The sequence below is a fragment of the Tardiphaga sp. genome, from assembly GCF_028290785.1.
In the GTDB taxonomy this organism is placed as follows: domain Bacteria; phylum Pseudomonadota; class Alphaproteobacteria; order Rhizobiales; family Xanthobacteraceae; genus Tardiphaga.
The window spans coordinates 1-56837 of record NZ_JAQGJD010000120.1 but is presented as its reverse complement, the minus strand read 5'-3'; the positions used below and the strand labels follow the sequence as shown (position 1 = coordinate 56837).

The window sequence follows — 56837 nt, the reverse complement described above, 5'->3', positions numbered from 1 at the left end:
GTGTATCTGCAGCCGCGCGTGCTGATCGTGCTGCTGCTCGGCTTCTCGTCCGGGCTGCCGCTGGCGCTGTCGGGTTCGACGCTGCTGATCTGGATGACCGAGTCCGGCGTCAACCTGCGCACCATCGGGCTGTTCGCGCTGGTCGGCACGCCCTACACGCTGAAATTCCTCTGGGCGCCGCTGGTCGATGCGCTGCACGTGCCGCTGTTCACCCGGCGCTTCGGCCGCCGCCGTGGCTGGCTGGTGTTCTCGCAGTTGTTGCTGATCGCGGCGATCCTGCTGCTGGCGCTGACCGATCCGGCCAAGTCGCCGTTGTTCGTGGCGCTCGGCGCGCTGCTGGTGGCGGCGATGTCATCGACCCAGGACATTGTGGTCGATGCCTTCCGGGTCGAGAGCCTGCCCGAAGAAGAACAGGCCGCCGGCATGGCGTCCTACGTCGCTGCGTATCGCATCGGCATGCTGGTCTCGACCGCCGGCGCGCTGTTCATGGTCAGCGCCTATGAGGGCACGGGCCTGCCGCGCGGCACCGCGTGGATGTGGGGCTATGTGACCATGGCGGCCATGGTGCTGATCGGCACCGTGACCGCGCTTGCGGCCACCGAGCCCGCGCAATCCGCCCGCGCCGAGGAAGCCACCCGCGCCGACAGCGCGTTGCAGCGCGTCACCAAGGCCGCGATCGGCGCGCTGTCTGAATTTCTCGCGCGGAAGGATGCCTGGGCGGCGCTGGCCTTTGTCGTGCTGTTCAAGTTCACCGACGCGTTTTCCGGCACCATGACCGCGCCGTTCGTGATCGACCTCGGCTTTACCCGCAACGACTACGCGGCCATCGTCAAGGGCGTCGGACTCGCGGCGACATTGATCGGCGGCTTCGCCGGCGGCTTTGTGGCGCGGCGCTACTCATTGCCGACCAGCCTGTGGATCGGCGGCGTGCTGCAGGCGGTCGCCAACCTGTCGTTCTCCTGGCTGGCCATCGTCGGCGTCAACCAGTGGGCGCTGGCCTTTGCCATTACCGCGGAGAACTTCACCAGCGCCATCGGTACCGTGATCTTCGTCGCCTACCTGTCGGCGCTGTGCAAGAACCCGCTGCACACCGCCACGCAATACGCCCTGCTCACGGCGCTGGCCGCGGTCGGGCGGACCTACCTGTCAGCGGGTGCGGGCTATGTGGCGCAAGCGACGGGATGGCCGGCGTTCTTCGCTATCTGCGTGGTGGTGGCGGTGCCGAGCCTGATCCTGCTGGTCTGGCTGCAGCGCCGCGGGCATTTTAACGAACTGGGCACCGTGCGGGTTTGACGCGAGAGCGCCTAGTTCGGCTTCGTCACCACGGTCCATTTCGTCACCAGCGCTTCACTCATCTGCCCGGCCTGTTCGGCGCAGGCGACTTCGGTAACTTTCAGCGACACTTCCTTGCCGACCAGCTTCTTGAGCTGCGCCGCCTGGGCCTCATTGGCAGCGACGATCTCGAACGTCTCCGGACCGGTCTCCAGATTGCACAGCCCGGCCGGCGCCGGTAGCCGGCGCGGCTCGCTGACCAGCTGGAACGTGTTGGCGCGCTTGCCCTTCGGCGCGCGAACGCGCAGCGCGTTGAGCTGGCCACTCAGCACATCGCCGATCTGCATTGCCTTCGGCGCCGCGGCAGGTTTGGCAGCGGGAGCCGCCGGCGTCTGCGCATTGCAAGCGCCAGCGACCGCAACGGCCAGCAACGCCACCACGCCGGACGACAAATTCAGGAAGCTATATCGCGTCATCAATTCTCTTCCATATTCTAGAACAGCGTCCGCTGCTTCATCGCGGCGGACAGCGTGCCTTCGTCGAGATAATCCAGTTCGCCGCCGACCGGCACGCCATGCGCCAGCCGCGTCACTTTCACGCCGGCCTCCTGCAGGAGGTCGGTAATGTAGTGCGCCGTGGTCTGGCCATCGACCGTGGCATTCAGTGCCAGGATGATCTCGGTGACCTCGGAGCCATGCGCCCGCGACACCAGTGCATCGATCGTGAGGTCGTCAGGACCGACGCCATCCAACGGCGATAGCGTCGCGCCAAGCACGTGATAGCGGCCGGTTGTGGCATTTGCGCGTTCCAGCGCCCATAAATCGGAAACGTCGGCCACGACCACAATGATCGCCGGATCGCGGCGCGGGTCGGTACAGATGGTGCAGGGATTCTGCGTGTCGATATTGCCGCAGGTCTTGCAGACCTGAATCTTGTCGATCGCCACCTGCAGCGCGCCCGCCAGCGGCGCCATCAGCGCCTCGCGCTTCTTGATCAGATGCAGCGCCGCGCGCCGCGCCGAGCGCGGCCCAAGCCCGGGCAGCCGCGCCAAAAGCTGGATCAGTTTTTCGATTTCCGGTCCGGCAACGCCAGCAGCCATATCAGGTGAGGCCCAGCCCCGGCGGCAGACCCATGCCGCCGGTTAGCGCCTGCATCTTGTCCTGCATCGCCGCCTCGGCCTTGCGGCGCGCATCGCCCATCGCCGTGACCAGCAAATCCTCAAGAATCTCGCGCTCGTCAGCCTTCATCAGCGACGGATCGATCTTCACGGCCTTCACTTCCATCTTCGCGGTCATGCGAATCGTCACCAAGCCACCGCCCGACATGCCTTCGACCTCGACATGGTCGAGTTCGTCCTGCATCGCCTTCATCTTCGACTGCAGCTGCGCCGCCTGCTTCATCATGCCGAGAAAATCAGCCATGAACTTTTCCTTCGAGTGGATTTATTGATCGTCGCCGTCGAAATTGTCGGTGGAATCTTCGCCGGTCAGGTCGGCATCGGTAGCACCGGATTCCGGCGGCTCGGCGGCAAGCCGGCGGACCTCGACCACCTTGGCGCCGGGAAACCGCGCCAGCACTTCCTGCACCCGCGGATCGGCTTCCGCGGCCTGCTGGCGCGCATTCTTCTGCTCGTCGAGTTGCGACCGCAGCGTCGCCTGGCCTTCCGCATTGGAAACGATCACGCTCCAGCGCTTGTTGGTCCACAGTTCCAGTTTTCGCGAGAGATCGTTGATCAGGGTGCGCGACGCCGTGCGCTCCATCGCCAGTTCGAGCCGGCCGTCCTCGATCTTGATCAGCCGCACATCGGCTTCGAGCGCGGTCTTGAGCATCAGGTCGCGGTTGGCGCCGGCGAGCGCTACCAGTTCCGGAAAGGTTGAAATCTTCAGTACCGTCGCGGCTTGCGCGGCGGCCACCGGCGCGATCATCTGCGGACGCGGCGACATCTCGGCGCTGCCGCGCTGCATTGGGGCGCGCGGGCTCGAGGCCTGCATCGACGACACCGTCGACGACGAAGACGGCGCACTGCCGCTGCCGCCATTGCCTGAAATCAGCGGCGCGGAACCGCCACCGTTCTGTCCGATCATCTTGATCGCTTCATCGGGCGTCGGCATGTCTGCGACATAGGCGATCCGCACCAGCACCATTTCGGCGGCGGCGGCGGGGCGGGTCGCGCCCTGCACTTCGGTGATGCCCTTCAGCAGCATCTGCCACATCCGCGACAGCACCCGCATCGAAAGCTTCGAGGCGAAATCACGCGCGCGCAACCGTTCGGTCTCGCCGAACGCGACATTGTCGGCGGTGGCCGGCACGATCTTCACGCGGGTGACGAAATTGACGAATTCGGCGAGGTCGGAGAGCACCACAATCGGATCGGCGCCGACGTCATACTGCTCGCGAAATTCGGCGAAGGCGCTGGCGATGTCGCCGCGCGCCAGCGAATCGAACAGGTCGATGACGCGGGTGCGGTCGGCGAGGCCCAGCATCTGCCGGACCGCATCGGCGCGCACCGTGCCGGCGGCGTGGGCGATGGCCTGGTCGAACAACGACAGCGAATCGCGCACCGAACCTTCGGCGGCCCGCGCAATGATGCCCAGCGCCTCCGGCTCGACCTCGACGTTTTCCTTGCCCGCGATATTGGACAGATGGCCCATCAGCACGTCGGCATCGACGCGGCGCAGGTCGAAGCGCTGGCAGCGCGACAGCACCGTCACCGGCACTTTCCGGATTTCGGTCGTGGCAAACACGAACTTGGCGTGTTCCGGCGGCTCCTCCAGCGTCTTCAGGAAGGCGTTGAACGCCGCCGTGGAGAGCATGTGGACTTCGTCGATGATGTAGACCTTGTAGCGCGCGCTGGAGGGCGCATAGCGCACGCTGTCATTGATCTGGCGGACGTCATCCACGCCGGTGTGCGAGGCGGCGTCCATTTCCAGCACGTCGATGTGCCGGCTTTCCATGATCGCCTGGCAATGCACGCCCAGCGTCGGCATGTGGATACTCGGGCCCTTGCTGGAGCCGTCGGCGAGCTCGTAATTCAGCGCGCGCGCCAGAATGCGTGCCGTGGTGGTCTTTCCGACGCCGCGCACGCCAGTGAGGATCCAGGCCTGCGGAATGCGACCGGTCTCGAAGGCGTTGGAGACGGTGCGGACCACGGCCTCCTGGCCGATCAGGTCGTCGAAACTGGAAGGCCGGTATTTTCGCGCAAGCACCCGATACGGCTTGCCTGCGGCGGCCGGGCTCATGTCGAAGCCCTGCGCAACGCTGTCGGCGGGGGGCGTTACGGGCAAGCCGGCATCGGTCATCGTTTCATCCGCAATGTGTTGCCTCGTGAAGCCGATTGCGGAACAACGGCGCATCTTCGGACGGGACGGAAACCGGATCCTGCCTGAAAAGCGGGTCTTCGCGTCGAGCAGAGCACTGAATTCGCTCGACAAAACAAGTAGGAGACTGACGAGCGACCCGATCCGGATCTCGTTAGGGCTGCTTCCTTCCGGACATGACCCGATTGGCTAGTGGCTCGTCCACCGCCAATCTCCCGGTGCTTATTTGGGGCCAAAGCGAGCGGAAAGCAAGCGCGCTGCCGCCCCCTCCGGCCGTCAAAAAAAGACGTGGATGACGGCCGCAAAGCCGGGCATGACGGGTGTTGTTTGCGGAGCCACTCTCTGCAACCCTGCGACAATTGTTCGAGAGCCCTCATGACCTCCTCCGCTTCCTGGTCGCTGCACGAGCAGCTGCAACAAGACACCATCGACATCGGCGACCTGCCCCTCAGCCGCGTGCTGGTGGTCAAGGACGCGCATTATCCCTGGCTGATGCTGGTGCCGCGCCGTGACAAGGCGGTGGAGATCATCGACCTCGACGAGGTCGAGCAGGGCCAGTTGATGACCGAGATCAACCGCGTCGGCCGCGCGCTGAAGGAAGTCACCAAATGCGACAAGCTCAATGTCGCCGCTTTGGGCAACATGGTGCCGCAACTGCACGTCCACGTCATCGCCCGCCGCAAGACCGACGCCGCCTGGCCACGCCCGATCTGGGGCGTGATGCCGCCGCTCGCCCACGACGCCGCCGAAGTGCAACGCTTCATCAGCGAACTCCGCCGCAAGATCTGGCTTGGTTGACCTCATGACACCCAACGAACTGTTTCCGCTGGACCATCCGGCATTCGTCTCGCACCAGCTCGACCGCGCCGCGCATCTGCGCTTCAGCGACGAAAAGCTGTTCGCGCTCGAAGGCAAGAGCGATTCGCGCGCCTATGTGGTGCACCGCGATTCGCTAGTCATGAAGCAGGAGGCCAGCGGGCCCCGCGCGCTGTTGACGATCCCCGAGGCGTTGAAAGCCGGCGCCAATCCCGGCACTATCTTTCTCGGCCTGCGCGACGGCGCCGCGGTATTCGGCATGGGCATTGGCGCGTCAGCCGTGGAAACGCTGCTGACGCGTTCCGATTTCGCGCTCACCGAACTGCGCGGCATGGCGATGCAGGGCGTGGTGCCGCCGGACCAGCTTTCGGCGATCGCGATGGCGAAATCGCTGGTGTCCTGGCATCAACGCCACGGCTTCTGCGCCAATTGCGGCGTCCGTTCGACGATGGCCGAAGGCGGCTGGAAGCGCGTCTGCCCGTCCTGCAAGACCGAGCACTTTCCGCGCACCGACCCGGTCGCCATCATGCTGGTGGAAAAGGGCGATAAGTGCCTGCTCGGCCGCCAGAAGCAGTTTCCACCGGGGATGTACTCCTGCCTCGCGGGCTTCATCGAGGCGGCCGAGACCATCGAGGACGCGGTGCGCCGCGAGATCTTCGAAGAGGCCGGTATCCGCTGCACCGACGTGAAATACTACATGACGCAGCCATGGCCGTACCCGTCCTCGCTGATGATCGGCTGCTCGGCGCGCGCCACCAGCGAGGCGATTACGATCGACCACATGGAACTTGAGGACGCCCGATGGTTTGACCGTGACGAGGCGAGACTGATGCTGAAGCGCGAACACCCCGACGGGCTCGCGGGTCCGCATCCCTTCGCCATCGCGCATCATCTGCTCGGCCGCTGGTTGCAGCCGGCCTGAGACCACAACGGGGATTTTCCATGAGTTCGAAGCCCAAGCGCATCCTTTGCATCGGCATGCCGGTCCGCGATCTGACTTTTGGCGTGCAAGCCGTGCCGGGCCGCGGCCAGAAATTCCACGCCGATCGGTTCGCCCAGATCTGCGGCGGCAACGCGCTCAATGCGGCGATCGGCATCAGCCGGCTCGGCGGCCATGCCACCCTGACCGGACCGATGGGCGACGCCGCCGAGACCTCCAGCCAGTATCTGTTCGACGACCTTGCCAAGGAAGGTATCGACACCTCGCATCTGGTGCACATGCCCGGCCTGGTGACCCCGATTTCGGGGATCATGATGGACCCCTCCGGCGAGCGCACCATCATCTCGTTTCGCGATCCCGCTCTGTGGAAGGTGAAGCTGCCCGATGCCGACATGCTCCTGCAGGACTGCGACGCTATCCTGATCGAGAGCCGCTGCGCCGGCTTCGCCACCGACCTCTGCGCCGAGGGGCGCAAGCGCGGCATTCCGGTCGTCGTCGATATCGACAGCACCATGTCCCAGAGCGAAGGGCTGCTCAGCGCTTCGTCGCACCTGATCTTCTCCGACGAGGCGCTGCAGGCCACCGCGGGGATCACCGACGACGCCGCGGCGTTGCGCAAGATGGCCAAGCTGACCTCGTCCTTCCTCGCCGTGACGCTCGGCCCGAAGGGAACGCTCTGGCTCGACGACAAGCACGAATTGCAGCGAACGCCGGCCTTCCCGGTCCATACCGTGGACACGCTGGGCGCCGGCGACATTTTTCATGGCGCCTTTGCGCTGGAATTTGCCGGCGGCCAGAGTGTCCCCGACGCGCTGCGCTTCGCATCCGCCGCCGCGGCGCTGAAATGCACCCGCTATGGTGGCGCTTTTGCCTGCCCGGATCGAGCGGAAGTCGATGCATTCATGAGTAAATCCGTCACTTGACGGATTGCTAGAAAATCAGGCTTGATTTGGAAGATTGTTCTATATATCAGGTTTCGCAGCCTCTTAATTAGAACAAAGTTCTCTCATGTCTGACGCCGCCGACCTGACCGTTGAACCCTCCCGCCGCCTCGATGCCATCGATCGCAAAATCCTAACGGTATTGCAGGAAGACGCTTCGTTGTCAGTCGCCGAAATCGGCGACCGGGTCGGGCTGTCCTCGACGCCGTGCTGGAAGCGGATCCAGCGGTTGGAGGCCGATGGCGTGATCCTGCGCCGGGTGGCGCTGGTCGATCAGAACAAGATCGGGCTCGGAATCTCGGTGTTCGTTTCGGTGGAAAGCGGCGACCACTCCGACGCCTGGCTAAAGAAATTCGCCGACGCCGTCAGCGCGATGCCCGAGGTGATGGAATTCTACCGCATGGCGGGCGACGTCGATTACATGCTGCGCGTGGTGGTTGCCGACATGCAGAGCTACGACGTGTTCTACAAGAAACTGATCAGCGCGGTGGCGCTGAAGAACGTGACGTCGCGGTTTGCGATGGAGAAGATCAAATCGGTAACGGCATTGCCGGTGCCGCCGATGCCGGCGGCGTAGCTCTTCTTCCCCTCTCCCCTTGTGGGCGAGGGTGGATCGGACCGCGTAGCGGTTCGAGACGGGTGAGGGGTAGCCACAAACTCCGAGCTTGAAGATACCCCTCATCCGTCGCGGACTTCGTCCGCGCCACCTTCTCCCACAAAGGGAGAAGGAAGGCAGAGCCTCCACCCGAGATTGAACTCAAATCGTCTGGTTATACGCGCCGACTTCCGGATGCGTTCGCAGCACCACGTTCATCGCCTCGAACATGTCGTGCATGCGCGCCTCGGAGACCGGGCTCTCCACCACCACCACCAGCTCCGGCTTGTTCGACGACGCCCGCACCAGGCCCCAGCTGCCGTCCTCGCAGGTCACGCGCACGCCGTTGACAGTGACGAGGTCACGGATCGCCTGACCCGCCACCTTGTCGCCAGCCTTCTGCGCGGCTTCGAAATGCGCCACCACCTGCGCGACGACGCCGTACTTGGTCTCGTCGGCGCAATGCGGCGACATGGTCGGGGACGACCACGTCTTTGGTAGCGCGTCCTTCAGGTCCGCCATGGTCTTGCCCGGCGCGCGGTCGAGCATCTCGCAAATCGCGATCGCCGACACCAGCCCATCGTCATAGCCGCGGCCGACCGGCGCGTTGAAGAAGAAGTGGCCGGACTTCTCGAATCCCGCCAGCGCATTCAACTCGTTGGTGCGGCGCTTCATGTAGGAATGGCCGGTCTTCCAATAAGTCGTCTTGGCGCCCTGCGCCTGCAATACGGGATCGGTGACGAACAGCCCGGTGGATTTCACATCGACCACGAAGGTGGCGTCCTTGATCACGGCCGACATGTCGCGCGCGAGCATCACGCCGACCTTGTCGGCAAATATCTCCTCGCCGGTGTTGTCGACCACACCGCAGCGATCGCCGTCGCCGTCGAAGCCGAGCCCGACGTCGGCCTTGTGCTCGAGCACCGCATCGCGGATCGCGTGCAGCATTTCCATGTCTTCCGGATTCGGATTGTATTTTGGAAAGGTGTGATCGAGCTCGGTGTCGAGCGGGATCACCTCGCAGCCGATCGCTTCCATCACCTGCGGGGAGAACGCACCGGCGGTGCCGTTGCCGCAAGCGACCACCACCTTCAGTTTGCGCTTCAGCTTCGGCCGGTTGGTGAGGTCGGCGATGTAGCGCGCCGGATAGTTTTCGTGGAATTGATAGGAGCCGCCGGGCTTGTTGTCGAACTCGGCGTTGAGCACGATCTCCTTGAGCCGGTTCATTTCGTCCGGCCCGAAGGTCATCGGGCGGTTGATGCCCATCTTGACGCCGGTCCAGCCGTTGTCGTTATGCGACGCCGTGACCATCGCCACGCAGGGCACGTCGAGGTCGAACTGGGCGAAATAGGCCATCGGCGTTACCGCAAGGCCGATGTCGTGCACCTTGCAGCCCGCCGCCATCAGGCCGGTCATCAGCGCGTATTTGATCGAGGCCGAGTAGCCGCGGAAATCATGGCCGGTGACGATCTCCTGCTTCTGGCCGAGTTCGGCGATCAGTTTGCCGAGCCCCATGCCCAGCGCCTGAATGCCCATCAGGTTGATTTCCTTGCCGAACAGCCAGCGTGCGTCGTATTCGCGAAAGCCCGTGGCCTTCACCATCGGCTCGGATTCGTAAGCGTAGGTGTTCGGCACCAGTAACGGCTTCGGCTTCGGAAACATCGGGGGCCCCGCGAGTGACGTGATCAGGAACCTCACCCATAGCGAAAGCACGCGGCGCTGAAAAGGCAACCGCGTGTCTGCAGTGCGTCATGGCCTGAATTAAGGCTGTAGCCTTAAAGCGCAGCGAGCTACTACTGCTCCAGCACCATCGTGCCGTTGGCATATTCGAAGCGTTTCAGCTTCGACAGAAACGACAGGCCCAGCAAATTCTCCGACAGTGCCACATCCGGCAGCACCATGGCATCGACGTCCCTGACGATCAGCCCGCCGATCTCGACCATCGCCAACCGCGTCCGCGCCGCCTTGATGGTGCCGTTGGCGGTCGTCACCGTGGCGTTGTAATCGGCACGCGACGGGCGCAGCCCGAACCGTGCCGCGGATTTTTCGTTCAGCGCGATCACGGACGCGCCGGTATCGACCATGAAGCCGATGCGCTGGCCCTCGATGCGGGCTTCGGTCTGGAAATGGCCGCGCCGATCGCTGGGAATGCTGACGCTGCGGACGCCGGCCCGGGCGTCCTCGCGCGGAGCCACCACCGCGGCTTTCGCCATCGCCGATCCCGTCGTCATCTTGTCGGCCACCTGCGCCATCACGGTGCCCAGCCCGATCAGGACCGCCGCAAGAAACATGATGCCACGCATACGCCAACCTCACTGATCGCCGTCTGGAAACGGCGATCCCACCACAAACGCCCGGCAGCGTCCGTTCCGAACAGCCACCGACCCACGCTATTTTGGCGAAAAGGATGAGTAACGGGTTAATGGGAGTCATTCTCTTGCCCCGGACGCGACGCAATACGCAGTATTGCTTCGCAGAGCCGGAGCCGTAGCCGTACCAGACGTCGGCGTTTGCGACGGTCCTGGATCTGCGGAGCGGCTTGAAGAATGCCGCACCGCGTCGGAACACGAGAGCCTCACGTCCCCCGTGGCTTGACCCGCCGCGTCGGCAACGCGCTGGCGGGATCCTCGGGCCAGGGATGCCGCGGGTAACGGCCGCGCAGGTCGGAGCGGACGTCCTGGTAGGAGCCGCGCCAGAAGCCCGGCAGGTCGCGGGTCACCTGCACCGGGCGGTGCGCCGGCGACAGCAATTCCAGCACCAGCGGCACCGTGCCGCGGGCCACCGACGGATGGCTGTTGAGCCCGAACAATTCCTGCAGCCGCACGGCGATGGTTGGGCCCTGCTCGGCTTCGTAGTCGATGGCCAGCATCGTGCCGGTCGGCGCCTCGAAATGGGTCGGCGCCTCCTTGTCCAATCGCGCGCGCTGGTCCCACGGCAGCAGGCCCATCAGCGCGTCGGACATGTCGCCCGGGGAAAATTCCCGGAGCGACAGCTTGTCGAACAGCGCAGGCATCAGCCAGCTTTCGCGGCTGGTCGCCAGCGCGTCGTCCGACAGATCAGGCCACGTATCGCCTTCGGCCGCGCGCAAAAACATCACCCGGCCGCGCCATTGCTGCAGCGGCTTCGACCACGGCAGCCGGTCGATCCCAACGGCCGCTAAGCCATCGGCCAGCACCCGCGCGGTTTCGGCCGACGGCTGCAGCGTGAACGGCGCCTCCGACAACGTGACGGCGTGCAGCGTGCGCTTGCGCCGGCCGCGCAAGGCCGATGAAGGCCTGTCGAAGCTGATCTCGTCGATGGCCTCGATCTGGTCGGCGAAGTTCCGCTCGATATCGGACTGCGCCATCGGCGCCGCCAGCAAAATGCGGCCGTTGGCGGCCGTGCCGGTCAATTCGGCCACGGCAATATATGGCTCTCGGGCCAGCGCAGAAGCGCGATCGACCGCGGCCCCGCGGCCATTGGCCAAAACGAAACTGCCGTTGCCGCGGTTCTTCGCGACGCGATCGGGGAATGCGAAAGCCAGCATGACTCCGGTGGTGAGCTCCACCTCGTTTGATATCCTGGCTCCCGTCTCCGTCGCGGCGACCTGCGCAGCCCAGCGCTGCGCCAGCGTGCGGGCGCTCGATGCCCGCTGCGAGCGATCGCGGCGATACTGGTCGAGGCGATGGTCAAGATCGACGCTGTCGCCGCCAAGCCCTCGCTCGGTCAGGATTGCCGCGATGTCGGCGGCGTCCTCGCCGTAGCCCAGCCGATGCGAATCCACGATCATCCGCGCCAGCCGCGGCGGCAACGCCAGTGCGCGCAGCGCCTGCCCTTCCGACGTGATACGGTCGTCGCCGTCCAGCGCGCCAAGTTCGCGCAGCAGCCCGCGCGCCTCCTTCAACGCCGGCGCAGGGGGCGCGTCGAGAAACGCCAGCTGCGTGGGGTCGCTGACGCCCCATTGCGCGAGGTCCAGCACCAGCGACGACAGGTCCGCACTGAGAATTTCCGGCTGGGTGTAGGCCGGCAACGACGCGGTCTGCGGCTCATCCCACAGCCGGTAGCAGATGCCGGGTTCGGTGCGGCCAGCGCGGCCACGGCGCTGATCGACCGCCGCCCGCGAAGCGCGCACGGTTTCCAGCCGCGTCAGGCCAATATCCGGCTCGTAGCGCGGCACCCGGGCCAGACCGCAATCCACCACGATGCGCACGCCTTCGATGGTCAGCGAGGTCTCGGCGATGGAGGTCGCCAGCACCACCTTGCGCTGCCCATTGGGCGCCGGCTGGATGGCGCGATCCTGCACGGCGGCATCGAGAGCGCCGAACAACGGTACGATCTCGATAGAAGCATCATGAATGCGCTCGGCGAGAAAAGTCTGGGTGCGACGGATTTCGGCAGCACCCGGCAGGAACGCCAGCACCGAGCCGGGATCGGCACGCAGCGCGGTGGCAATGGCGTCGGCCATCTGCCGCTCGATCTGGGCGTCCGCCTTGCGGCCGAGATAGCGCGTCTCCACCGGAAACGCGCGGCCGAGGCTTTCGATCACCGGCGCGTCGCCGAGCAATTTGGCGACGCGCGCGCCGTCGATGGTCGCGGACATCACCAGGATGCGCAGGTCCTCGCGCAAGCCCACTTGCGCGTCGCGCGCCAGTGCCAGCCCCATGTCGGCATCGAGCGAGCGCTCGTGGAATTCGTCGAACAGCACCGCGGCGATCCCGGTCAGTTCGGGATCGTCGAGGATCTGACGCGAGAAGATGCCCTCGGTGACCACCTCGATGCGGGTGTTACGGGAGATTTTCGAACCGAAGCGAACGCGGTAGCCGACGGTCTCGCCGACGCGTTCTCCCAGCGTCCTGGCCATCCGCTCGGCGCTGGCGCGGGCGGCGATCCGCCGCGGCTCCAGCATGATGATCTTCTTAGGCCCGAGCCATGGCGCATCAAGCAGCGCCAGCGGCACCCGCGTCGTCTTGCCGGCGCCCGGCGGCGCCACCAGCACGGCTGCATTGTTCGTCGCCAACGCCTGCGCGATGTCGTCGAGCACGGCGTCGATGGGCAGGGGCGCGTCGAAGGTGCGGGTCAAGGGCGCTCGCAGTCGTGGTTCTTCCCCTCTCCCCTTCTGGGAGAGGGTGGATCGACCGCGGAGCGGTCGAGACGGGTGAGGGGTAGCCGCAAGCTCCGCGCCTGGAAATACCCCTCATCCGACGCGGACTCCGTCCGCGCCACCTTCTCCCACAAGGGGAGAAGGAAGGAAGAGGCCATAGTTAATGCTTTCTCAGAGCCGACCGTTCTTAGCGCAGGCCCTGCCGCAGGGCAAAGCGCACACCGTTCATCACAATCCCATCAGAACGTCAGTTTTTTCAATGGCGGAAAGGCAATAGAAACCGTTCGCCCCGATGATGCCGCAAAACAGGTTGGGCGGGCCAAAGGGACACTCATGACCAACAGCGGCACCTTTGCCGTCGCCGATCGGGCCGCGCTGTCGGGTTCCCCGGCGATCACATTGCCCGAACGGATCGACTGGGTCGATTACGCGAAGGGCATCTGCATCGTCATGGTGGTGATGATGCATTCGGTGCTGGGCGTCGAACTGGCGGCCGGCCAGACCGGCTTCATGCATGGGCTGGTGGCGTTCGCCAAGCCGTTCCGGATGCCCGACTTCTTCCTGATCTCCGGCCTGTTCCTGTCGCGCGTCATCGACCGCGACTGGCGCACCTATCTCGATCGCAAGGTGGTGCACTTCGTCTATTTCTACGTGCTGTGGGTGACCATCCAGTTCGCCTTCAAGGCGCCTGGTCTCGCCGCCGAGCACGGCAGCTGGGGCTACGTCGCGGCGCTGTACCTGGAATCCTACATCGAGCCGTTCGGCACGCTGTGGTTCATCTACATGCTGCCGGTGTTCTTCGTGCTCACCAAGGCGCTGCGCCGGGTGCCGCCATGCCTGGTGTGGAGCGTCGCTGCGCTGCTGGAGATGGTGCACGTGGCCACCGGCTGGACCATGATCGACGAGTTCAGCGCCCGCTTTGTGTATTTCTACTCCGGCTACCTGTTCGCCACCCGGGTGTTCGCGCTATCGGATCGCGCCCGCTCGAAGCCGGTCCAGGCGCTCGCCGGCCTCGCCGTATGGGCGGTGGTCAATGCCGCGCTGGTATATGACGGCTGCAGCGAATGGCCGGTGCTCTCGCTGATGCTGGGTTTCGCCGGCGCGGTCGCCATCGTCATGATGGGTACACTGCTGGCGAAGATGCAGTGGCTGGGCTTCCTGCGGTTCTGCGGCGAGCATTCCATCGTCATCTACCTCGCCTTCTTTCTGCCTATGGCGGCGGCACGTGCGCTACTGCTGAAATTCGCCCCTCTCGACATCGGCACGATTTCGCTGCTCGTCACCCTCAGCGGCCTTGTCGGCGCGCTGGCGCTCTGGCGACTGGCGCTGGCGGCGCATGCGAACTTCCTGTTCGAGCGCCCGGAGATGTTCTGGATCGCGCCCCGAAAGAAGCAACCGGAGCTGCAGCCGGCGGAGTAACCCTCACATCGCGGTCGGCTTTCCGACATCCAGCTTCACACCGTCCTTAAGCGCCGCCATCCTGCTGCGAAATCCATCCGCGTCGCCGAAATCGGCGAAACCGACGTAATGCGGGTGCGGCCCCAGCATGCGGCGGGCGTGCTTGATCGGGCACCAGTAAATCTCGGTACGCGCGGTGACCTCGCGGACGAAAGCGGCGACGCCGTTGCAATAGGAGCAATAGGCGCAGTTCACCTTTTCGATGATGTTGAGATAGGCCAGATGATGGCGATCGAACACGAGATAGTCCCGCCGCCGCACTTTCGGGATCCCGTAGGCGGGAAAGCAGATCGCCTGATAGGCCATCACCATCAGGTCGATGAGCACGAACGGGACGATCAGCGAATAGATCACCGGCGCGGTCAGCACGATCAGCGGGTTGGCGTTCAGGAGATATTTCGATGCCCGCACCTTGATGGCGCGCTGCAACGCCTCGATGTCGTGTTCGAACACGATTTTGCGGTTCTCGAAGCGGAAGCGCAGCTCCTCGCGCCGTCGCGCCAGCTCGGTCTCGATCTCGGCTTCCAGGGCCTTCATCTTCTCCATCAGCAGATCGAGCTCGGGCATTGCTGTTTCCTTCGGTGGCGACCAGTCGCGCAGGGGCTCATGGAACAGGCGTGGATGCAACCAATTCCATGCAAAATTCCAGCGGGATGGGCCGTCCGGCGGGGTGTCATTCCCCGCCGGAAATCTCTAAATTGCGGCCATGCCAAAAACATCCGAAACAACCGCCGCCCAGCCCGTCACCGTGAAAGCCCTGTCGAAGGGCGACCATGTCTTCCTGGTCGATGGCTCGTCCTACATCTTCCGCGCCTATCACGCGCTGCCGCCGCTGACCCGCAAGTCGGACGGGTTGCAGGTCAACGCCGTGCTCGGTTTCTGCAACATGCTGTGGAAGCTGCTGCGCGATATGCCGCCGGACAACCGGCCGACCCATCTGGCGATCATCTTCGACAAGTCCGAGGTGACGTTCCGCAACAAGCTGTATCCGGAATACAAGGCGCACCGGCCGCCCGCGCCGGACGACCTGATCCCACAATTCGCGCTGATCCGTGATGCGGTGCGCGCCTTCGACCTGCCGAGCATCGAGCAGGGCGGCTTCGAGGCCGACGACCTGATCGCCACCTATGTGCGCGAGGCCTGCGAACGCGGCGCCACCGCGACCATCGTGTCGTCCGACAAGGACCTGATGCAGCTCGTCACCGATTGCGTCGTCATGTACGACACCATGAAGGACCGGCGGCTCGGCATTGCCGAGGTGATCGAGAAATTCGGCGTGCCGCCCAACAAGGTGGTCGAGGTGCAGGCGCTGGCCGGCGATAGCGTCGATAACGTCCCCGGCGTGCCTGGCATCGGCATCAAGACCGCGGCGCAGCTGATCAACGAATATGGCGACCTCGAAACGCTGCTCGCCCGAGCCTCCGAGATCAAGCAGCCGAAGCGGCGGGAATCCTTGATCGAACACGCCGAGAAAGCGCGAATCTCGCGGCAGCTCGTTTTGCTCGACGACAAGGTGGCGCTCGATGTGCCGCTGGATGAGCTTGCGGTGCACGAGCCCGACGCGCGAAAGCTGATCGCATTTTTGAAGGCGATGGAGTTCTCCACCCTGACGCGACGGGTCGCGGAATATTCGCAGATCGATCCCAGCGATGTGGAGGCCGAAGGCGGCGTGGCCGGCAAGCGCCGCGATGGCAGTGACTGGAATGCCGACCTACTTTCTGCTCCCTCTCCCCTTGCGAGGGAGGGCAGCGGTGGGGAGTCCACAGACGCCGGCGTTCCGGGCTCACCCCCATCCCTATCCCTCCCTCGCAAGGGAGGAGGGAATGCCCGCAATGGCGGCGCCGTCAGCGCTCACACCACCGGTCAAGGCGCCAAGCAACAGCTCACCACCATCTCGCTTGCCGCCGCCCGCGCCGCCGCCGCGCGAAAACTCCCGGTCGATCGCGACGCCTACAAGCCCGTGCGCACGCTGGCCGACCTGAACACTTGGATCGCCCGCATCCTCGATACCGGCCATGTCGCGTTCGAAGCGAAAGCCTCGTCGATCGATCCGATGCAGGCCGATCTGGTCGGCATCGCGCTGTCGCTTGGCCCGAATGACGGCTGCTACGTGCCGCTGAATCACAAACAGTCCGGCGACGCCGCCGGCCTGTTCGCCTCGGGGCTGGAGCCCGACCAGATCCGAGCCGCCGACGCGCTGGAAGCGCTGAAGCCGCTGCTCGAATCTCCGGGTCTCCTCAAGATCGGCTTCAATATCAAATTCACCGCGGTGCTGCTGGCGCAGCATGGCATTGCCATTCGCGATGCCGACGACGTGCAACTGATGTCCTACGCGCTCGATGCCGGGCGCAACGCCCATGGCCTCGATGCGCTGGCGGAAATCTGGCTCGGCCACAAGATGCTGAGCTATGGCGAGGTGATCGGCTCCGGCAAGGCCAAGATCGCCTTCGACCAGGTCACCATCGACCGCGCCACCGCCTATGCGGCGGAAGACGCCGACGTATTGCTGCGGCTGTGGCGCGTACTCAAACCGCGACTGGCTGCCGAGCACATGACCACCGTCTATGAGACGCTGGAGCGCCCGCTGATCTCCGTGCTGGCGCGAATGGAGCGCCGGGGCATCTCGATCGACCGCCAGGTGCTGTCGAAACTCTCGGCCGATTTCGCGCAGACCGCGGCGCGCATCGAGGCGGAGATTCGCGAGATCGCCGGCGAAGAGGTCAATATCAGCAGCCCGAAGCAGCTCGGCAACATCCTGTTCGGCAAGATGGGCCTGCCGGGCGGCTCGAAGACCAAGACCGGCGCGTGGTCGACCTCGGCGCAGATACTCGACGACCTCGCCGAACAGGGCCACGAATTCCCGCGCAAAATTCTCGACTGGCGGCAGGTGTCGAAGCTGCGCTCGACCTACACCGACGCGTTGCCGAATTACGTGCATCCGCAGACCCACCGCGTCCACACGACGTATGCGCTGGCCGCCACGACCACCGGGCGGCTGTCGTCGAACGAGCCCAATCTGCAGAACATCCCGGTGCGCACCGAGGACGGCCGCAAGATCAGGCGCGCCTTCATCGCCGCACCCGGCCACAAGCTGGTATCGGCGGACTATTCGCAGATCGAATTGCGGCTGCTGTCGGAAGTCGCCGACGTCCCGGCGCTGCGCACCGCGTTCCAGGAAGGCATCGACATCCACGCGATGACTGCGTCGGAAATGTTCGGCGTGCCGGTCAAGGACATGCCGGCTGACATCCGCCGCCGCGCCAAGGCGATCAATTTCGGCATCATCTACGGCATCTCGGCGTTCGGTCTCGCCAACCAGCTCAGCATTCCCCGCGAGGAGGCCGGCGCCTACATCAAGAAATACTTCGAGCGCTTCCCGGGCATTCGGGCCTACATGGATCAGACGCGGGATTTCTGCCGCGCCAACGGCTATGTGGAAACCCTGTTCGGCCGCAAGTGCCACTACCCGGACATCAAGGCCTCGAACGCCTCGATCCGCGCCTTCAACGAACGCGCCGCGATCAATGCGCGTCTGCAGGGCACCGCCGCCGACATCATCCGCCGCGCCATGGTGCGGATGGAAGAAGCTTTGGCGGAAAAGAAGCTGTCGGCGAAAATGCTGCTGCAGGTTCACGACGAACTGATTTTCGAAGTCCCCGACGACGAAGTGGCGGCGACGCTGCCGGTGGTCCAGCACGTCATGCAGGACGCACCGTTCCCGGCGGTGCTGCTGCACGTGCCGCTGCAAGTCGATGCCCGCGCAGCCAACAACTGGGAAGAGGCGCATTGAGCTTCGGCTCTTCCCAGTGTCCGAATAATTCGTCGAGCGGGCGCGAATGAGCATCTCCGATATCAGCCCGCTGCTGGCTTTTGCACTTACCGCGACAATCATCGAAATCACGCCCGGGCCCAACATGGCCTATATCGCGACGTTGTCGCTCTCGCACGGGCGGCGCGTCGGCTTCGCCGCCGTGGCCGGCATCGCTCTAGGGCTCATGACCTACGGCATCGCGGCAGCGCTCGGGCTCGCCGCGCTGATCGACCGCTCGCGCTGGCTCTACGAAGCGCTGCGATGGGCCGGCGTTGCCTATCTGGTGTGGCTCGCCTGGAACGCCTGGTCGAACGAAAGCGAAACCGCCGACGCCGTCGGGGCCGCGGACCACCAGCCCTGGCGTGCGTTCCGGCGCGGGCTGGTCACCAACCTGCTGAATCCCAAGGCCGCGATCTTCTACGTTGCGGTGCTGCCCGAGTTCGTTCGGGTCGATGGCGGCCCCGTGGTCACGCAAACGCTGCTGCTGAGCGTTCTCTATGTTGGCATCGCGACGGCGATCCATATGGGCGTCGTCCTGCTGGCGGGAGGCCTGCAAGGCACGATCGCGACACCCGACCGCCGCCGCACCGTTCGTCGCGGCCTGGCCCTCGTGCTGCTCGGCATCGCGATCTGGTTCGCCCTGACCAGCGGCCGATCTCACTGATCCCGCGGCTTGCTCATCTCACCCTGACGTGCAGCACCAGCACAATGGTCGCGGGTTTGAAACTTTCCATCAAACACGGCACATATTTCGAACTGGCATCGCATCGCCGCCAACGGTAGAAATGCAGCATTCTTCGACGAGGTCATTTATGCCCCACATCACCTCCCTGCTCGCTTTCGCCCTCGTTTCGCTCGGCATGGTGCTGACGCCCGGCCCGAACATGATCTACTTGATCTCGCGCTCGATCACGCAAGGTCCGGCGGCCGGCATGGTGTCGCTCGGCGGCGTGGCGCTGGGATTCGTGTTCTACATGCTATGCGCGGCGTTCGGCATCACCGCGCTGCTGTTCGCCGTGCCGTATGCCTATGACGCCCTGCGTCTGGCGGGGGCCGCCTATCTGCTATGGCTGGCGTGGCAGGCGCTGAAGCCGAACGGCCGCTCGCCGTTCCAGGTGAAAGAGCTCGCCGTCGATGGCCCGCGCAAACTGTTCGCGATGGGGTTTGTCACCAACCTGCTCAATCCGAAGATCGCGATGCTGTATCTGGCGTTGCTGCCGCAGTTCATCGATCCCGCCGTGGGCAGCGTGCTGACGCAGTCGCTGGCGCTGGGCTCGGTGCAGATCGTCATCAGCGTCGGCGTCAACGCTTTGATCGCATTGGGCGCCGGCTCGATCGCGTTATTTCTCGGCGAACGGCCGACCTGGCTGAAGCTGCAGCGCTGGCTGATGGGCACCGTGCTCGCCGGCCTCGCCGTGCGGATGGCGCTGGAGACGAAGCGGAGCTGAACTCTGCTTCCTTCTCCCCTTGTGGGAGAAGGTGCCTTCGCGAAGCGAAGACGGATGAGGGGTAACCGCAAGCGCGAAGTTTGTGGTCACCCCTCACCCGTCTCAATCACACTTCGTGCGATTGAGACACCCTCTCCCACAAGGGGAGAGGGAAGAAAGCAACCTCAATCCAGCTTCACTTCAAACCCGCGCTTCACACCGGGCCGCGCCATCAGCGTTTCGTACCAGCGCGCGACATGCGGGAAGTCATCCAGCGCCACCTTGTGGCGCTCATGCCGCCAGGCCCAGCCAAGAATCGCAAAATCCGCTATCGACAACTCGCCCGCGACGAATTCGTGGGTCGCGAGACGACGGTCCAGCACGCCGTACAGCCGCCTCGTCTCGTCGGAATAGCGCTTCAGCCCGTAAGCGCGGTCGGCCTCGTTTTCCAGCGCGATGAAATGATGTACCTGGCCGGGCATCGGGCCAAAGCCCCCCATCTGCCACATCAACCATTCGTAGACCGGGATTCGCTCGAGCAGCGGCTTGGGTAGGAATTTGCCGGTCTTCTCGCCGAGATAGAGCAGGATCGCGCCGGACTCGAAGACGCTGACTGGCACCCCGTCGGGCCCTTCGGGATCGACGATGGCCGGGATCTTGTTGTTCGGGCTGATCGCCAGAAACTCCGGCTTCATCTGCTCGCCCTTGCCTATGTGCACCGGGAACGGCTTGTAGGGCAGCCCCATCTCTTCCAGCGCGACCGAGATCTTGCGGCCGTTCGGCGTATTCCAGGTGTGCAGTTCGATGGTCATGTGGGCCTTTCGCTGGCGTACTTCGGAAAGCAAAATCCGTCTTTAGCAGCGCGTTACTGCTCGCGCACCATTTGCCTAATCTGCGCGATCAAACGTATCGCCGCGCCGGATGGATGCTCCTCGCGCCACGCCAGATGCAGCGGCGCAACCATGCCGTCGGCACCGGCCAGCGGAATATAGGCGATGCCCTCGGTGTCGAGACGGCGCATCGATTCCGGAATGATCGAGATGCCCAGTCCGGCAGCTACCAGACTGAGCGTTGACAGCATGCGCGGCGCTTCCTGGCCGATCCGGGGGCTGAACCCTGCGGCACGGCAGGCGGCGATGATGGTATCGTACAGGCCCGGCCCGGTCGGGCGGCGATATAGAATAAAAGTCTCGTCCGCCAGCCTGGCCAGCGCGATGCTTTTCGGCGCGCGCTTGCTGGCCAGCGGATGATGCGCCGGTAGCGCCACCAGCATTTTCTCCTGGAGCAGAGGTTCGATCCGGATTCCCGCGGTGTCTCCCAAGGGAACACGGAGAAAGGCGACGTCGAGCTGGTCTTTTTGCAGGGCCGCGATCAGTTCGCCGGTGCTGCTCTCCTCGAGCAGCAAATCGACCTGCGGCGAGGCCTGCCGGAACGCCCGCACCACGGCTGGGATCAGCGGATGAAACGCCGCGGAGCTGGTGAAACCGACCGCGAGCCGGCCCTGCTCGCCACGTGCGGTGCGCCGCGCCGCTTCCACTGCATGTTCGACCTGCGTGATCACCAAACGCGCTTCGGCGAGAAAGACGCGGCCGGCTTCGGTCAATTCGACCCCGCGCGGCAGCCGATTCAGCAGAGCCACGCCGATCTCCGCCTCCATCGCCCGTATCTGCTGGCTAAGCGGAGGCTGCTGAATGCCGAGCCGCAGCGCGGCGCGGGTCACATGGCCCTCTTCAGCCACGGCGATGAAATAGCGAAGGTGGCGCAGGGCGATCATACTCATACTTTTTTGATATGGAATATGCCTGAAGCATATATTAGACATACACCCCGACGGAGCGTAGGTCGATCCCATCCAACGGCCCATCCGTCGTCGGACAGCGGAGAATTCCATGGACGCCGCCACCGCCCCCCCGACCGACGTCACGATCCCCGAGCCGCCGACGATCGGTGAGTTGTTCACCGGCTTTCTCCACCTCGGCCTGATTGGCTTCGGCGGCGTACTGCCGATGGCCCGGCGGATGGTGGTAGAGAAGCGGCGCTGGTTGACACCCGCCGAATTCATCGACCTGCTCGGCCTGTGCCAGTTCCTGCCGGGCGGCAACATCATCAACCTGTCGGTGGCGATCGGACTGCATTTTCGTGGCGTTGCCGGCGCGGTAGCGGCGCTGGTCGGGCTGCTCGCCGCACCTTCCGCCATCGTCATCCTGCTCGGCGTGATCTACGAGAGACTCAAGGACGATCCGCGGGTCGAGCACTTGTTCGCCGGCCTCGCCGCCGCGGCGGCCGGCCTGCTGGTGGCGATGGCCATCAAGATTGCGCTGCCGCTGCGCAGACCGGTCGGCATCGTCATCGCCGTATCGTGCTTCGTGGCAATCGCGATCCTGCGGCTGCCGCTGCTGCCGACCATGGTGGTACTGGCCTCGCTCAGCATGCTGGCCACCTGGAAATTCCAGAAATGACCGCGGTGCTGCTGGCGCTGGCCGCGATCTTCGCCGAACTGTCGCTGCTTGCCTTCGGCGGCGGCAACACCATTCTGCCGGAAATGCAGCGCCAGGTGGTGGACGTGCATCACTGGATGTCGGCGCGGGACTTCAGCGCCATGTACGCGCTGGCGCAGGCCGCCCCTGGGCCTAACATGATGGTGGTGACGCTGATCGGCTGGCGCGTCGCGGGCTGGTCCGGCGTTCTCGTCGCCTCGCTGGCCAAGTTCGGGCCGTCCTCGATCCTCACCGGCGTGGTGCTGCAGGTCTGGAAGCGCTTCAAGGATCACCCTTGGCGCCGCATCGTGCAGCAGGGGCTGGTTCCGATGACCGTCGGGCTGGTCGCGGCCTCGGCCGCGCTGATCAGCCACGCCTCCGACCATGAATGGAGCCTGGCCGTCATCACCGCGCTGGTGGCACTCACGGCGTTCACCACCAAGATTCACCCGCTATGGCTGCTGGCGGCCGGCGCGCTGGCCGGATTGAGCGGAATCGGCCTGCCGTAAGGCCGGTTGAGTGTTGACGGGCGCCTCCCGGCTCTGGAATGTCCAGGCCGCGACCGGTAGGTTGCCTGACATCCCAGCGAAAGAGACCGCCTTGTCCAAATTAGCCGCCCGCGCCCGCCTGTTCGACATCATCCACGACCGCTCGTTCGGCTATGGCGAGATCACGCTGGCCTCGGGCCGCAAGAGCAACTTCTACTTCAACCTGAAGCCGACGATGTGCGACCCCGAAGGCGCCGCCCTGCTGGCCGAGCTGACCTTCGACGCGCTGCGCGAGGATCGACTGGATTACGTCGGCGGGCTGGAAATGGGCGCGGTGCCGCTGGCCGGCGCCATTGCGCAGCTGTCGTGGCTGAAGAATCACCCGATCGCCGCGTTCTTCGTCCGCAAGAAGCCGAAGGAGCACGGCGCCCGCCTCGGCGTCGAAGGCCTCGCCAGGGGCGAGACGCTGCAGGGCAAGCGCATCGTCATCGTCGAGGACGTCACCACCACCGGCGGCTCCGCCATCAAGGCGCTGGACGCGGTACGCGAGGCCGGCGGCGAGGTGGTGCTGGTCTATACGATGGTGGATCGCGAGGAAGGCGCCGCCGAGAATTTCGCCAAGGCCGGCGTGCCGTTCCGCTCGCTCTACAAGGCTGCGGAATTCCTCAAGATATGATCGAGGCCGCGCATCTCGATGGCGCGGCGCTGAGCTGGATCTGGGCGCTGCCTTTTGCCGGCATCCTGCTCTCGATCGCCACCGGGCCGGTGCTGTACCCTCATCTGTGGGAGCACCACTATGGCAAGTTTGCCACGGTCTTCGCGGCCCTCGTGGTGATCCCGCTGTTGCTCGTCGTCGATTTGCACACGGTGGCTTCCACGCTCTCCCACACGGTGCTGCTGGAGTACCTACCCTTCATCCTGCTGCTGCTGGCGCTGTTTACCGTGGCCGGCGGCATCTATGTGGAAGGCAACCTGCATGACAGTGCCTTCACCAATACCGCCTTGCTTGGCGTTGGCGCGCTGATCGCCAGCGTGGTCGGCACCACCGGCGCGTCGATGATCCTGATCCGGCCGCTGATCCGCGCCAATGACGACCGCCGCTTCAACGCCCATGTCGTGGTGTTCTTCATCTTCCTGGTCTCCAACATCGGGGGATCGCTGACCCCGCTCGGCGACCCGCCGCTGTTCCTCGGTTTCCTCAAGGGCGTAGATTTCTTCTGGACCACCAGGCATCTGTTGCCGGAAACGTTGTTCGCCGCCGGGCTGGTGCTGGCGGTGTTCATGGCACTCGACGTCTATCTGCATCACCGCGAGGGCAACTTTCCGAAGAAAGCCGATCCGACGCCGGATTCGCCGCTACAGCTGCATGGCAAGGTCAACCTCGTGCTGCTCGCGGTGATCATCGCCGCGATCCTGATGAGCGCGAGCTGGAAGCCGGGCGTCTCCTTCACCCTGTTCGGCACCACCCTGCAGCTGCAGGACCTGCTGCGTGACCTGATCTTCGTCGCGGTCACCGTCGCCTCGATGAAGCTGACCAATGCCGGGCATCGCGCCGCCAACGCGTTCGCCTGGGGCCCGATCCAGGAAGTCGCGATCCTGTTCGCCGGGATTTTCGTCTGCATCGTGCCGGTGATGGCGATGCTGCAAGCCGGCGCGAATGGGGCCTTCGCGCCGCTGATCGCGCTGGTCAGCCATGCCAACGGTGCGCCGAACATCCCGGCCTATTTCTGGCTGACCGGCGGGCTGTCGTCGTTCCTCGACAATGCGCCGACCTATCTGGTGTTTTTCGAGCTGGCTGGCGGCGATGCCAAGACGCTGATGACGTCCGGCGCGGCGACGCTGGCAGCGATCTCCGCCGGCGCGGTGTTCATGGGCGCCAACACCTATATCGGCAACGCGCCGAATTTCATGGTCTACGCCATTGCCCGCGACGCCGGCGTGAAGATGCCGAGCTTCTTCGGCTATATGCTGTGGTCGGGCGCCGTCCTGATCCCGGTCTTCCTGCTGATGACGTGGGTATTTTTCGGCTAGATCCGGCTGGCGCTCACACCTCGTTTACCATACCGCCGTAATGTGGAACCGTGCCGGGCGACATCCGCCCGGCCTGTGCCGTTGCGGAGCAAGCGTTGCGTCAACATCGGAATTTTTCGCGGATCGGCCGCCCTTTGGCGCTATTGATCGCCCTCGCTTTGGCGGCCCCCGTGGCGCTGAGCCCGCGTCTGGCATCGGCAGAAGGCTTCTTCGATTTCCTGTTCGGCGGCGGCCCGCCCCAGAAGCAACAGCCGCGCAAGGGCGCGCCGCCGGAAACCAGCTTTTTCGCCGATCCGTTCGGCCTCAATACCCCGGCCCCGCCATCGCCGCGCCCGATGCAGAGCGCCGGCGGCGGCGGCTCCGGTCCATCGTTCTGCGTGCGCAGTTGCGATGGCAAGTATTTTCCGCTGGGCCGCAGCGCCAGCCCGGCGCAGATGTGCCAGGCGTTCTGCCCGGCCAGCACGACAAAAGTGTTCTTCGGCAGCAACATCGACGGCGCCTCGTCGGCGAACGGCGAGCGCTACGCGGATTCCGAAAATGCCTTCGCCTATCGCAAGGCATTGAAGCCTGACTGCACCTGCAACGGCCGCGATCCTGCCGGCCTCGCGCCGGTCGACCTGACGCTCGACTCGTCCCTGCGTCCCGGCGACGTGATCGCCACCACCAACGGCCTGGTCGCGTTCTCCGGCGTCCGCACCGGCAACGGGCAGACCGCCGAATTCACCCCCGTCTCGTCCTATCCGGGCCTGACCTCGGACGTCCGTGCCCGACTCGGCGAGATGAAGGTGGCGCCGGTGTCCGCCGAGATGATCACCGACGAAGCCCCGATGCCGGAAAGCGCGGTGCCCGCCGCCGCCGTTACGGTGGTGCCAAAGCGCGCGCCTACCGCGGCCAAGCCAGTGGCCAGCGGCAAGCGCGCCGAGATTGACTGACGGCACGCACGCTCACCTCGCGTGTCCCTGACATGAACTGCGCTTAAACCATCATCGCCCGACGATGACGCCGATCACATTCGGCGCGGACATGTACTTGTCCTCGATCGCGGCGCGCGCGGCGGCGCGATTTTCCGGCGTCAGCAAGCCGCGCTTCTCCGCCAAAATCATCCAGCAATATCCCCACCAGTCGGTCAGCATGCCCTCGTCGTCGATCAGGTCGTAGCCCTGCTCGGCGGCGAAGATCCGGGCATGGGCCTCGTCCAGCGAATCCAGCCAGGCGTGGTCTTCGAGCGAGAACAACTCGTCGCTGAAATCATCGGTGGTGTAGCCCCACACCGAGAGGCAAACCGCGTTAAATTCGCGGTCGATCTGGTCGTCATCGATGTGATGGCGCCGTGCCACCTGATGCAGCCGCGACAGCGAACGGGCGAAGTCTGCGATCCGGGTGAGCGCAAACTGATCGAAGGCAATGGTGGACATGTAGTCCTCGCAGATTGGGACAGACCCTAGGTATGGGCGGCGCACCCGCCGAATCGTAACGATATATCAAAGACTTGCTAAAATGTTCTTAATTTGTTCTACGACGGCGCCGGTCCTCCTCCACGAGCAATCCATCCGGAAATCAATGGTTTACGCAGCCTTGTCTGTCCAGGCGGCCGGCCTTATCAATATCAACCTAAGGATGATCTTAAGGGCCGCATATCTCGCATTGAGGGAGAAGCAGATGCCTGTCATCGACGCTGCGCGTGCTGACGCCATTCAGGTGATTGAAACGCTGCAGCAGCGTTACACGCCCGGTGTCAAAGAGCCGGATAGCGAGTTCTCGAAAGAATTCTTTAAAAAGATGACGGCCGGTATCGGGCTTCCCGACAATTTCGAGGCCGAATATCAAAGCAATCTGCTCGACGTCAAAAAGAGAATGTTCAGCAGATACGAAAACCCGACCTGGTTCATGCTGGTGTCGCAGTTTTCGGAACGGATTGAAAAAGCCCTCGATAAGCAGGCACCGGATAAAAAGCGCAAAAAGATTCTTTTCGGGACGCTGCACACCGGCCGCATCAACGGTGTAGCGATCGGGACCAAGAATCCCGAGTACTACGTCATCCTTCTGGAGAGCGGACTGTTCGGCTTTGCAAACCTGTTGGCCAAGGGCGTGGCCCAGGCATTCCCGCAAGGCGAAAAGAAGAGCGACGGCAGCTTTTCGATCTCGACCAAGATGGACAAGGTTAAACAAAATATCCAGGCCGATGACGATATCGCAACCCGCCTTGTCGACCTCGTCATGGCCTACATCGTCGCCGGCGATCCGCACGCCGCAAGACCGTATTTGCCGAAAAAGGAATACGTCGCACTGATCTCGATCTGGCGTGACGCGATGGAGTATTTTGTGTTGGCGCACGAATACGGCCACGCGGTCAGCGGCCACCTGGAAGCGTCGCCTGCGACCGCGACGTCGGAAGGCAATGAAATCCCCTCAAGCTGGAAAGAGGAATTCGAGGCGGACTATGTGGGTTTGGTCACCACCTTGAATATTCTCATGGAAGACCGCTTGAGCCCCAGCCTGACCTATGCCGGCGTCGAGGCGTTCTTCCTCGGGCTGGAATTGATCGAGCGAGCACTGGCGGTTTTTCAGGGCCGGGAGATACGGGAACATGGAACGGCGAGTCATCCACCAGCCATGATGAGAAGAGAAGCCATGCGGCATTGGCTGCGCCAGGGGCTTCCCGAGCAGGAAAGCAAGTCCGCGATCCAGCTGGCGGATATTTTCCAGGAGGTGATCGAACTGATATGGCCGCGCCTCGAGGCCACGCTTCGCGAAGGCCAGAGGCGAGGCGCCCAGATTCATCCGATGTGGACGAACTACTAGTCGCGCCGGCATTCGTCAAAGTCGTTTCGGTTTGCTGTTGCGCCGGCAGCGCGGAGCGACACGCACGTGCGCGGTCCTCCGCTTCGATGAGGGCGCGGACAACCCTGTCCCGATTTCCATCGCCAAAATGGAGCGCCGGGAGGCGCCAGGGGTTTGCGAGACCCCTTGAAGCAGGCCTTGCGAGGGCCCGCTTGCACGTCAGCACCGCGGGGGTGCGAACCCCGCGAAGGAGACGCGCGCGTTACGGCATCGGCGGGGTTGCGAAGCCCGCCGCGCGAACGCTGCGCCTCCCGGCGCTCCACCAGCATCGCCCGGAGGCGGCGCTGCGGCCGGTTCGCCGGGCGCCGTGTCATGAGCACGGAGCGAGCGGACGGGCTGGAGCGGACGATAGTTATTCGAGGATTAAAGTCAAGAATGAATTTAGCCGTAGGCGGATTAGCGAAGCGTAATCCGCTACCGCGCGGAGGAGCGGCGCAATACGCTTCGCTATTGCGCCCTACGGCCTAATCGCCTTCGTCGGGTGGCTCAGCAAACCCATTCTCATCCCACGCTCCCCAACTGTCGTAATCGACCATGGTCTCCAGCCAGTCGTCGATCGCGTCGTTCTTAGGGTGCACCGCCATGAGTGCGGCTTCGCGGCGCAATTCCTCAACAAATGCCGGATCCCGCATTTGCGCCGCAACGCGCTCGCGCAACGAGAGGGCGGGTGGGTCAATTGGCGGCGTCGGGAGCGACTGCGCAGGACGAGGTGCGTTTTTTTCCAGTCTCCGAGCGCGAGAACATTGCTGGCGCAGAGGATTTCGATACCGAGGATGTGGCCGGATGCGTCCACATCGTAGATGAACGGGCCAGCTTCTTCGGTGTGATTGTAGTTGCCTTGGCCGATACGGAAATAGACCGCATCGGCGTCGGGATCGTATGTCATCTCGGTCATGACGGCAGGCTCGCGCTTTGGTTGAGTATAAAAGCGGTATATCAGATCATCTCGTTTTGGGCAGGGAGGTAGTAGGAGCCAAAATGACGAAAGATATAGAACGTATCAAAGAGATTTTGGCTGCGATAAAGCCTCTTGCCGCAGAGTATTATCAACTAACAGGGAAGCCGTTAGGCGTAACCGGCGAAATCGCGGAATATGCAGTGGCCGAAAAGTTGAATTTGACGCTCGTTCCGCCGCGCATGGCAGGCCATGATGCCATTCGTAAGACAAAGAACGGTAATGAGCGGATACAGATCAAAGGGCGAGCCTTTGATAAGACGTTGAAACGCAGTCAGCGAATTGGAAGAATCAAAATTGATGCTGCTTGCGATAAAGTAATTTTAGTTCTGCTTGACAACGCTACTCTTGAGCCGACCGAAATGTGGGAGTCTTCATACAAACAAGTCGTCGATCACCTAGAAAAGCCTGGTTCTAAAGCACGTAACGAGCGCGGCAGTATGAGTGTCAGCGCTTTTAAAGCATTTGCGCGGCATATCTGGCCGTTGAGCTAACTCAGCTATCCACCTTCAGCGCCGCAATAAACGCTTCCTGCGGAATTTCGACCTTGCCGAACTGCCGCATCTTCTTCTTGCCTTCCTTCTGCTTCTCCAGAAGTTTGCGCTTGCGGCTGATGTCGCCGCCGTAGCACTTGGCCGTCACGTCCTTGCGCATCGCGCGGACGGTTTCGCGGGCGATCACCTTGCCGCCGATCGCGGCCTGGATCGGGATCACAAACATGTGCGGCGGGATCAGGTCCTTCATCTTCTCGACCATGGCGCGGCCGCGGCCTTCGGCGCGATTGCGATGCACCAGCATCGAGAGCGCATCGACCGGCTCGGTGTTGACCAGGATCTGCATCTTCACCAGATCCGCCGCCTTGTAGTCGGTGACGTGATAGTCGAACGAGGCGTAGCCCTTGGAGATCGACTTCAGCCGGTCGTAGAAGTCGAACACCACCTCGTTGAGCGGCAGGTTGTACTTCACCATGGCGCGGGTGCCGATATAGGTCAGCTCCTTCTGCGTGCCGCGGCGGTCCTGGCACAGCTTCAGCACAGAGCCGAGATATTCGTCGGGGGTCAGGATCGTCGCCTCGATCCACGGCTCCTCGATCTCGGCGATCTTCACCACGTCGGGCATGTCGATCGGATTGTGAATCTCGATCTCGCTGCCGTCCGTCAAGTGCATCTTGTAGATCACAGAGGGCGCGGTCGCGATCAGGTTGAGATCGAACTCGCGCGATAGGCGTTCCTGGATGATCTCCAGATGCAGCAGGCCCAAAAATCCGCAGCGGAAGCCAAAGCCGAGCGCGGCGGAGGTTTCCATTTCGAACGAGAAGCTGGCGTCGTTGAGCCGGAGCTTGCCCATCGCGGCGCGCAGCGTTTCGAAGTCGTCAGCATCGACCGGGAACAGGCCGCAGAACACCACCGGGACGGCGGGCTTGAAGCCCGGCAGCATCTCGGTGATCGGATGGCGGTCGTCGGTGATGGTATCGCCGACGCGGGTGTCCGCGACTTCCTTGATGCCGGCGGTGATGAAGCCGATCTCGCCAGGGCCAAGTTCTTCAACCACGGTCATCTTCGGCGTGAAGTAGCCGACGCGCTCCAGGTCATAGGCGGCGTTGGTGCCCATCATGCGGATGCGCTGGCCCTTCTTCATCACGCCATCGACGACGCGAACCAGCACCACAACGCCGAGATAGACGTCGTACCAGGAGTCCACCAGCAGCGCCTTCAGCGAGGCGTCGCGGTCGCCCTTCGGCGGCGGCAGCCGGTGCACCACCGCTTCCAGCACCATATCGATGCCGATTCCCGTTTTCGCCGAGATCATCACTGCGTCGGAAGCGTCGATGCCGATGACGTCCTCGATCTGCTGTTTGACCTGGTCGGGTTCGGCGGCGGGCAGATCGATCTTGTTGAGCACCGGCACGATCTCGTGGCCGGCATCGAGCGCGTGATAGACGTTGGCGAGGGTCTGCGCTTCCACGCCCTGGGAGGCATCGACCACCAGCAGCGAGCCTTCGCAGGCAGCCAGCGAACGCGAGACCTCATACGCGAAGTCGACGTGGCCGGGCGTGTCCATCAAGTTGAAGATGTACTCCTTGCCGTCCTTGGCGAGGTAGTTCAGCCGCACCGTCTGCGCCTTGATGGTAATGCCGCGCTCGCGTTCGATGTCCATCGAATCGAGCACCTGCTCCTTCATCTCGCGCGCCTGCAGGCCACCGGTCGTCTGGATCAGACGGTCGGCGAGGGTCGACTTGCCATGATCGATGTGGGCGACGATGGAGAAGTTGCGGATGTTCGAAATCGGGACGGTTGTCATGGGCGCGGGATAGCATTCGCGCCGTGATGCGGCAACCTTATTGCGGGTTTTGGCCGGGATCTGGAGGCGATTCGCCTCACGGCATCCTGATTCCACTGCGGCCCGAAACGCGCTAGGCAGGGCCCATGATCAAAGCCGTTTCACGACCCGCCGCGCGTCCGCGCCTCCGCTCGCTCGGCCGCCGCGGCGCCGGGCGCCTGATCGCCTGGGCGCAGGATGCGCGCCTCGGCACGCTGCTGGTTTCCGGCTTTGTGCTCGCCCACGTGGTGCTGTGGACGGCGATCCTGACCCAGCTCAAGGCGGCGCAGGACGTTCACTTCGACGTCGCCGAGGCGTTCGCCTGGGGGCAGAAGCTGCAGCTCGGCTATGGCAAGCACCCGCCGCTGTCGGGCTGGGTCGCCGGCGCCTGGTTCAGCCTGTTTCCGCCGACCGACTGGTCGACCTACGCCCTCGCCATGGCCACGGTCGGCGCCGGCATGGTGATCTGCTGGCACATCGCGTTGCGGGTGGTGGATCGCCGCCGTGCCTTCTTCGTGGTGGTGATGCTGGCGCTCTATCCGATCTTCAATTTCAAGGGCTTCAAATACAATCCCGACCTGCTGCAACTGGTAACGCTGCCGCTGGTGGTACTGGCCTATCTCGACGCCTTCGACAAACGCACGCTGCGGTCCGGCGTATGGCTGGGCCTCGCTGGCGCGCTGGCGCTGATGACCAAATACTGGGTGGTGACGATGATCGGCGCCGTCGGGCTGGCGGCGCTGATCCATCCGGCGCGGGTGCTGTTCCTGCGTTCGCCGGCGCCGTGGGCCGCGATCGTGACCATGGTGGCGGCGATGATCCCGCACTTCATCTGGCTGCGCGAGGTCAACTTCGCGCCGTTTCTCTATGCCGGCGATTCCTATGCGATCTCGACCCATGCGCAGAGCCTGCAGCTCGCGCTGGGCTACATCGGCCATAACCTGGCCCTGCTGGCGCTGCCGGTGGTGCTGGCCGCGTTGGCGCTGGCGTGGAGCCCGCGCTGGTGGAGCCTGCCGTTCCGCGACGTCAGGACGTTCTTCGCGCGGCCGTGGTCGATGCGGGACAATCCCGGCGTGCGGCGCGACCAGGCGCTGAACATCTGGCTGATCCAAGCCATCGTCGCCGTCGGGCCGCCGCTCGGTGCATTTGCGTTCGGGATCTATATCAAGACCGACTGGGGCATCTCGCTGTTCTTCCTGGTGCCGCTGGCGGTGATGGCAATCCCGTCGCTGCAGGTACCGCGCGCGGCCTTGATGCGGCTCACCGCCACCTGGCTGGTGCTGACCCTGGCGACGCTGGCCCTGTCGCCGCAGATCGCCGTCGCCACCCTGCCGCGCAACGCCAGCGGCAGCTTCACCCACGGCTCGCATTCGCAACTGGCCCGCGCGTTGACCGACCTCTGGCACCAGCGCTTCCATTCGCCCTGGAAGGTGGTGGCCGGCTATACCGATGTCGGCGAGCCGATGACCTTCTACAGCCCGGACCATCCGATGCCGCTGACGCCCAACGAGCCGTGGCCGTCCGGCCTGACCTCGCTGGACGGGGCGCAGCGCGAAGGCTTCATCGGCGTCTGCGAAGTCGGCGACTGGAAACAGGCCACCTGCGACGCCTGGATGAAGGACAACGCTGCACAGGGCGAGCGGATGGTGATCACCACGCGGCGGTTCTTCAAGGGCATGGCGGGGGCGCCGACGGCATGGAACGTGGTGATCGTGCCGCCGGGGAAATAGGAGACGAGGCTACTCTTCGCCGAACTTGTTCCCGACCAGCTCGGCCAGCGCGTCGATGGCCGCCTGGGCATCGGGGCCGATGGCGGAGACCATGATGGTCGTGCCGGGCCCGGCGGACAGCATCATCAGGCCCATGATGGAAGTGCCGCCGACGCTTTCGCCGTTGCGGGTGACGGTGACCTCGGCATTGAAGCGCTCGACCATCTGCACGAACTTGGCGGACGCCCGCGCATGCAGGCCGCGCTTGTTGATGATGGGCAATTCGCGGGAAACGGGACTCGAGCCCGTGCCGATCATCTCGGGCGCTGTCGCACCATCGTTCGGGTTGGCTTCGTCGGTCCCGTCGCTCATTTGCCGGCGAGGACGCGGCTGGCGATGGTGACGTATTTGCGGCCGGCTTCCTGGGCGGCGGCGATCGCCTCGGGCAGCGGCATGTCGGCGCGCACCTTGGCAAGCTTCACCAGCATCGGCAGGTTGATGCCGGCGAGCACTTCGACCTTCGGTCGGCTCATGCAGGAGATCGCCAGGTTCGACGGCGTGCCGCCGAACATGTCGGTGAGGATCGCGACGCCGGCGCCGCTGTCAACGCGCGCGACCGCTTCGATTATGTCACTGCGACATAAATCGGAGTCATCTTCAGCGCCAATCGTGACGGCTTCAATTTGCTTTTGTGGACCCATTACGTGTTCAAGCGCCGCCTTAAACTCGTCGGCAAGGCGCCCATGGGTCACAAGTACTAGACCAATCATCGGAAACTCCTCGTGGGTGCTTTTGGTGCACCGCACGAAAGGGCCACTTTGACCATCCAGAGCCCTCATGCAAGGGGACTCTTCGCGTTTCTCCCTTAAAATGCGATCTAATGGGGGAGCCGGCGCGGGTCTATTCGGTGGCGATAGTGGGACTAATATGGTTACCAATTCCCTTCGAACAATCGTCCATCGGGTCGAGCGACGTTGAACTTTCGATGGTGGTCAGGGCCGCAACGACCATCAACAAGGCCGAAAAGCCGGCCCCGACCGGAATCCGGGGCAATTCGACGCCGTGCACGGTCGTTCGGAGCGCCTCAGGCGCCGGCAGCCGGGCGGCGTCGGCAGCCTCAAGGTCGATCACCAGCCCAACCATGGCCTCTGCGGCAAAGTCGAGCCGCCGGATGCCGAGACCGCGAATCTCGATCAGCCCGGCCAGTTCCGGCACCGGGCGGACCCAGAGCCGTCTGCTCTTTGCCTCCGCGAACAGCCGGTCGTCGCCCACCAGCATCGCCTCCGGGATCTGACCGGCCTGGCCGGCCAGGATCAATTCGAACACTAGCCGGGACTTGCCGGCGCCCGACGGGCCACGGATCAGTACGGCGCGGTCGCCGACCAGCACGGCCGAGGCATGGATGCTGAGGCTTGCCGCGGCGGTCATGTGGCGGGCAGCCGGACCACGAAACGGGCGCCGTGGACCGGGATCTCACCCTCGGCATCAATCGGGCCGATGCGGTTCTCCGCCCAGATCTTGCCGCTGTGCGCCTCGACGATCTGCTTCGAGATCGACAGCCCCAGGCCGGAGTTCTGGCCAAAGCCCTGGTGCGGCCGGTCGGTGTAAAAGCGCTCGAAAATCCGCTCCAGCGCGTCGGGCTCGATGCCCGGGCCATCGTCATCGACCAGGATTTCGATGCTGGATTTCAGCCGGCGGCAGACGATCCGCACCTTGCCACCAGGCGTCGAGAACGACTGCGCATTGACCAGCAGGTTGGAAATCACCTGGCCAAGCCGGGAATCATGCCCGGGCACCGAGAAGGTATCGACCGCCGGTCCCTCGAAGCGGATTTCGACGCCGACGTCATGGCCGAGCTTGGTCTCGTTGGCCACCGAGGTCAGCGTGGTCAGCAGCCGGCGCATATCGACCGGCGCTACGTCGTTGCGCTGCAGCTCGGCGTCGAGCCGGCTGGCGTCGGAAATGTCGGAGATCAGCCGGTCGAGGCGTTTCACGTCGTGCTCGATCACCGCCAGCAGGCGGGCGCGGCTGTTTTCATTCCTGGCAAGCGGCAGGGTTTCGACCGCCGAGCGCAGCGAGGTCAGCGGGTTCTTCAATTCATGGGAGACGTCGGCGGCGAACATCTCGATCGCCTCGATGCGGTTGTACAGGGCATCGGTCATGTCCCGCAGCGCGCCGGACAGATGACCAATCTCGTCGCGTCGGTTGGTGAAATCGGGAATTTCGACGCGGGTGCGAATGCGGCGACGAACCCGCTCGGCGCTGTCCGCCAAACGCCTGACAGGACCGGCGATGGTTGAGGCGAACAGCAGGGATAGCGCGATCATCACCACCGCGGCGACCGCGAACACTTTCAGGATCGCGAGCCGTTCGGCGGTGACCATCTGATCGATGTCATCGCCTTGCGTCGACAGCATCAGCGAGCCGTGCACCGCGCGAAACCGCTGCACCGGCACCGCGACCGAGACGATCACCTCGCCGCGGTCGTTGATGCGCACCATGCTGCTCTTCACGCCATCGAGTGACTGGGCGACTTCCTGGTAGCCGTTGCCGTTCTCCGGACCGAGCTCGCGGTATAGCGGCAGGTCGCCGCGGTTCAGCCAGGTGCGCACCGCGATCATGGCGCGCTCGGCGAAGCCCGGCTTTTCGCTGGACGGCGGCGGCAGTTCGAAGCGCAACACATCGCCGCGGCCATACAGGCTGCGGCTGTCGAGGATCAGCACGCCATCACGGTCGTAAATTCGGGCGCGCGTCTTGGTCGGCGAGATCAGCCGCCGCAGCACCGGTGCGACCCGCTCCGGATTGATCGGGAAATCCAGCCCGGACAGTTCGTCCGGCGCGCCATAGGTTTCGCCGGGCTTGAGGTCGAGCAGCCGGTCGGGATCGATGGTGATGGTGTTGGTTTCGACGGTGGCGGAGGCGGCGATGGCGCCGGCGATGATTTCGCCCTGCACCAGCAGGCTCTGGGCGCGGGCGTCGATCAATCCGGCGCGGAACTGCGACAGATAGAGAATGCTCGCCACCAGCGCGATCAGGCCGGCGAGGTTGAGGGAGACGATGCGGCGAGTCAGGCTGGAGAACGTCAGCGCAACGAAAAAACGTCGCAGACTGCGCAGCCAGTTCAGCGGCCGCTGCCATCCGCGAGTCTCGGTATCGACGTCGGTCTCGGTTGCCAACGGCGACGTGCCATCGACATCCGGGTTTCCATCAGGCTGCGTTCGATCCAGCAATGCCAAAACTGTCCGGTTGTTTGCGATACGTCTCGCGCTGCGCGCCTTGCGCCGCAGTCTACGCCATGCCGGCGGGGCCGTCAGGCCCCAACCGCCGCCCCGACCCGCTCCGATCAGGTTTCCTTGAATCGGTAGCCGACGCCGTACAGCGTCTCGATCATTTCGAAGTCGTCATCGACGACCTTGAACTTCTTGCGCAGCCGTTTGATGTGGCTGTCGATGGTGCGGTCGTCCACATAGACCTGGTCGTCATAGGCGGCGTCCATCAGGGCGTTGCGGCTCTTTACGACGCCGGGCCGGGTGGCCAGCGCCTGCAGGATCAGGAATTCGGTGACCGTCAGGGTAACGGCCTCGTTCTTCCAGGTGCAGGTGTGGCGCTCCGGATCCATCCGCAACAACCCGCGGTCGAGCGCCTTGGCGTCGGTTTCCTTCGGCGTGGCAGTCGGGTCCTTCGGCGCGGCGCGGCGCAGCACGGCTTTGACCCGCTCCACCAGCAGGCGCTGCGAGAATGGTTTGCGGATGAAATCGTCGGCGCCCATCTTGAGACCGAACAATTCGTCGATTTCCTCGTCCTTGGAGGTCAGGAAGATCACCGGCAGGTCGGACTTCTGGCGCAGGCGACGCAGCGTCTCCATGCCGTCCATGCGGGGCATCTTGATGTCGAGGATCGCCAGGTCGGGCGGGCTGGTTCGGAAGCCGTCAAGCGCCGACGCGCCATCCGTATAGGTCATGATGCGGTAGCCCTCGGCCTCCAGCGCGATCGATACGGATGTGAGAATGTTGCGGTCGTCGTCGACCAAAGCGATTGTGGGCATGAGCCTGCTTTCCGAAGCGGGAGGGGCGGACGCGAACGATTTCGTCGTTCCGCCGTAAGGTGGCCTTAAGAGCACAGTCAACGAGCAATGCAAGCTAGGCCGAAATGTGACCGAGTTCCATGAACGTGTCACCGGGGTGTAGGTTCCAATGCTGATATAGCCACTGGATGGGCCGAGAAAAAGGCAGTTTTTGTAATGAAAGTCTGGATTTAACCGATGCAGCCGACCCCTAATTTCGATCCTTCCCGGGTCGCCCGCTCGTTGCTGCGGCGAAGCCGGCAGGGCGCGCTGGCAACGCTGATGGCGGGGAACGGCGATCCCTATTGCTCTCTCGTCAATCTGGCCAGTGCGCCCGATGGCTCGCCGGTCCTGCTGATTTCACGGCTGGCGCTGCACACCCGCAATATCCTCGCCGATCCCCGGGTATCACTGATGCTCGACGAACGTGCGCCCGGCGACCCGCTTGAGGGTGCCCGGATCATGCTGGCCGGGCTGGCCGAGCTAGCCGGCGATGACCAGACCGCCCATCTGCGGCAGCGCTATCTCAGCGTCCATCCCACAGCGGAAGTGTTTGTGAACTTTAATGATTTTGCATTTTTCCGGATCGCGCCCAAGGCCGCGCACCTGGTCGCGGGCTTCGGCCGGATCGTCGATCTCGCCCCCGAGCAATTTCTGACCGACCTGACCGACGCCGAAGCGGTGCTCGGGGCCGAAGCGGAGGCGGTTGCCCATATGAATGCCGACCACCGGGACGCGCTGGGCCTCTATGCCACGAAGCTGCTCGGCGCTCCGGCCGGCGACTGGCGCTGCACCGGCTGCGACCCCGATGGCCTCGACCTGCAGGCCGGCTCATTGGTGGTGCGGCTGGATTTCCCGCGACGGATCGCCACCCCTGCTGCGCTGCGGCAGGTGTTGCGCTACCTGGCCGAGCAGGCGCGGGCGGCCGGGAATTGAGCGGGATCAAGGCGGTAACGCGATAACCAAATATGACAGCTCTGCCTTGTCCGTGCCCGCGTTCGCCACTAATACGTCGCGCGACGGAGGCCCGACGGGCTATATTGGAATCTACCGCGGCGGGCATGGGACTGTCAGCAGTCCCACTGAGGATGTCCGCGGACTTAAGGAGGAGTTCTTCGTGCAGGAAACCGGCGTACGCAACGGGGCCTATGGCGCCGACAAATTCGGACTGACCAATCTCAAGGCGGTAAACTGGAATCTCGGCGCTCCGCAGCTTTATGAGCACGCGTTGCGCGTCGGCGAGGCCGAGCTCTCCGCCGATGGCGCGCTGTGCGCCGACACCGGCGATTTCACCGGCCGCAGCCCGAAGGACAAGTATACCGTTCGCGACGCCTCCACCGAGAACATGTGGTGGGCCGGCAACCAGTCCATCACGTCGGAACAGTTCGAGGCGCTATATGTCGATTTCAAAAAGCACGCCGAAGGCATGGAGCTGTTTGCGCAGGATCTCTACGGCGGCGCCGACCCGACCTTCGCGATCAAGACCCGCGTCTTCACCGAGCTCGCCTGGCACTCGCTGTTCATCCGCACGCTGCTGATCCGTCCGGAAGCCGCCGCGCTGACGGACTTCGTGCCGGAGCTCACCATCATCGACCTGCCGAGCTTCCGCGCCGATCCGAAACGTCACGGCTGCAAATCGGAAAACGTCGTAGCCATCGATTTCGCCCGCAAGATCGTCCTGATCGGCGGGTCTTATTATGCCGGCGAGATGAAGAAGAGCGTATTCACCACGCTGAACTACTACCTGCCTGCCAAGGGCGTGCTGCCGATGCATTGTTCGGCCAATGTCGGTCCCGACGGCGACAGCGCGATCTTCTTCGGCCTGTCCGGCACCGGCAAGACCACGTTGTCCGCGGACCCAAAACGCACGCTGATCGGCGACGACGAACACGGCTGGGGCCGCGACGGCATTTTCAACTTCGAAGGTGGCTGCTACGCCAAGACCATCAAGCTGTCGGGAGAGGCGGAGCCCGCGATCTACGCCGCCAGCAAGCGCTTCGGCGCGGTGCTGGAGAATGTGGTGCTCGACAAGAACACCCGCGTGCCGGATTTCGACGACGGCTCGAAAACCGAAAACACCCGCTCGGCCTATCCGCTCGACTTCATCCCCAACGCCTCGCGCACCGGTCGCGCGCCGCAGCCGAAGAACGTGGTGATGCTCGCCGCCGACGCCTTTGGCGTGATGCCGCCGATTGCCAAGCTGACGCCGGCGCAGGCGATGTATCACTTCCTGTCCGGCTACACCGCCAAGGTGGCCGGTACCGAACGCGGTCTCGGCTCCGATCCCGTGCCGGAATTCTCCACCTGCTTCGGCTCGCCGTTCCTGCCGCTCGATCCGTCGGTGTATGGCAACATGCTGCGCGACCTGATCGCCAAGCACAATGTCGATTGCTGGCTGGTCAACACCGGCTGGACCGGCGGCAAGTACGGCGTCGGCACCCGAATGCCGATCAAGGTGACGCGCGCGCTGCTCACCGCAGCCCTCGACGGCAGTCTGCGCAACGTCGAATTCCGCACCGACAAGTATTTCGGCTTCGCGGTGCCGACGGCCCTGCCCGGCGTGCCCCCGGAGATCCTCGATCCCGTCAACACCTGGGCCGACAAGGCCGAGTTCGATACCACCGCGCGAAAACTGATTGGCATGTTCCAGAAGAACTTTGCCAAGTTCGAAGCGCAGGTGGATGCGGATGTCCGCGCCGCGGCGCCGGAAGCGAAGATGGCAGCGGAGTAGCGCTAATTTGTTTGCGATAAAAAGGGCGGCTCATCGAGCCGCCCTTTTTTTGTGTCGTTGTGTGTCCTGCTGCCCGTCAGCAATATCCCGACACATCGTGCAACTTTCGATTAACGCCACGCCTCCCTACTGCAGCAACCGAAACTTTGCGGAGCGCAGCGGCATGGCCGATATCATGAGCATTCTGGCGTCGGGCTATACCGCCTCGGCGCTGGCTACGCCGTCGAATACGCCCTACACCAACGTCGATGCCGCCAGCTATAACGGCAACTGGGATGGCACCTATTCGAGCGGCGAGACCTTCAAGTTCGCGATCTCCAATGTCACCGGCTTTCGCGCCCAGGTGAAGTACCAGAGCGGCACCACCATGAAATACCAGAGTGTGCTGATCAAGGACAATTCATTCCGGGTCGGCGACAGCAAGTTCACACTGTCCGGCGCCGGCAAGGCGACGGTCAAGACCGCGGTGACCGATCCCGTCACCAGCAGTACCAGCCTTGTCACCGGAACGGCAACGCAAGAGACGTGAGCACACCGCCAGCGACAAATCGCCCGGTCAGGCCCGGCGATGACCGTTGAGTGTGCGGCGCGGCTTTGCCGCGCTCACGTCACCTTGCGCTGGGTCGGCAGCGCCAGTGACGACGGCGGTTCGCCGGCCACCGGGACGTCCCAGATATCCTCGGCGTATTCGCGGATGGTGCGGTCGGAAGAGAACCACGCCATGCGCGCGACGTTGAGGATGCTGGCGCGGCTCCAGGCCGAGGGCACCTGCCAGCGCGCGTCGATGCCGCGCTGGGCGTCATAATAGGAATCGAAATCGGCCGACACCACGTAGTGGTCGAGATGGCGCAGCGCGTGGCCGATCGACTGGAAGCGGCCGGGATCGTCGGGCGAAAAATCGCCGCGCTCGATCGCTGTGATGGCGCGGCCGAGATTCGGCGACTTCGAAATCACATCGGACGCGTCTAGCCCGCGGGCGCGGCGCGCCACCACCTCGGCGGCGTCCATGCCGAAGATCGCGATGTTCTCCGGGCCGACATTGTCGCGGATCTCGATATTGGCGCCGTCCAGCGTGCCTATGGTCAGCGCGCCGTTCAGCGACAGCTTCATGTTGCCGGTGCCGGAGGCCTCCATGCCGGCGGTGGAAATCTGCTCGGACAGGTCGGCGGCGGGAATGATGATCTCCGCAAGGCTGACATTGTAGTCCGGCAGGAAGGCGACCTTCAGCTTGTCGCCGATCGTCATGTCGTTGTTGACGACGTCGGCGACGTCGTTGATCAGCTTGATGATCAGCTTGGCATAGCGATAGCTCGCCGCCGCCTTGCCGGCGAAAATCTTGACCCGCGGTACCCAGTCCTTGCCCGGCTCATCCTTGATGGCCTGATACAGCGCCACGGTCTCCAGCAGGTTGAGCAGTTGTCGCTTGTATTCATGGATACGCTTGATCTGCACGTCGAACAGCGCCGTGGGATCGGCCTGCACGCCGATCTTCTCACCGATCACCCGCGCCAGCGCGACCTTGTTGTGCAGCTTCACCTTGCCGAATTGCTGCTGGAACGAAGCATCGCCAGCAAAGGCTTCGAGTCGCACGAGCCGGGTGGGATCGTCGAGCACCGCTTCGCCGCAGGTCGCGCGCAGCAGGTCGGTGAGCTTGGGATTCGCCAGCATCAGCCAGCGCCGGAAGGTGATGCCATTGGTCTTGTTGGTGATGCGGCCGGGGTACAGCGCGTTGAGATCGTGGAACACGGTCTCCTTCATCAGCTCGGAATGCATCGCCGAGACGCCGTTGATGCGATGCGAGCCGACGAAGGCCAGATTGCCCATGCGGACGCGCCGGCCGGCACCCTCGTCGATGATCGACACCGAGGCCCGGTAGGCCGTGTCGCCGGGGCGGGTGGCATCGGCGCGGTCGAGATGCGCCTCGTTGATGCGGTAGATGATCTCGAGATGCCGCGGCAGCAGCCGCTGGAACAGCTCGACCGGCCAGGTCTCCAGCGCCTCGGGCAACAGCGTGTGGTTGGTGTAGGATAGCGTCGCGCAGGTGATCTGCCAGGCAGCGTCCCAGCGCATGTTGTGCTGATCGACCAGGATCCGCATCAGTTCGGCGATCGCCAGGCTCGGATGGGTGTCGTTCATCTGCACCGCGGCCTTCGTAGCGAGGCCGCGCAACTGGCCGTCCGACGCCAAATGCCGCTTCACCAGATCCTGCAGCGATGCGGAGACGAAGAAATACTCCTGTCGCAACCGCAGTTCGCGACCCGCCGCACTTTCGTCGTTGGGATAGAGGAATTTGCAGATCGCTTCGGCGCGGGCCTGCTCGGCGCTGGCGCCGAGATAGTCGCCGGTGTTGAAGACGTCGAGCTTGAGCGGATCCGGCGCACGCGCCGACCACAGCCGTAGCGCGTTCACGTGCTGGCCGCGCCAGCCGACGATCGGTGTGTCGTAGGCAACCGCTTCCACCGTCTCGCCGGGATGCCAGATTAGGCTCTTGCGGCCCTTGCCGTCCTCGACGGTCTCGAGGCTGCCGCCAAAATGGACGTGATACATCACTTCCGGCCGCTGCAATTCCCAGGGGTTGCCGAAGCCCAGCCACTCGTCGGGGTATTCCTGCTGCCAGCCATGGGAAATGATCTGTCGGAACAGCCCAAAATCGTAGCGGATGCCGTAGCCGAAGGCCGGGATCGCCAGCGTCGCCATGCTCTCCATGAAACAGGCGGCGAGGCGGCCGAGACCGCCATTGCCGAGCGCCGCGTCCGGCTCGCACTTGCGGAGGTCGTCGAGGCCGACGCCGAGATCGCCCAGTGCGGCGTCAAACAGCGGCAGCAGACCCATATTGTTGAGCGCGTCAGTGAACAGCCGGCCGATCAGGAATTCGAGCGAGAGGTAATAGACCCGCTTGCGACCGGCGTCGTAGCTCTCCTTCTCGGACAGCAGCCAGCGGTGCACCATGCGGTCGCGCAGCGCCAGCGCGGCAGCCTTGTACCAGTCATGCCGCGTCGCCATCGCGGCATCCTTGCCGATCGCCAGCGTCAGCTTGACGAGGATGGCGCTCTTGATTTCAGCCAGTGCCAATTCGTCGACCGGGACGTTCTGGGGCTGGAATTTCGCTGGCATTGATTGATCTGGCAAAACTGAAATCCTGATCCTGTGTCCCTGTCGGGAAATCATAGCCGCATTTGACGGGCGCCGGAACCCGGCCCGCTGGCGAGCTTTTACCGGAGCATGCCTGCGAATTGGGCAAAATCGGTGGCGCAATCACAGGGTGGTGCGCGCCCCGCAATGCCCGCTTTACAAGGACCTGCCCGGCGCCTCCCGTCGCTCCATTCCGGCAATATGCAATGAAGGCTCTTTTGCGCTCCCGATGAAGCGAATGCTGACGCGACCAGCGCACTGCAGCATCCAATGCGCTTGCCTGCCCCGCCGCGCCGAACCATGCTGCGCTTGCGACGCCGAAAACGGCGCGTGAACAGGGGGAGGACGGGATGATTTCGCACCGCGGGTTGGCGGCGACGACGTTGGCTATTTCGCTGTTACTGGGCGCCGAGGCGCGCGCGCAGCAATCCACGCTGCCGCTCAAGATCGGCATCCTCGCCGACTTCGCCTCGGTCTATTCCGACATCGGCGGCCAGGGTAATGTTGAGGCGGCCCGGATCGCGATCGAAGAATTTGGCGGCCAGATGTTCGGCAAGCCGATCGAGGTGGTGACCGCCGACGCGCTGAACAAGGCCGACGTGGCGGCCACAATCACCCGCAAATGGTACGAAGCCGAGAACGTCGATATGATCATCGACATGCCAACCTCGGCGACCGCGCTGGCCGGCATGGAAATGTCGAAGCAGTTCGAGAAGATCATGATCGTGACGGATGCCGCCAGCTCCGACATTACCGGAAAATCCTGCTCGCCCTATACCGCGCACTGGACCTACGACACCTATGGCAATGCCCACACAGTCGGCAGCGCCATCGTCAAACAGGGCGGCGATTCGTGGTACTTCATCACGGCCGATTATCTATTCGGCCATTCGATCGAGCGCGACACCGGCGACGTGGTGCGCGCGGCCGGCGGCAAGGTGGTCGGCTCATCGAAGCATCCGCTCAACACCGCGGACTTCTCCTCGTTCCTGCTGCAGGCGCAAGCGTCGAAGGCCAAGATCGTCGGCCTCGCCAATGGCGGCGGCGACACCATCAACGCCATCAAGCAGGCTTCCGAATTCGGCATCGTCGCCGGCGGGCAGAAGCTGGCCGGGATCGTGATGTTCATCTCCGACATCCACAGCCTGGGGCTGAAGATGGCGCAGGGCCTGATCATCACCGAGGCCTATTACTGGGACCTCAATGACCGCACCCGCGCCTTCGGCAAAAAGTTCCACGACAAGATGAAGCGGATGCCGACCATGAACCAAGCCGCGACCTACAGCGCGATGCTGCATTATCTCAACGCCGTCAAGGCCGCGGGCACGCGCGCGACCAAGCCGGTACTGGCGAAGATGCGCGAGACGCCGGTGCGCGACGCCTTCACCGACAACGGCGTGCTGCGCGAGGACGGCCGCATGGTGCACAGCATGTTCCTGCTCGAGGTCAAGAAGCCGGAAGAGTCCAAGGCGCCGTGGGATTACTACAAGGTGCTCGCCGAAGTGCCGGGCGACCAGGCATTTCGCCCGATGAAGGACGGCGGTTGTCAGTATGTGAAGTAGCGGGTTCCAGACCCTGCACGTAACTCTACTCTCGTTTCCCGGACGCGGTGCGGCATTCTTATGCCGCTCCACAGATCCGGGATCCCGGTTTCTTCTTTCGCAGTTACTTACCAGCATAAAAACCGGGGCCCCGGATCTGCGAAGCAATACTTCGTATTGCATCGCGTCCGGGGAACGCTCTCACGCCACTTGTGCGCGCACCGAGATCTCATCGTCGGGATCGGCGATCACCTGCGCGCGCAGCAGTTCGATGATCTCGTCATTCGGTCGCGCCTTGCTGAACAGGAACCCCTGCGCCTCATGGCAGCCCTCGGCGCGAAGACAGGCCAGTTCGGCTTCGGTCTCGACGCCTTCGGCGGTGATGGTGACGCCGAGGCCGATGCCGAGGCTGATGATCGAGCGCACGATCGCCTGGGCGTCGCGATTGCCGCCGAGGTCGCGCACAAAGGACTGGTCGATCTTGATCTTGTCGAACGGAAAACTGCGCAAATAGCTCAGCGATGAGTAGCCGGTGCCGAAATCGTCCATCGAGATCCGCACGCCCAGCGCGCGCAGCGCATGCAGCGTTGCCAGCACCTGGGTACTTTTTTCCAGCAGCAGGGTTTCGGTGATCTCCAGTTCGAGCCGCCGCGGCGGCAGGCCGGATTGCTTCAGCGCGTCCATCACCACGGACAGCAGATTGCCAACGCGGAACTGGAGCGGCGAGAGATTGACCGCGACGTGGACTTCGTCGGGCCACCGCGCGGCTTCCATGCAGGCGCGGCGCAGGATCTGGGTGCCCAGGGCGTTGATCAGGCCGGTGTCCTCGGCGACCGGAATGAACTCCGCTGGCGAGATCATGCCGCGCTCCGGATGCGGCCAGCGTACCAGCGCCTCGAAGCCGGTGATGCGGCCGGTCCTGAGATCAATCAGCGGCTGATAATACGGCCGCAGCAGATCGTCCTGGATTGCCGCGCGCAACTCGATCTCGATCTTGCGACGGCTCTGGGCGCGGGCGTCCATGCCGGCTTCAAAGAAGCTGAAAGTGCCGCGGGAATCGTTCTTGGCACGCGACAGCGCCATGTCGGCGTTCTTCAGGAGGCGCTCTGAATCGTCGCCGTCGCCGGGCGCCATGGCAATGCCGATGCTGGCCCCGATCACCACCGAATGGCCGTCGAGCAGATAGGGCTCGCCGATCGCCTCCAGCAACCGGCGCGCCAGCAGCACTACTTCCTCGGGCCGGCTGACGCCGGTCTGGATGATGGCGAATTCGTCGGAGTTGAGCCGCGCGATGGCGTCTTCCTCGCGCAGCGACGAGCGCAACCGCCGCGCCACGCCGCGCAGCAGCTTGTCGCCGATGCCGTGGCCGAGCGTGTCGTTGACGCCCTTGAAATTGTCGAGGCCGACGAACAGCACGCCGACCTTCTCGCCATTGCGGCGGGAATGCGCGAGAATTTCATCGAGCCGCTGCCGCAGCAAATTGCGGTTCGGCAGCCCGGTGAGGCCGTCGTGGTGAGCCATGAAGGCCAGCCGCATCTCGGCGCGCTTGCGCTCGGTGATGTCCATCAGCGCGAGCATCACCGCGGGCTGTTCGCCATAGGTCATGTGGCGCGAGTAGATCGCCAGGTCGATCAGCGAACCGTCGGCCTTGACGTGCTTCCAGGTTCGCGCCGCCTGCTCGTCGCTGCTGTGGTCGCCGACCCAGGGCGGCTCGGATTCGAACGCCTGTAGATGGCGAATGGTCAGTTTCTCGAACTCGGCACGGGTGTAGCCATAGTGCTCCACTGCAGCGTCGTTGACGCTCAGCACGCGCTCGTCGTCGAGGGCGCAGACGATCATCGGCACCGGATTGGCGTCGAACAATAGCCGAAATGAAGCCTCGCGCTGCTTCAGCTCGGTGATATCGACGCGCAGGCCGATCACGCCGCCGTCTTCGGTCAGCCGTTCCTCGATCAGGATCACGCGGCCATCGGCAAGCACCTGCTCGTGACGCTGGCCGGGATGAAACAGCTTGGTCACCCGCTCGGCGATCCACTCATCCTCGCGGCCCATCGCTTCCGGATAGTCGCCGCGCTCGACGCCAACGCGGATCGTGTCCTGCAACCGCGCGCCCGGCTCAAACAGATCCGAGCTGCGGTTGTAGATTTCCGCATACTTCTTGTTCCAGAGGATGTAGCGGCCGTCGGCATCGAGAAATACGATGCCCTGCGGCAGGATGTCGATCGCCTCGCGCAGCCGTTCGTGGGATTTGCGGGCGTCGGCGATGGCCGCCTCGGCCTGGGCGCGCTGGCGCACGATTTCGCCGATCTCGCTGGAGACTCGACGGCCTTGCGGCACCAGTTTCGGCACAGCTTTCATCGAGCGGCCAAGCCGCAACGGATGATCGGCCCGGGGCCTTGGCTTTTTCTTCGCGGCGGGCCGGAATTTCGGCATTACATTTCCACTGGCATTCTGCGTGTGGACTGTTCTGCAAGAAGTGTCTGAAAAAAGGGTGTCACCGCCTCATTGGATGGAGCCGAATACCAGCGATCAGCGTACGGTTGTACACAAACACTGCCTAACGCGCAGGCAACGGCCGCGAAATCAACGTTAATCAATTGCTAACATCATTTGAAACGATGGTGCAAACGACTGAAAACGCTACCAGAAACATCAATGGCCGCGGCTTCCTTGAAGAGATAGCACAGCGCCGCCAAAAATAGCGTCAGTGGGCGGTATGGTTAGCGAAGCGTTAACGATGCGCGGCTGAAATGATCAGGGACTTCCGCTACGATTGGCCTCCATGAAACCGTGCCTGATTCCTGCTCTGCTGCTCGCCTCGATTGCTTCTGCCGCCATGGCGCAGGACAAGGGCAGCGTCGATCCGAAGCCATTGCCAGCGCTGGCCAATCCCAATGATCCGCATATCGGCGCCAAGGAGCTGTTCGGCCGCAAGACGTTGCCGTCACGCACCGCGACCGAGGTGATCGGCTTCTACGCCAAGGGCTGCATTGCCGGTGCCGAGGCGTTGCCGATCAACGGCCCGACCTGGCAGGTGATGCGGCTGTCGCGCAATCGGAACTGGGCGCATCCGCAGATGGTCGAACTGCTGGAGCGGCTGTCCGCCAAGGCCAACAAGGTCGCGGGCTGGCCCGGCCTCCTGGTCGGCGACATGTCGCAGCCGCGCGGCGGCCCGATGATCACCGGCCATGCCAGCCATCAGGTCGGGCTCGACGCCGACATCTGGCTGACGCCGATGCCGAACCGCCAGTTGTCGCGCAACGAGCGCGAGGACATGTCGGCGGTGATGATGGTGCGCCGCGACCGGCTCGACATCGATCCTACCGTGTGGACGCCAAGCCACCTGCCGGTGATCCGCGCCGCGGCGCAGGAATCCAGCGTCGAACGCATCTTCGTCAACGCCGCCATCAAGAAGGCGCTGTGCCGCGAGGCCAAGGGCGACCGTAGCTGGCTGTCCAAGGTGCGGCCGATGTACGGCCACGACTACCACTTCCACATTCGTATCAAGTGCCCGCTCGGCGCCACCGAATGCGAGTCGCAGCCACCCCCGGCAGATGGCGAGGGCTGCAGCGCCGGCGATTTCAAATACTGGTTCAGCGACGCCGTGCTGCATCCCAAGCCGCCACTGGTCCCGCCGAAACCGAAGCCGCCGATGACCCTTGCCGAACTGCCGGCGGCATGCCGTCAGGTGCTGACGGCGCCGTGATCGCTTCTCGCTGAACGGCTATTCCTGCGGTCGCCAAATGCGCTAAGGTAGCGTGTCGTCACGCCGCAAGCGAACGACATCCGCGGCGACGATGGTCCCGACGTCCCATTTTGGCATCTGTCAGCCGGTGCGCGCATCGCCGCGCGCTGCTCTACCTTGCGAGAACCATCATGCGCATCAGTGCACGCAACCAGATCAAGGGCACGATCCTCGAAGTGACCAAGGGCGCGACCACGTCACACGTTCGCGTCGATATCGGCGGCCAAGTCGTAACCTCCTCGATCACCAACGAGGCCGTCGATGAGCTCGGCCTCAAGGCCGGCGGCCAGGCCATCGTGGTGATCAAGGCTTCCGACGTCATGATCGCGGTGGACTGACCATGCGCACGCGTCTGATCGTCGCATTGACGTTGCTCGGCGCGGCGCCCGCGTTCGCCGCCGAGCCGAGCGGCTGCGACAAGTTCAAGTGGCCGATCGACCGCGAGCGCGCCGCGCTGACCGCGCCGACCCGCGCCGAGATCGCGTCTGGGGCTGAGATCCCGGTGCCGATCAGCGTAACGCTGACCCTCAAATCGCCCGCGGACGCCAAGCTGCCCTCGCCGCCCGAACGCAAGCCGAAAGACGGCACATTTGCAGGCTTTGCGCGCTTCCAGAAAGCACCGAAGGCCGGCACCTACACGATCAGCCTGTCGGCTGGCGCGTGGATCGACGTGGTGCAGGACGGCGAGATCCTGAAGCCGATGGAGTTCAGCGGCGCGACCGATTGCGCCGGCATTCGCAAGACCATGAAGTACGATCTTGCCGCCGGCCCGTTCGTGATCCAGGTCAGCGGCGCGCCGGAGAACAGCATCAACATGGCCGTGTTACCCTCCGAGTAGACACGACGGGGTCTTTACCCCCTTGATCAGCCTGATAGTGTTGTCCTGCGATATCCCAGACGGACCGTAAGTCCCCGGGATTGCCGGAACGGCGCTTCCGCCTGTCGCACCCACATCCAACCAACGCCTGATTTGCGCGCGCTTTGCGCCGCGAACACGCATGGAGCGCCAGATGAATCGTCTTATGACTCCCCTTGCCGGAATTTTCGCCGCTTTCACGATCCTGCTCGGATCGACCTTTTCGCCCGCTCTCGCGCAGGACAAGAGCCTGACGGTGTTCGCCGCCGCGTCGATGAAGAACGCGCTCGACGACATCAACGCCGCCTACACCGCCAAGACCGGCGTCAAGGTCACCGCCAGCTACGCCGCCAGTTCGGTGCTCGCCAAGCAGATCGAACAGGGCGCGCCGGCCGACGTGTTCGTCTCCGCCGACACCGACTGGATGGACTATGCGATCTCCAAGAAGAACATCGCCGAGCCGACCCGGGTCAATCTGCTCGGCAACAGCATTGTGCTGATCGCCGCCAAGGATTCCAAGCTCGACAACGTCAAGATCGGCCAGGGCTTCGATCTCGCCACTCTGGCCGGCGACGGCAAGATCGCCACCGGCGACGTGAAATCCGTACCGGTCGGCAAATACGCCAAGGCCGCGCTGGAAAAGCTCGGTAGCTGGACCGCGGCGGAGCCCAAATTCGCCATGGCTGAAAGCGTTCGCGCCGCCTTGACGCTGGTGTCGCGCGGTGAGGCGCCGCTCGGCATCGTCTACGCCACCGACGCCAGGATCGACCCAGGCGTCAAGATCGTCGGCACGTTTCCGGCCGACTCGCACCCGGCGATCATCTATCCGGTCGCCGCGACCGCGACCGCCAGGACGGAAGCCGCCGACTACCTCGCCTTCCTGAAGACCACCGCATCGAAGACCATCCTTGAGAAGTACGGCTTCAGCTTCCTGGTCAGCCCGACGACCTGACAACGTGTTCGACATCACTCCCACCGAATGGACGGCGATCCTGCTCTCGATCCGGGTCGCCGTTATCGCCACGCTGATCTCGACGCCGATCGGCATCGGCGTCGCCTGGCTGCTGGCGCGGCGTGACTTCTGGGGCAAGCCGATCGTCGATGCCATCATCTATCTGCCGCTGGTGCTGCCGCCGGTGGTCACCGGCTATCTGCTGCTGCTAACGCTGGGCAAGCGCGGGCTGGTCGGCGGCTGGCTGGCCGAGCATCTCGGCATCGTATTCGCGTTCCGCTGGACCGGCGCGGCGCTGGCCTGCGGCGTGATGTCGTTTCCCCTGCTGGTGCGGCCGATCCGGCTGTCCATCGAGGCAGTGGACCGCAAGCTCGAACAGGCCGCGGGCACGCTCGGCGCGTCGCCGTGGAAAGTCTTCGCCACCGTGACGCTGCCGCTGGCGATGCCCGGCGTACTGGCTGGCATGGTCCTCGGTTTTGCCAAGGCGATCGGCGAGTTCGGCGCCACCATCACCTTCGTCTCCAACATTCCCGGCGAGACCCAGACGATCTCCTCGGCGATCTATTCGCTGATCCAGACGCCGGATGGCGACACCGCCGCGTTGCGGCTGGTGATCATCTCCATCAGCATCGCCATCGCGGCGCTGATCGCTTCGGAGTGGTTCGCGCGCCGCGCGACGCAACGCTTGCATGGGAATTGATCGTGCTGCGCGTTGACGTGTTCAAGAAGCTCGGCGAGTTCGCGGTCGATGTCGCTTTCACCAGCGAGGGTCGCGTCACCGGCCTGTTTGGCACCTCCGGCGCCGGCAAGACGTCGCTGGTGTCGATGATCGCCGGTCTGGTGAAACCCGACCGCGGCGTCATCGCCATCGATGGTGACGTGCTCGACGATACCGCAGCCGGCGTCCACGTGCCGGCCCATCGCCGCCGGATCGGCTATGTCTTCCAGGACGCGCGGCTGTTTCCGCATCTCAACGTGGCGCAGAATCTCGATTACGGCCGGCGGATGAACCGGCTCGATCGCGATCCCGTGCAGGAAACCCGCATGACGGATCTGCTCGACATCGGCGACCTGCTGGCGCGGCGGCCCGGCGGGCTGTCCGGTGGCGAGCGCCAGCGCGTGGCACTGGGGCGTGCGCTGCTGTCGCGGCCGCGGCTACTGCTGCTCGACGAGCCCCTCGGCGCGCTCGATGACAAACGCAAGGCGGAGATCCTGCCCTATCTGGTACGGCTGCGCGACGAGGCCGATATTCCGATGGTCTATGTCAGCCACGACGCCGACGAGATGCGGCAACTGGCGACCAGCGTGGTGATGCTGAAACGCGGCCGTGTCGCGGCATTCGGCGGGGTCGAGGTGTTGCCGCAGGCGTCATAACGGCCGAAGTGTTTAGCTCATCTTGCCCCTCAATCTCGGCGTCGTCCCTGCGAACGCGGGGACCCATACACGCCGCGATCTCGGGCTAAAACGCCGCGAGCAGTGGCGTTCTTATTTTGAAGCCTGAGGGTATGGGTCCCCGCATTCGCGGGGACGACTCGTGGAGAGGCCGTACCTCTCGTGGAGAAGCCATATCCTCAGGCGCCCGACAACGACTTCCACACCTTCAACAGCTTGCGCCTGGCAAACTGCTTTCGCGTCAGCTTCGGCGGCGCCGCATCTTCATCTTCGGGCAGACGCAGGCCGACGACGTTCACGCGGCCGCCGCCGAGGCTGCGCGCCACCAGGTCGATGGAGTCGACCGGCAGCGCGGCCCCCACCGTCGGCGCGTGATCGAGGTGGACGTCGAAATAATCCGCCAGCGTCAGCGTTGCTTCGTCCGGATCGACGGCGATGCCGTAGATCGCCGCGAGGTCACCCAACGTGATCTCGCCGGACACCACGAAATCGCCGAGCAGATGCGGATCCGGCGCCGTGCTGGGCGGCATATCGACGAAAAAACGATCGAGCGACTCGGCCTTCTCCGGCGGCGCCAGCAGATAGAGGTAGTCGCCGGCGGCGACCGGGTCGGCCTCGGCAGGCGACAGGATGCGCTGGTTGCGGATCACCAGCGTCGGCTTCGACCACGACGGGATCAGCCCGCGCTTCAGATACAGGCTTTTCGGCCGCACCGAATAGCCCACCAGCTGCTGCTCGAGCTGGCCCGGCAAGTCGAGCTCGATGCGGCGCGGGCCCTTGTCGGTGCGCGGCAGCGCGACGTGCAGCTTTCGCGCGGCGAAGGCCAGCGTCCAGCCCTGCAGCAGCAGCGAGATGATGACGACGACGAAGGCGACGTCGAAATACAGATAGGCCTTGGGCAGCCCGACCAGCATCGGGATCGAGGCCAGGAAGATCGCCACCGCACCACGCAGGCCGACCCAGGCGACAAAGGCCTTCTCGCGCCAGTTGAAGCGGAACGGCGCCAGGCACAGGAAGACGGCGATCGGTCGCGCCACCAGCATCAATACGAATGCCACCGCGACCGCGGGAAGAATGCTGCCGACCAGGCGCTGCGGCGACACCAGCAGGCCGAGCAGCACGAACATCACGATCTGCGCCAGCCAGGTGGCGGCGTCGAGGAACGCCACCACCGAATTGTGCGCGCGGGTCGGCCGATTACCGATGACGATGCCGGCAAGATAGACCGCGAGGAAGCCGGAGGCGTGAAACATCTGCGCCAGTCCGAAGATCACCAGCGCCGCGGTGCAGACGAACGGCGCGTGCAGCCCTTGCGGCAGCGCGACCCGGTTGAGCAGCAGCACCACCAGCCGGCCGCCGACCACGCCGATCAGCGTGCCCAGCACCACTTCCTGGATGAATTCCATCACCACATGGCCGGCTGAGCTGCCGCCGAGCGCGAGCAGCTTCACCAGCATCAAGGTGAGAAACACTGCGAACGGATCGTTGGTGCCGGATTCCACTTCCAGCGTCGCGCCAACGCGCGGCCGCAGCCGTAGCCCCTGCGCATGCACCAGCAGAAACACCGCCGCCGCGTCGGTCGAAGCCACCACGGCGCCGATCAGCATCGCCTCGGTCCACTCCAGGCCGAGGGCATATTTGGCCACCGGCGCGGTGATCAGCGCGGTCAGCAGCACGCCGGCGGTGGCCAGCACCATGGAGGGCGCCAGCACGGCGCGGATGCTCTGAAAGCGTGTTTTCAGCCCGCCATCGAACAGGATCAGCGCCAGCGCGACCGAGCCGACCAGATAGGTGGTGTGGACATCGTCGAAACGGACCCCACCGGGCCCGGACTCGCCGGCCAGCATGCCGATAAACAGAAAGAACAACAGCAAGGGGGCGCCGAAGCGCAGAGCAAGCAAGCTCGACAGGATGCCGGCCATCACCAGAACGGCGCCAAGAAGGATGGCGATGCTGACTGAATCAAGTGAGGCCATGAGACTCCGCAGTGATAAATACTTGCAACTGCATCTCTATCGTCGCCTCCCCGCGAGGCCAACCGATTTTTGCCCGTAGCTGCATTTGGCCTGATTGCCGTTAAAAGCTGACATTTCAACACCGGCCATCGATGGCGCTCGGGTGGCGCTTGTGTGATTCTACCGCACATTCGAATCAATTTGACGCCAGCGCGAGAACGAGACGTCCGGATGCTTGAATTGAAAGACACCTACGAACTCGCCCTCGCCACCGCGCGCTCGTTCGGGGCGGAAGTGACGTCGCCATGGTTCTATCTGCAGTTCGGCGTGATCCTGATCGGCGCCGGCTTTGCCTTCGCGATCGGCGCGGGCGTACGGTCGCGGATCGACATGACATCGCAGGCCATGGGCTGGCCCGGACCGCTGCGGCTGTTGATGCGGATCCTGGTCACCAGCGCGTCCACCGTGGCCTTCGCGGTGCTCATGATCATCGCCCGCATCGTGATGTCGCATTCCACATGGCCGAGCCGCAGCTACCTTCTCGCCGTTTCCGCCAAGCTGGCGCTGGCCTGGCTGGTGATCCGGCTGGTCACCAGCGTCATCCGCAACGAATTCATCGTCCGGCTGGTGTCGATCTCGGCCTGGTTCGTTGCCGCGCTGAGCATCCTCGGCCAGTTGCAGCCGACCATCGAGATGCTGGATTCGATCGGGATCGATCTCGGCGGTCTCCGGCTGACGCCGCTGCTGCTGATCAAGCTCGGCGTGCTACTGGCTGTGGCGCTGTGGCTATCGAATCTCGCCAGCAATTTCCTCGAGGGCCGCATCCGGCAGACCCATGACCTGACGCCATCGATCCAGGTGCTGCTGATCAAGCTGGTGCGGCTGCTGCTGATGGTGTTCGCCGTCGCGCTGGTGATGGGCGCGGTGGGTATCAACCTGTCGGCGCTGGCAGTGTTTTCCGGCGCGGTCGGCGTCGGCATCGGTTTTGGCCTGCAGAAGATCGTCGCCAATTTCATCAGCGGCGTGATCCTGCTGGCCGACAAATCGGTAAAGCCCGGTGACCTTGTCACCATCGGCGACAGTTCCGGCCGCATCAGCGCGATGAACACGCGCTACATCTCCGTCGCTGCCGGCGATGGCCGCGAATTCCTGATCCCGAACGAGGACCTGATCACCCAGAAGGTGGTGAACTGGACCTACACCGACAAGGACACGCTGGTGAAGGTCAATTTCGGCACCAACTACGACGCCGATCCGCGGCTGGTCTGCAAGCTGGCGATCGAAGTCGCCGCGGCCTCGCCGCGCGCCAGCCTGGCGAAGCCGCCGAACTGCCTGCTCACTGAATTCGCCGATGCCGGCATGAAGTTCGCGCTGACGTTCTGGATCGACTCGCCGGATGGCATGGATGCCGTGAAAAGCGACGTGATGCTGGCGCTATGGGACGCCTTCAAGCGCGAAGGCATCAAAGTGCCCTACCCGGTGCGTGAATTGCGGATTCGCGGCGGCGCGTTGCCGGTGGAATCCACGGTTGTCGAAGTCCCCGGCACGCTGTGAAATTTGCCGACGAGCTGGTCCCGGCGACGCTGCTGCGGCGCTACAAGCGGTTCCTCGCCGACGTCGAATTGTCCGATGGCAGTGTCATCACCGTCCATGTCGCCAATCCCGGCGCCATGATCGGGCTGCAGACGGCCGGAGCGCGGGTCTGGTTGTCGAAGTCGCCGAACCTGGCGCGAAAACTGCCTTATTCCTGGGAGCTGATCGAGGCCGATTTCGGCAATGGCCCTGAGTTGGTCGGCGTCAACACCATGCACCCCAACGCCATCGTCGCCGAGGCGCTGGCGGCGCGGGCGATCCCGGAACTGGCCGGCTACGCCGGCGTCCGCCGCGAGGTGAAATATGGCGCGGCCTCGCGGGTCGATTTCCTGCTCGAGGATCAGGCGCGGCCCCCCTGCTATGTCGAGGTCAAGAACGTGCACATGATGCGCTGGCTCGGACTGGCCGAATTCCCGGATTCTGTGACCGCGCGCGGCGCCCGGCATCTGGAGGAACTGGCCACCGTGGCGAAGGCGGGCGCCCGCGCCGTGATGCTGTTTGTGATCCAGATCGGCTCTTCCAGCCGCTTCGCGCTGGCCCGGGACATCGATCCGGCCTACGGGCGGGCCTTCGATACCGCCCGCGCAGCCGGCGTCGAGGCGATCGCCTATACCTGCGAAATCCGACAGGATGGCCTTATTCTGGCCGGCCCGGTGCCGATCGAGCCATAACGAGCCATGAGCCCCCAGCGCGGCAGCTCTGGCTTGCGCTACGCGCCCCAGCGATTAAGTTGAGCCTTCATTACATATTCCCGTCACACGATCCCGCCTGGCAAGATTACCCAATGAGCTACGTCGAAGCCTCCGAAGCCTCCCAGCGCAAGACCGGGCAGATCAAGCTGCACGGCCCCGGCGCCTTTGCCGCCATGCGCAAGGCCGGCGCGCTGACGTCGCTGTGCCTCGACGAACTTACCGATCTGGTGAAGCCGGGCGTTTTGACCTCGGCGATCGACGATTTCGTCCGCGATTTCGGCTTCAGCCACGGCGCCTTCCCCGCCACCCTGATGTATCGCGGCTACCGTTATTCGAGCTGCATCTCCATCAACCACGTGGTCTGCCATGGCATGCCCGGCGACCGCGCGCTGAAAGAAGGCGACATCGTCAATGTCGATGTCACCTTCATCGTCGATGGTTGGTACGGCGATTCCAGCCGCATGTACGCCGTCGGACCGATCGCCCGGAAGGCCGAACGGCTGATCGACGTCACCTATGAATCGCTGATGCGCGGCATCGCCGCGGTGAAGCCTGGTGCCACCACCGGCGATATCGGCCACGCCATCCAGAGTTTCGTGGAGCCGCAGCAGATGAGCGTGGTGCGCGATTTCTGCGGCCACGGCGTCGGCCGGCTGTTCCACGACGAGCCGAACATCATTCATGTCGGCCGCCCCGGCGAGGGCGTACCGCTGAAGCCCGGCATGATCTTCACCATCGAGCCGATGATCAATCTCGGCAAGCCGCATGTGAAGGTGCTGTCCGACGGCTGGACCGCGGTGACCCGTGACCGTTCGTTGTCAGCGCAGTTCGAGCACACCGTCGGCGTCACTGCCACCGGCGTCGAGATCTTCACGCTGTCGAAGCGGCACAACGAAAAGCCGCCGACGGCGGCCTGATCCGGCCAGCTTCGCTTCGGGGCTGCTTTTCGACTCGCGACAATTCATGGTTGCAAAACCCGCTGGGCGCGGCATGCTCGCGGCCATCCTGAATTGAAGTGTGCGTCCATGCCCGCAGATGCCAACGATCCCTACCCATCCGGCCTGAGCGAGGCGCCGCATTATCACGGCCATCGCGAGCGGCTGCGCGAGCGCTTCCGCGACGCCGGCGCGAATGCGCTGAGCGACTACGAGCTGATGGAAATGGTGCTGTTCCGCGCCCTGCCGCGGCGCGACGTCAAGCCGCTGGCGAAATCCCTGATCGGCAAGTTCGGCTCGTTTGCCGAAGCGGTCCATGCGCCGGATGCGCGGTTGCGCGAAGTCGCCGGCCTCGGCGAAGCCGCGATCACCGAGATCAAGCTGATCGCCGCGGCAGCCAGCCGCGTCGCCAGGGGCGAGCTGAAGCAGCGCACCGTGCTGTCGTCATGGGCGACGGTGATCGACTATTGCCGTACCTCTATGGCCTTCGCCGACAAGGAGCAGTTTCGCGTGCTGTTCCTCGACAAGCGCAACCAGTTGATCTCCGATGAAGTGCAGCAGGTCGGCACCGTCGACCACACGCCGGTCTATCCGCGCGAGGTAGTGAAGCGCGCGCTGGAACTGTCGGCCACCGCGATCATCATGGTGCACAACCACCCCTCCGGCGACCCGACACCCTCCCAAGCCGATGTGCAGATGACCCGCTCGGTGATCGACGTCGCCAAACCGCTGGGAATCGCGGTGCACGACCACATTATCGTGGGGAAGAACGG

At 64.1% G+C, this 56837-nt stretch carries 52 protein-coding genes, 1 other RNA gene and 1 pseudogene (1 of these 54 running past the window's edge); 31 read left to right on the top strand and 23 right to left on the bottom strand.

Going from position 1 to position 56837, the window contains the following annotated elements; genetic code table 11:
• Positions 1–1293: the 3' portion of an MFS transporter gene (locus tag JWR89_RS06955; protein ID WP_299713512.1), read on the top strand. 75 nt of this gene lie to the left of the window's left edge; 1293 of the gene's 1368 nt are visible here — the last part of the coding sequence; the start codon falls outside the window, past its left edge; the stop codon is at positions 1291–1293.
• Between the two features lie 11 nt (positions 1294–1304).
• Here the strand turns inward: JWR89_RS06955 and JWR89_RS06950 are convergent, their stop codons facing one another.
• From JWR89_RS06950 to ffs, 5 genes are all read right to left on the bottom strand, one after another.
• Positions 1305–1748: a hypothetical protein gene (locus JWR89_RS06950; RefSeq protein ID WP_299713510.1), complete on the bottom strand. Its 444-nt coding sequence runs from the start codon at positions 1746–1748 to the stop codon at positions 1305–1307.
• Positions 1749–1765: 17 nt separating this feature from the next.
• Positions 1766–2371, bottom strand: coding sequence for a recombination mediator RecR (recR, locus tag JWR89_RS06945; RefSeq protein WP_299713507.1), 606 nt, complete (start codon positions 2369–2371; stop codon positions 1766–1768).
• Between the two features lies 1 nt (position 2372).
• Entirely contained in the window at positions 2373–2693 is a 321-nt protein-coding gene (locus tag JWR89_RS06940) for a YbaB/EbfC family nucleoid-associated protein (RefSeq protein ID WP_299713505.1), read from the bottom strand.
• 21 nt (positions 2694–2714) lie between these two features.
• Complete coding sequence (locus tag JWR89_RS06935) at positions 2715–4571, bottom strand: DNA polymerase III subunit gamma/tau (protein WP_299713502.1); 1857 nt, start codon at positions 4569–4571, stop codon at positions 2715–2717.
• A 137-nt stretch (positions 4572–4708) separates the two neighbouring features.
• Positions 4709–4805: signal recognition particle sRNA small type (ffs, locus tag JWR89_RS06930), an RNA gene on the bottom strand.
• Between the two features lie 159 nt (positions 4806–4964).
• Between ffs and JWR89_RS06925 the strand changes: the two genes are divergently transcribed.
• From JWR89_RS06925 to JWR89_RS06910, 4 genes are all read left to right on the top strand, one after another.
• Positions 4965–5387 (top strand): HIT domain-containing protein, encoded by a 423-nt coding sequence (locus JWR89_RS06925; protein ID WP_299713499.1) that lies wholly within the window; start codon positions 4965–4967, stop codon positions 5385–5387.
• A 4-nt stretch (positions 5388–5391) separates the two neighbouring features.
• A complete protein-coding gene (gene nudC, locus JWR89_RS06920; protein WP_299713497.1) occupies positions 5392–6327 on the top strand; it encodes an NAD(+) diphosphatase in 936 nt (311 codons plus the stop codon).
• 20 nt (positions 6328–6347) lie between these two features.
• Entirely contained in the window at positions 6348–7268 is a 921-nt protein-coding gene (locus JWR89_RS06915) for a sugar kinase (RefSeq protein ID WP_299713494.1), read from the top strand.
• A gap of 85 nt (positions 7269–7353) precedes the next feature.
• Positions 7354–7863: an Lrp/AsnC family transcriptional regulator gene (locus JWR89_RS06910; RefSeq protein WP_299713491.1), complete on the top strand. Its 510-nt coding sequence runs from the start codon at positions 7354–7356 to the stop codon at positions 7861–7863.
• Positions 7864–8043: 180 nt separating this feature from the next.
• On the opposite strand, the gene JWR89_RS06905 is transcribed toward JWR89_RS06910, so the two are convergent.
• The 3 genes from JWR89_RS06905 to hrpB all read right to left on the bottom strand — a co-directional run bounded on the left by JWR89_RS06905 (position 8044) and on the right by hrpB (position 12940).
• Complete coding sequence (locus JWR89_RS06905) at positions 8044–9543, bottom strand: phosphomannomutase/phosphoglucomutase (RefSeq protein ID WP_299713489.1); 1500 nt, start codon at positions 9541–9543, stop codon at positions 8044–8046.
• A 131-nt stretch (positions 9544–9674) separates the two neighbouring features.
• Positions 9675–10184 (bottom strand): TIGR02281 family clan AA aspartic protease, encoded by a 510-nt coding sequence (locus tag JWR89_RS06900; RefSeq protein ID WP_299713486.1) that lies wholly within the window; start codon positions 10182–10184, stop codon positions 9675–9677.
• A 272-nt stretch (positions 10185–10456) separates the two neighbouring features.
• A complete protein-coding gene (gene hrpB, locus JWR89_RS06895; protein ID WP_299713483.1) occupies positions 10457–12940 on the bottom strand; it encodes an ATP-dependent helicase HrpB in 2484 nt (827 codons plus the stop codon).
• A 354-nt stretch (positions 12941–13294) separates the two neighbouring features.
• On the opposite strand from hrpB, the gene JWR89_RS06890 reads away from it, so the two are divergent.
• A complete protein-coding gene (locus JWR89_RS06890; RefSeq protein ID WP_299713482.1) occupies positions 13295–14380 on the top strand; it encodes an acyltransferase family protein in 1086 nt (361 codons plus the stop codon).
• Between the two features lie 3 nt (positions 14381–14383).
• Here the strand turns inward: JWR89_RS06890 and JWR89_RS06885 are convergent, their stop codons facing one another.
• Positions 14384–14986: a hypothetical protein gene (locus JWR89_RS06885; RefSeq protein ID WP_299713480.1), complete on the bottom strand. Its 603-nt coding sequence runs from the start codon at positions 14984–14986 to the stop codon at positions 14384–14386.
• A gap of 139 nt (positions 14987–15125) precedes the next feature.
• Between JWR89_RS06885 and polA the strand changes: the two genes are divergently transcribed.
• The 3 genes from polA to JWR89_RS06870 all read left to right on the top strand — a co-directional run bounded on the left by polA (position 15126) and on the right by JWR89_RS06870 (position 19678).
• Positions 15126–18209 (top strand): DNA polymerase I, encoded by a 3084-nt coding sequence (gene polA / locus JWR89_RS06880; RefSeq protein ID WP_299713479.1) that lies wholly within the window; start codon positions 15126–15128, stop codon positions 18207–18209.
• Positions 18210–18255: 46 nt separating this feature from the next.
• Positions 18256–18894: a LysE family translocator gene (locus JWR89_RS06875; protein ID WP_299713477.1), complete on the top strand. Its 639-nt coding sequence runs from the start codon at positions 18256–18258 to the stop codon at positions 18892–18894.
• Between the two features lie 148 nt (positions 18895–19042).
• Positions 19043–19678, top strand: a complete 636-nt coding sequence (locus JWR89_RS06870) for a LysE family translocator (protein WP_299713476.1) — start codon at positions 19043–19045, stop codon at positions 19676–19678.
• Between the two features lie 164 nt (positions 19679–19842).
• Here the strand turns inward: JWR89_RS06870 and JWR89_RS06865 are convergent, their stop codons facing one another.
• Positions 19843–20469, bottom strand: coding sequence for a glutathione S-transferase family protein (locus JWR89_RS06865; RefSeq protein ID WP_299713473.1), 627 nt, complete (start codon positions 20467–20469; stop codon positions 19843–19845).
• A gap of 53 nt (positions 20470–20522) precedes the next feature.
• Positions 20523–21431, bottom strand: coding sequence for a LysR family transcriptional regulator (locus JWR89_RS06860; protein WP_299713470.1), 909 nt, complete (start codon positions 21429–21431; stop codon positions 20523–20525).
• A gap of 115 nt (positions 21432–21546) precedes the next feature.
• Here JWR89_RS06860 and JWR89_RS06855 point away from each other — a divergent pair, with 115 nt between their 5' ends.
• From JWR89_RS06855 to JWR89_RS06835, 5 genes are all read left to right on the top strand, one after another.
• A complete protein-coding gene (locus tag JWR89_RS06855; protein WP_299713467.1) occupies positions 21547–22116 on the top strand; it encodes a chromate transporter in 570 nt (189 codons plus the stop codon).
• Positions 22113–22643 carry a chromate transporter gene (locus tag JWR89_RS06850; RefSeq protein WP_299713464.1) on the top strand — a complete coding sequence of 177 codons (531 nt, stop codon included), beginning with the start codon at positions 22113–22115 and terminating at the stop codon, positions 22641–22643. The genes JWR89_RS06855 and JWR89_RS06850 overlap by 4 nt, the downstream gene beginning before the upstream one ends.
• Before the next feature lie 91 nt (positions 22644–22734).
• Positions 22735–23298, top strand: coding sequence for an orotate phosphoribosyltransferase (gene pyrE, locus JWR89_RS06845; RefSeq protein WP_299713461.1), 564 nt, complete (start codon positions 22735–22737; stop codon positions 23296–23298).
• The gene (locus JWR89_RS06840; protein WP_299713459.1) at positions 23295–24653 is read left to right on the top strand and encodes a sodium:proton antiporter; all 1359 of its coding nucleotides are present in this window, start codon (positions 23295–23297) and stop codon (positions 24651–24653) included. The genes pyrE and JWR89_RS06840 overlap by 4 nt, the downstream gene beginning before the upstream one ends.
• A 134-nt stretch (positions 24654–24787) precedes the next feature.
• Positions 24788–25585 (top strand): DUF2865 domain-containing protein, encoded by a 798-nt coding sequence (locus tag JWR89_RS06835; protein ID WP_299713456.1) that lies wholly within the window; start codon positions 24788–24790, stop codon positions 25583–25585.
• Positions 25586–25636: 51 nt separating this feature from the next.
• On the opposite strand, the gene JWR89_RS06830 is transcribed toward JWR89_RS06835, so the two are convergent.
• Positions 25637–26068 carry a hypothetical protein gene (locus JWR89_RS06830; RefSeq protein ID WP_299713453.1) on the bottom strand — a complete coding sequence of 144 codons (432 nt, stop codon included), beginning with the start codon at positions 26066–26068 and terminating at the stop codon, positions 25637–25639.
• A gap of 244 nt (positions 26069–26312) precedes the next feature.
• On the opposite strand from JWR89_RS06830, the gene JWR89_RS06825 reads away from it, so the two are divergent.
• Positions 26313–27455 carry a hypothetical protein gene (locus JWR89_RS06825; RefSeq protein ID WP_299713450.1) on the top strand — a complete coding sequence of 381 codons (1143 nt, stop codon included), beginning with the start codon at positions 26313–26315 and terminating at the stop codon, positions 27453–27455.
• A gap of 503 nt (positions 27456–27958) precedes the next feature.
• On the opposite strand, the gene JWR89_RS06820 is transcribed toward JWR89_RS06825, so the two are convergent.
• Both JWR89_RS06820 and JWR89_RS26290 read right to left on the bottom strand, forming a co-directional pair.
• Entirely contained in the window at positions 27959–28150 is a 192-nt protein-coding gene (locus JWR89_RS06820; RefSeq protein ID WP_299713447.1) for an antitoxin MazE-like protein, read from the bottom strand.
• Between the two features lie 149 nt (positions 28151–28299).
• Positions 28300–28380 (bottom strand): annotated as a pseudogene (locus JWR89_RS26290) (DUF2283 domain-containing protein); the annotation flags it as partial.
• Positions 28381–28472: 92 nt separating this feature from the next.
• Between JWR89_RS26290 and JWR89_RS06810 the strand changes: the two are divergent.
• Positions 28473–28943, top strand: coding sequence for a hypothetical protein (locus JWR89_RS06810; RefSeq protein ID WP_299713442.1), 471 nt, complete (start codon positions 28473–28475; stop codon positions 28941–28943).
• A 1-nt stretch (position 28944) separates the two neighbouring features.
• On the opposite strand, the gene lepA is transcribed toward JWR89_RS06810, so the two are convergent.
• Positions 28945–30750, bottom strand: a complete 1806-nt coding sequence (gene lepA, locus JWR89_RS06805; protein ID WP_299713439.1) for a translation elongation factor 4 — start codon at positions 30748–30750, stop codon at positions 28945–28947.
• A 125-nt stretch (positions 30751–30875) separates the two neighbouring features.
• On the opposite strand from lepA, the gene JWR89_RS06800 reads away from it, so the two are divergent.
• The gene (locus JWR89_RS06800; protein WP_299713436.1) at positions 30876–32498 is read left to right on the top strand and encodes a glycosyltransferase family 39 protein; all 1623 of its coding nucleotides are present in this window, start codon (positions 30876–30878) and stop codon (positions 32496–32498) included.
• Positions 32499–32507: 9 nt separating this feature from the next.
• Here the strand turns inward: JWR89_RS06800 and JWR89_RS06795 are convergent, their stop codons facing one another.
• The 5 genes from JWR89_RS06795 to JWR89_RS06775 form a co-directional block, all read right to left on the bottom strand.
• Entirely contained in the window at positions 32508–32795 is a 288-nt protein-coding gene (locus JWR89_RS06795) for an HPr family phosphocarrier protein (RefSeq protein ID WP_299713550.1), read from the bottom strand.
• A 50-nt stretch (positions 32796–32845) separates the two neighbouring features.
• Complete coding sequence (locus tag JWR89_RS06790; protein ID WP_299713548.1) at positions 32846–33247, bottom strand: PTS sugar transporter subunit IIA; 402 nt, start codon at positions 33245–33247, stop codon at positions 32846–32848.
• A gap of 130 nt (positions 33248–33377) precedes the next feature.
• Positions 33378–33905: an HPr kinase/phosphatase C-terminal domain-containing protein gene (locus JWR89_RS06785; RefSeq protein ID WP_299713433.1), complete on the bottom strand. Its 528-nt coding sequence runs from the start codon at positions 33903–33905 to the stop codon at positions 33378–33380.
• Positions 33902–35707 carry a sensor histidine kinase gene (locus JWR89_RS06780; protein ID WP_299713430.1) on the bottom strand — a complete coding sequence of 602 codons (1806 nt, stop codon included), beginning with the start codon at positions 35705–35707 and terminating at the stop codon, positions 33902–33904. The genes JWR89_RS06785 and JWR89_RS06780 overlap by 4 nt, the downstream gene beginning before the upstream one ends.
• Before the next feature lie 113 nt (positions 35708–35820).
• Positions 35821–36522 carry a response regulator transcription factor gene (locus JWR89_RS06775; RefSeq protein WP_295845227.1) on the bottom strand — a complete coding sequence of 234 codons (702 nt, stop codon included), beginning with the start codon at positions 36520–36522 and terminating at the stop codon, positions 35821–35823.
• A gap of 216 nt (positions 36523–36738) precedes the next feature.
• On the opposite strand from JWR89_RS06775, the gene JWR89_RS06770 reads away from it, so the two are divergent.
• From JWR89_RS06770 to JWR89_RS06760, 3 genes are all read left to right on the top strand, one after another.
• Entirely contained in the window at positions 36739–37476 is a 738-nt protein-coding gene (locus tag JWR89_RS06770; RefSeq protein WP_299713427.1) for a DUF2470 domain-containing protein, read from the top strand.
• A 181-nt stretch (positions 37477–37657) separates the two neighbouring features.
• On the top strand, positions 37658–39271 hold the full coding sequence (locus tag JWR89_RS06765) for a phosphoenolpyruvate carboxykinase (RefSeq protein ID WP_299713424.1): 1614 nt from the start codon (positions 37658–37660) through the stop codon (positions 39269–39271).
• Positions 39272–39434: 163 nt separating this feature from the next.
• Positions 39435–39800, top strand: a complete 366-nt coding sequence (locus JWR89_RS06760) for a hypothetical protein (protein WP_299713421.1) — start codon at positions 39435–39437, stop codon at positions 39798–39800.
• Positions 39801–39874: 74 nt separating this feature from the next.
• Here JWR89_RS06760 and JWR89_RS06755 read toward each other — a convergent pair whose 3' ends face one another.
• The gene (locus JWR89_RS06755; RefSeq protein WP_299713419.1) at positions 39875–42385 is read right to left on the bottom strand and encodes a glycogen/starch/alpha-glucan phosphorylase; all 2511 of its coding nucleotides are present in this window, start codon (positions 42383–42385) and stop codon (positions 39875–39877) included.
• A gap of 368 nt (positions 42386–42753) precedes the next feature.
• On the opposite strand from JWR89_RS06755, the gene JWR89_RS06750 reads away from it, so the two are divergent.
• Positions 42754–43965, top strand: a complete 1212-nt coding sequence (locus tag JWR89_RS06750) for an ABC transporter substrate-binding protein (RefSeq protein WP_299713416.1) — start codon at positions 42754–42756, stop codon at positions 43963–43965.
• Between the two features lie 180 nt (positions 43966–44145).
• On the opposite strand, the gene JWR89_RS06745 is transcribed toward JWR89_RS06750, so the two are convergent.
• A complete protein-coding gene (locus tag JWR89_RS06745; protein ID WP_299713414.1) occupies positions 44146–46377 on the bottom strand; it encodes an EAL domain-containing protein in 2232 nt (743 codons plus the stop codon).
• Between the two features lie 349 nt (positions 46378–46726).
• Here JWR89_RS06745 and mepA point away from each other — a divergent pair, with 349 nt between their 5' ends.
• The 6 genes from mepA to modC all read left to right on the top strand — a co-directional run bounded on the left by mepA (position 46727) and on the right by modC (position 50871).
• Positions 46727–47650 (top strand): penicillin-insensitive murein endopeptidase, encoded by a 924-nt coding sequence (gene mepA, locus JWR89_RS06740; RefSeq protein ID WP_299713412.1) that lies wholly within the window; start codon positions 46727–46729, stop codon positions 47648–47650.
• Positions 47651–47820: 170 nt separating this feature from the next.
• Positions 47821–48027, top strand: a complete 207-nt coding sequence (locus tag JWR89_RS06735; RefSeq protein WP_299713409.1) for a TOBE domain-containing protein — start codon at positions 47821–47823, stop codon at positions 48025–48027.
• 2 nt (positions 48028–48029) lie between these two features.
• A complete protein-coding gene (locus JWR89_RS06730; protein WP_299713406.1) occupies positions 48030–48527 on the top strand; it encodes a hypothetical protein in 498 nt (165 codons plus the stop codon).
• A gap of 184 nt (positions 48528–48711) precedes the next feature.
• Positions 48712–49497, top strand: coding sequence for a molybdate ABC transporter substrate-binding protein (gene modA, locus JWR89_RS06725; protein ID WP_299713546.1), 786 nt, complete (start codon positions 48712–48714; stop codon positions 49495–49497).
• A gap of 4 nt (positions 49498–49501) precedes the next feature.
• Entirely contained in the window at positions 49502–50197 is a 696-nt protein-coding gene (gene modB / locus JWR89_RS06720; protein ID WP_299713403.1) for a molybdate ABC transporter permease subunit, read from the top strand.
• 2 nt (positions 50198–50199) lie between these two features.
• Entirely contained in the window at positions 50200–50871 is a 672-nt protein-coding gene (gene modC, locus JWR89_RS06715) for a molybdenum ABC transporter ATP-binding protein (RefSeq protein ID WP_299713400.1), read from the top strand.
• Positions 50872–51068: 197 nt separating this feature from the next.
• Here modC and JWR89_RS06710 read toward each other — a convergent pair whose 3' ends face one another.
• Entirely contained in the window at positions 51069–52865 is a 1797-nt protein-coding gene (locus JWR89_RS06710; RefSeq protein WP_299713397.1) for a potassium/proton antiporter, read from the bottom strand.
• Positions 52866–53075: 210 nt separating this feature from the next.
• Between JWR89_RS06710 and JWR89_RS06705 the strand changes: the two genes are divergently transcribed.
• The 4 genes from JWR89_RS06705 to radC form a co-directional block, all read left to right on the top strand.
• A complete protein-coding gene (locus tag JWR89_RS06705; RefSeq protein ID WP_299713394.1) occupies positions 53076–54398 on the top strand; it encodes a mechanosensitive ion channel domain-containing protein in 1323 nt (440 codons plus the stop codon).
• Positions 54395–55108, top strand: coding sequence for a DNA/RNA nuclease SfsA (gene sfsA, locus JWR89_RS06700; RefSeq protein ID WP_299713391.1), 714 nt, complete (start codon positions 54395–54397; stop codon positions 55106–55108). The genes JWR89_RS06705 and sfsA overlap by 4 nt, the downstream gene beginning before the upstream one ends.
• A 113-nt stretch (positions 55109–55221) precedes the next feature.
• Positions 55222–56046, top strand: a complete 825-nt coding sequence (gene map, locus JWR89_RS06695; protein ID WP_299713388.1) for a type I methionyl aminopeptidase — start codon at positions 55222–55224, stop codon at positions 56044–56046.
• 108 nt (positions 56047–56154) lie between these two features.
• Positions 56155–56837, top strand: a 683-nt coding sequence (radC, locus tag JWR89_RS06690) for a DNA repair protein RadC (protein WP_299713385.1), incomplete at its 3' end; no start/stop codon positions are given.

Bases quoted from the DNA above. Each gene is read 5' to 3' on its own strand.
- JWR89_RS06950 (WP_299713510.1), bottom strand. From the start codon at position 1,748: ATGACGCGATATAGCTTCCTGAATTTGTCGTCCGGCGTGGTGGCGTTG.
- recR (WP_299713507.1), bottom strand. From the start codon at position 2,371: ATGGCTGCTGGCGTTGCCGGACCGGAAATCGAAAAACTGATCCAGCTT.
- JWR89_RS06940 (WP_299713505.1), bottom strand. From the start codon at position 2,693: ATGGCTGATTTTCTCGGCATGATGAAGCAGGCGGCGCAGCTGCAGTCG.
- JWR89_RS06935 (WP_299713502.1), bottom strand. From the start codon at position 4,571: ATGACCGATGCCGGCTTGCCCGTAACGCCCCCCGCCGACAGCGTTGCG.
- JWR89_RS06925 (WP_299713499.1), top strand. From the start codon at position 4,965: ATGACCTCCTCCGCTTCCTGGTCGCTGCACGAGCAGCTGCAACAAGAC.
- nudC (WP_299713497.1), top strand. From the start codon at position 5,392: ATGACACCCAACGAACTGTTTCCGCTGGACCATCCGGCATTCGTCTCG.
- JWR89_RS06915 (WP_299713494.1), top strand. From the start codon at position 6,348: ATGAGTTCGAAGCCCAAGCGCATCCTTTGCATCGGCATGCCGGTCCGC.
- JWR89_RS06910 (WP_299713491.1), top strand. From the start codon at position 7,354: ATGTCTGACGCCGCCGACCTGACCGTTGAACCCTCCCGCCGCCTCGAT.
- JWR89_RS06905 (WP_299713489.1), bottom strand. From the start codon at position 9,543: ATGTTTCCGAAGCCGAAGCCGTTACTGGTGCCGAACACCTACGCTTAC.
- JWR89_RS06900 (WP_299713486.1), bottom strand. From the start codon at position 10,184: ATGCGTGGCATCATGTTTCTTGCGGCGGTCCTGATCGGGCTGGGCACC.
- JWR89_RS06890 (WP_299713482.1), top strand. From the start codon at position 13,295: ATGACCAACAGCGGCACCTTTGCCGTCGCCGATCGGGCCGCGCTGTCG.
- JWR89_RS06885 (WP_299713480.1), bottom strand. From the start codon at position 14,986: ATGCCCGAGCTCGATCTGCTGATGGAGAAGATGAAGGCCCTGGAAGCC.
- polA (WP_299713479.1), top strand. From the start codon at position 15,126: ATGCCAAAAACATCCGAAACAACCGCCGCCCAGCCCGTCACCGTGAAA.
- JWR89_RS06875 (WP_299713477.1), top strand. From the start codon at position 18,256: ATGAGCATCTCCGATATCAGCCCGCTGCTGGCTTTTGCACTTACCGCG.
- JWR89_RS06870 (WP_299713476.1), top strand. From the start codon at position 19,043: ATGCCCCACATCACCTCCCTGCTCGCTTTCGCCCTCGTTTCGCTCGGC.
- JWR89_RS06865 (WP_299713473.1), bottom strand. From the start codon at position 20,469: ATGACCATCGAACTGCACACCTGGAATACGCCGAACGGCCGCAAGATC.
- JWR89_RS06860 (WP_299713470.1), bottom strand. From the start codon at position 21,431: ATGATCGCCCTGCGCCACCTTCGCTATTTCATCGCCGTGGCTGAAGAG.
- JWR89_RS06855 (WP_299713467.1), top strand. From the start codon at position 21,547: ATGGACGCCGCCACCGCCCCCCCGACCGACGTCACGATCCCCGAGCCG.
- JWR89_RS06850 (WP_299713464.1), top strand. From the start codon at position 22,113: ATGACCGCGGTGCTGCTGGCGCTGGCCGCGATCTTCGCCGAACTGTCG.
- JWR89_RS06840 (WP_299713459.1), top strand. From the start codon at position 23,295: ATGATCGAGGCCGCGCATCTCGATGGCGCGGCGCTGAGCTGGATCTGG.
- JWR89_RS06830 (WP_299713453.1), bottom strand. From the start codon at position 26,068: ATGTCCACCATTGCCTTCGATCAGTTTGCGCTCACCCGGATCGCAGAC.
- JWR89_RS06825 (WP_299713450.1), top strand. From the start codon at position 26,313: ATGCCTGTCATCGACGCTGCGCGTGCTGACGCCATTCAGGTGATTGAA.
- JWR89_RS06810 (WP_299713442.1), top strand. From the start codon at position 28,473: ATGACGAAAGATATAGAACGTATCAAAGAGATTTTGGCTGCGATAAAG.
- lepA (WP_299713439.1), bottom strand. From the start codon at position 30,750: ATGACAACCGTCCCGATTTCGAACATCCGCAACTTCTCCATCGTCGCC.
- JWR89_RS06800 (WP_299713436.1), top strand. From the start codon at position 30,876: ATGATCAAAGCCGTTTCACGACCCGCCGCGCGTCCGCGCCTCCGCTCG.
- JWR89_RS06795 (WP_299713550.1), bottom strand. From the start codon at position 32,795: ATGATCGGCACGGGCTCGAGTCCCGTTTCCCGCGAATTGCCCATCATC.
- JWR89_RS06790 (WP_299713548.1), bottom strand. From the start codon at position 33,247: ATGATTGGTCTAGTACTTGTGACCCATGGGCGCCTTGCCGACGAGTTT.
- JWR89_RS06785 (WP_299713433.1), bottom strand. From the start codon at position 33,905: ATGACCGCCGCGGCAAGCCTCAGCATCCATGCCTCGGCCGTGCTGGTC.
- JWR89_RS06775 (WP_295845227.1), bottom strand. From the start codon at position 36,522: ATGCCCACAATCGCTTTGGTCGACGACGACCGCAACATTCTCACATCC.
- JWR89_RS06770 (WP_299713427.1), top strand. From the start codon at position 36,739: ATGCAGCCGACCCCTAATTTCGATCCTTCCCGGGTCGCCCGCTCGTTG.
- JWR89_RS06760 (WP_299713421.1), top strand. From the start codon at position 39,435: ATGGCCGATATCATGAGCATTCTGGCGTCGGGCTATACCGCCTCGGCG.
- JWR89_RS06755 (WP_299713419.1), bottom strand. From the start codon at position 42,385: ATGCCAGCGAAATTCCAGCCCCAGAACGTCCCGGTCGACGAATTGGCA.
- JWR89_RS06750 (WP_299713416.1), top strand. From the start codon at position 42,754: ATGATTTCGCACCGCGGGTTGGCGGCGACGACGTTGGCTATTTCGCTG.
- JWR89_RS06745 (WP_299713414.1), bottom strand. From the start codon at position 46,377: ATGCCGAAATTCCGGCCCGCCGCGAAGAAAAAGCCAAGGCCCCGGGCC.
- mepA (WP_299713412.1), top strand. From the start codon at position 46,727: ATGAAACCGTGCCTGATTCCTGCTCTGCTGCTCGCCTCGATTGCTTCT.
- JWR89_RS06735 (WP_299713409.1), top strand. From the start codon at position 47,821: ATGCGCATCAGTGCACGCAACCAGATCAAGGGCACGATCCTCGAAGTG.
- JWR89_RS06730 (WP_299713406.1), top strand. From the start codon at position 48,030: ATGCGCACGCGTCTGATCGTCGCATTGACGTTGCTCGGCGCGGCGCCC.
- modA (WP_299713546.1), top strand. From the start codon at position 48,712: ATGACTCCCCTTGCCGGAATTTTCGCCGCTTTCACGATCCTGCTCGGA.
- JWR89_RS06710 (WP_299713397.1), bottom strand. From the start codon at position 52,865: ATGGCCTCACTTGATTCAGTCAGCATCGCCATCCTTCTTGGCGCCGTT.
- JWR89_RS06705 (WP_299713394.1), top strand. From the start codon at position 53,076: ATGCTTGAATTGAAAGACACCTACGAACTCGCCCTCGCCACCGCGCGC.
- map (WP_299713388.1), top strand. From the start codon at position 55,222: ATGAGCTACGTCGAAGCCTCCGAAGCCTCCCAGCGCAAGACCGGGCAG.